General features: G+C 68.6%; 54 protein-coding genes and 1 tRNA gene (1 of these 55 running past the window's edge). 26 read left to right on the top strand and 29 right to left on the bottom strand.

The window, feature by feature from the left end; genetic code table 11:
• Positions 1 to 71: 71 nt before the first annotated feature.
• The 3 genes from JOD31_RS00525 to JOD31_RS00515 form a co-directional block, all read right to left on the bottom strand.
• Positions 72 to 590 (bottom strand): Imm21 family immunity protein, encoded by a 519-nt coding sequence (locus JOD31_RS00525; protein WP_204948376.1) that lies wholly within the window; start codon positions 588 to 590, stop codon positions 72 to 74.
• A 46-nt stretch (positions 591 to 636) separates the two neighbouring features.
• Entirely contained in the window at positions 637 to 1,920 is a 1,284-nt protein-coding gene (gene eno, locus JOD31_RS00520) for a phosphopyruvate hydratase (protein WP_204948375.1), read from the bottom strand.
• A 110-nt stretch (positions 1,921 to 2,030) separates the two neighbouring features.
• Positions 2,031 to 2,429, bottom strand: a complete 399-nt coding sequence (locus JOD31_RS00515) for an Ivy family c-type lysozyme inhibitor (RefSeq protein ID WP_204948374.1) — start codon at positions 2,427 to 2,429, stop codon at positions 2,031 to 2,033.
• A 114-nt stretch (positions 2,430 to 2,543) separates the two neighbouring features.
• Here JOD31_RS00515 and queF point away from each other — a divergent pair, with 114 nt between their 5' ends.
• Both queF and JOD31_RS00505 read left to right on the top strand, forming a co-directional pair.
• The gene (gene queF, locus JOD31_RS00510; protein WP_204948373.1) at positions 2,544 to 2,990 is read left to right on the top strand and encodes a preQ(1) synthase; all 447 of its coding nucleotides are present in this window, start codon (positions 2,544 to 2,546) and stop codon (positions 2,988 to 2,990) included.
• Positions 2,991 to 3,312: 322 nt separating this feature from the next.
• Positions 3,313 to 4,335, top strand: a complete 1,023-nt coding sequence (locus JOD31_RS00505) for a hypothetical protein (RefSeq protein ID WP_204948372.1) — start codon at positions 3,313 to 3,315, stop codon at positions 4,333 to 4,335.
• 251 nt (positions 4,336 to 4,586) lie between these two features.
• Here the strand turns inward: JOD31_RS00505 and JOD31_RS00500 are convergent, their stop codons facing one another.
• The 9 genes from JOD31_RS00500 to JOD31_RS00460 form a co-directional block, all read right to left on the bottom strand.
• Positions 4,587 to 5,144, bottom strand: a complete 558-nt coding sequence (locus JOD31_RS00500; protein WP_204948371.1) for a tellurite resistance TerB family protein — start codon at positions 5,142 to 5,144, stop codon at positions 4,587 to 4,589.
• A gap of 118 nt (positions 5,145 to 5,262) precedes the next feature.
• Positions 5,263 to 6,108 carry a 3-deoxy-8-phosphooctulonate synthase gene (gene kdsA / locus JOD31_RS00495; protein ID WP_204948370.1) on the bottom strand — a complete coding sequence of 282 codons (846 nt, stop codon included), beginning with the start codon at positions 6,106 to 6,108 and terminating at the stop codon, positions 5,263 to 5,265.
• 151 nt (positions 6,109 to 6,259) lie between these two features.
• The gene (locus JOD31_RS00490) at positions 6,260 to 7,069 is read right to left on the bottom strand and encodes a VOC family protein (RefSeq protein WP_204948369.1); all 810 of its coding nucleotides are present in this window, start codon (positions 7,067 to 7,069) and stop codon (positions 6,260 to 6,262) included.
• A 26-nt stretch (positions 7,070 to 7,095) separates the two neighbouring features.
• Positions 7,096 to 8,574: an Asp-tRNA(Asn)/Glu-tRNA(Gln) amidotransferase subunit GatB gene (gene gatB / locus JOD31_RS00485; RefSeq protein WP_204948368.1), complete on the bottom strand. Its 1,479-nt coding sequence runs from the start codon at positions 8,572 to 8,574 to the stop codon at positions 7,096 to 7,098.
• Between the two features lie 89 nt (positions 8,575 to 8,663).
• Positions 8,664 to 9,695 (bottom strand): sensor histidine kinase, encoded by a 1,032-nt coding sequence (locus JOD31_RS00480; protein WP_204948367.1) that lies wholly within the window; start codon positions 9,693 to 9,695, stop codon positions 8,664 to 8,666.
• Complete coding sequence (locus JOD31_RS00475) at positions 9,692 to 10,003, bottom strand: chorismate mutase (protein WP_271206138.1); 312 nt, start codon at positions 10,001 to 10,003, stop codon at positions 9,692 to 9,694. Before JOD31_RS00475 ends, JOD31_RS00480 begins: the two co-directional genes overlap by 4 nt.
• Entirely contained in the window at positions 10,000 to 11,478 is a 1,479-nt protein-coding gene (gene gatA / locus JOD31_RS00470) for an Asp-tRNA(Asn)/Glu-tRNA(Gln) amidotransferase subunit GatA (RefSeq protein WP_204948365.1), read from the bottom strand. Before gatA ends, JOD31_RS00475 begins: the two co-directional genes overlap by 4 nt.
• Before the next feature lie 41 nt (positions 11,479 to 11,519).
• Positions 11,520 to 11,807: an Asp-tRNA(Asn)/Glu-tRNA(Gln) amidotransferase subunit GatC gene (gene gatC, locus JOD31_RS00465; RefSeq protein WP_204948364.1), complete on the bottom strand. Its 288-nt coding sequence runs from the start codon at positions 11,805 to 11,807 to the stop codon at positions 11,520 to 11,522.
• 268 nt (positions 11,808 to 12,075) lie between these two features.
• Positions 12,076 to 12,789, bottom strand: a complete 714-nt coding sequence (locus tag JOD31_RS00460; protein WP_204948363.1) for a metal-dependent hydrolase — start codon at positions 12,787 to 12,789, stop codon at positions 12,076 to 12,078.
• Between the two features lie 127 nt (positions 12,790 to 12,916).
• Here JOD31_RS00460 and ruvX point away from each other — a divergent pair, with 127 nt between their 5' ends.
• Positions 12,917 to 13,414, top strand: coding sequence for a Holliday junction resolvase RuvX (gene ruvX / locus JOD31_RS00455; protein ID WP_204948362.1), 498 nt, complete (start codon positions 12,917 to 12,919; stop codon positions 13,412 to 13,414).
• Between the two features lie 50 nt (positions 13,415 to 13,464).
• Here the strand turns inward: ruvX and JOD31_RS00450 are convergent, their stop codons facing one another.
• On the bottom strand, positions 13,465 to 13,851 hold the full coding sequence (locus JOD31_RS00450) for a hypothetical protein (protein WP_204948361.1): 387 nt from the start codon (positions 13,849 to 13,851) through the stop codon (positions 13,465 to 13,467).
• 184 nt (positions 13,852 to 14,035) lie between these two features.
• On the opposite strand from JOD31_RS00450, the gene JOD31_RS00445 reads away from it, so the two are divergent.
• Positions 14,036 to 14,965: an AEC family transporter gene (locus tag JOD31_RS00445; protein ID WP_204948360.1), complete on the top strand. Its 930-nt coding sequence runs from the start codon at positions 14,036 to 14,038 to the stop codon at positions 14,963 to 14,965.
• Between the two features lie 21 nt (positions 14,966 to 14,986).
• On the opposite strand, the gene JOD31_RS00440 is transcribed toward JOD31_RS00445, so the two are convergent.
• Complete coding sequence (locus JOD31_RS00440) at positions 14,987 to 15,514, bottom strand: hypothetical protein (RefSeq protein WP_204948359.1); 528 nt, start codon at positions 15,512 to 15,514, stop codon at positions 14,987 to 14,989.
• 198 nt (positions 15,515 to 15,712) lie between these two features.
• Between JOD31_RS00440 and JOD31_RS00435 the strand changes: the two genes are divergently transcribed.
• The 4 genes from JOD31_RS00435 to dprA all read left to right on the top strand — a co-directional run bounded on the left by JOD31_RS00435 (position 15,713) and on the right by dprA (position 19,792).
• A complete protein-coding gene (locus tag JOD31_RS00435; RefSeq protein WP_204948358.1) occupies positions 15,713 to 16,669 on the top strand; it encodes an aspartate carbamoyltransferase catalytic subunit in 957 nt (318 codons plus the stop codon).
• Positions 16,670 to 16,674: 5 nt separating this feature from the next.
• Positions 16,675 to 17,970: a dihydroorotase gene (locus JOD31_RS00430; RefSeq protein WP_204948357.1), complete on the top strand. Its 1,296-nt coding sequence runs from the start codon at positions 16,675 to 16,677 to the stop codon at positions 17,968 to 17,970.
• A gap of 61 nt (positions 17,971 to 18,031) precedes the next feature.
• Entirely contained in the window at positions 18,032 to 18,661 is a 630-nt protein-coding gene (gene plsY / locus JOD31_RS00425) for a glycerol-3-phosphate 1-O-acyltransferase PlsY (RefSeq protein ID WP_204948356.1), read from the top strand.
• Positions 18,662 to 18,667: 6 nt separating this feature from the next.
• Positions 18,668 to 19,792, top strand: a complete 1,125-nt coding sequence (dprA, locus tag JOD31_RS00420) for a DNA-processing protein DprA (protein ID WP_204948355.1) — start codon at positions 18,668 to 18,670, stop codon at positions 19,790 to 19,792.
• Between the two features lie 185 nt (positions 19,793 to 19,977).
• Here the strand turns inward: dprA and JOD31_RS00415 are convergent, their stop codons facing one another.
• On the bottom strand, positions 19,978 to 20,205 hold the full coding sequence (locus tag JOD31_RS00415; protein WP_204948354.1) for a hypothetical protein: 228 nt from the start codon (positions 20,203 to 20,205) through the stop codon (positions 19,978 to 19,980).
• A gap of 191 nt (positions 20,206 to 20,396) precedes the next feature.
• On the opposite strand from JOD31_RS00415, the gene topA reads away from it, so the two are divergent.
• Complete coding sequence (gene topA / locus JOD31_RS00410; protein ID WP_204948353.1) at positions 20,397 to 23,078, top strand: type I DNA topoisomerase; 2,682 nt, start codon at positions 20,397 to 20,399, stop codon at positions 23,076 to 23,078.
• Positions 23,079 to 23,231: 153 nt separating this feature from the next.
• Positions 23,232 to 23,609: a hypothetical protein gene (locus JOD31_RS00405; RefSeq protein ID WP_204948352.1), complete on the top strand. Its 378-nt coding sequence runs from the start codon at positions 23,232 to 23,234 to the stop codon at positions 23,607 to 23,609.
• 50 nt (positions 23,610 to 23,659) lie between these two features.
• Here the strand turns inward: JOD31_RS00405 and JOD31_RS00400 are convergent, their stop codons facing one another.
• The gene (locus tag JOD31_RS00400; protein ID WP_204948351.1) at positions 23,660 to 24,340 is read right to left on the bottom strand and encodes a glutathione S-transferase N-terminal domain-containing protein; all 681 of its coding nucleotides are present in this window, start codon (positions 24,338 to 24,340) and stop codon (positions 23,660 to 23,662) included.
• Between the two features lie 77 nt (positions 24,341 to 24,417).
• On the opposite strand from JOD31_RS00400, the gene JOD31_RS00395 reads away from it, so the two are divergent.
• On the top strand, positions 24,418 to 24,921 hold the full coding sequence (locus JOD31_RS00395; RefSeq protein ID WP_204948350.1) for a DinB family protein: 504 nt from the start codon (positions 24,418 to 24,420) through the stop codon (positions 24,919 to 24,921).
• Between the two features lie 3 nt (positions 24,922 to 24,924).
• Here JOD31_RS00395 and JOD31_RS00390 read toward each other — a convergent pair whose 3' ends face one another.
• The 8 genes from JOD31_RS00390 to JOD31_RS00355 all read right to left on the bottom strand — a co-directional run bounded on the left by JOD31_RS00390 (position 24,925) and on the right by JOD31_RS00355 (position 33,133).
• Positions 24,925 to 25,722, bottom strand: coding sequence for an MBL fold metallo-hydrolase (locus JOD31_RS00390; RefSeq protein ID WP_204948349.1), 798 nt, complete (start codon positions 25,720 to 25,722; stop codon positions 24,925 to 24,927).
• A complete protein-coding gene (locus JOD31_RS00385) occupies positions 25,719 to 26,537 on the bottom strand; it encodes a TatD family hydrolase (protein ID WP_204948348.1) in 819 nt (272 codons plus the stop codon). The genes JOD31_RS00390 and JOD31_RS00385 overlap by 4 nt, the downstream gene beginning before the upstream one ends.
• Entirely contained in the window at positions 26,534 to 28,090 is a 1,557-nt protein-coding gene (gene metG / locus JOD31_RS00380) for a methionine--tRNA ligase (protein WP_204948347.1), read from the bottom strand. The genes JOD31_RS00385 and metG overlap by 4 nt, the downstream gene beginning before the upstream one ends.
• A 30-nt stretch (positions 28,091 to 28,120) precedes the next feature.
• Positions 28,121 to 29,179, bottom strand: coding sequence for a DNA polymerase III subunit delta' (locus tag JOD31_RS00375; protein WP_204948346.1), 1,059 nt, complete (start codon positions 29,177 to 29,179; stop codon positions 28,121 to 28,123).
• Entirely contained in the window at positions 29,176 to 29,826 is a 651-nt protein-coding gene (tmk, locus tag JOD31_RS00370) for a dTMP kinase (protein WP_204948345.1), read from the bottom strand. The genes JOD31_RS00375 and tmk overlap by 4 nt, the downstream gene beginning before the upstream one ends.
• Complete coding sequence (locus JOD31_RS00365; protein WP_204948344.1) at positions 29,827 to 31,041, bottom strand: D-alanyl-D-alanine carboxypeptidase family protein; 1,215 nt, start codon at positions 31,039 to 31,041, stop codon at positions 29,827 to 29,829. It lies immediately after the preceding gene.
• A gap of 102 nt (positions 31,042 to 31,143) precedes the next feature.
• The gene (locus JOD31_RS19595) at positions 31,144 to 32,448 is read right to left on the bottom strand and encodes a septal ring lytic transglycosylase RlpA family protein (RefSeq protein ID WP_204948343.1); all 1,305 of its coding nucleotides are present in this window, start codon (positions 32,446 to 32,448) and stop codon (positions 31,144 to 31,146) included.
• Between the two features lie 187 nt (positions 32,449 to 32,635).
• Positions 32,636 to 33,133 carry a hypothetical protein gene (locus tag JOD31_RS00355; RefSeq protein WP_246482287.1) on the bottom strand — a complete coding sequence of 166 codons (498 nt, stop codon included), beginning with the start codon at positions 33,131 to 33,133 and terminating at the stop codon, positions 32,636 to 32,638.
• 45 nt (positions 33,134 to 33,178) lie between these two features.
• Here JOD31_RS00355 and JOD31_RS00350 point away from each other — a divergent pair.
• The 4 genes from JOD31_RS00350 (at position 33,179) to JOD31_RS00335 (ending at position 38,578) form a co-directional block, all read left to right on the top strand.
• A tRNA-Ser gene (locus tag JOD31_RS00350) sits at positions 33,179 to 33,268 on the top strand.
• 837 nt (positions 33,269 to 34,105) lie between these two features.
• Positions 34,106 to 34,711, top strand: a complete 606-nt coding sequence (locus JOD31_RS00345) for a hypothetical protein (protein ID WP_204948342.1) — start codon at positions 34,106 to 34,108, stop codon at positions 34,709 to 34,711.
• A complete protein-coding gene (locus JOD31_RS00340; protein WP_204948341.1) occupies positions 34,708 to 36,636 on the top strand; it encodes a coiled-coil domain-containing protein in 1,929 nt (642 codons plus the stop codon). The genes JOD31_RS00345 and JOD31_RS00340 overlap by 4 nt, the downstream gene beginning before the upstream one ends.
• Positions 36,575 to 38,578 carry a hypothetical protein gene (locus JOD31_RS00335; protein ID WP_204948340.1) on the top strand — a complete coding sequence of 668 codons (2,004 nt, stop codon included), beginning with the start codon at positions 36,575 to 36,577 and terminating at the stop codon, positions 38,576 to 38,578. The genes JOD31_RS00340 and JOD31_RS00335 overlap by 62 nt, the downstream gene beginning before the upstream one ends.
• Before the next feature lie 176 nt (positions 38,579 to 38,754).
• On the opposite strand, the gene JOD31_RS00330 is transcribed toward JOD31_RS00335, so the two are convergent.
• On the bottom strand, positions 38,755 to 39,624 hold the full coding sequence (locus JOD31_RS00330) for a helix-turn-helix domain-containing protein (protein WP_204948339.1): 870 nt from the start codon (positions 39,622 to 39,624) through the stop codon (positions 38,755 to 38,757).
• A 4-nt stretch (positions 39,625 to 39,628) separates the two neighbouring features.
• Complete coding sequence (locus tag JOD31_RS00325; protein WP_246482286.1) at positions 39,629 to 40,312, bottom strand: ComF family protein; 684 nt, start codon at positions 40,310 to 40,312, stop codon at positions 39,629 to 39,631.
• A 94-nt stretch (positions 40,313 to 40,406) separates the two neighbouring features.
• Between JOD31_RS00325 and JOD31_RS00320 the strand changes: the two genes are divergently transcribed.
• The 3 genes from JOD31_RS00320 (at position 40,407) to JOD31_RS00310 (ending at position 45,735) form a co-directional block, all read left to right on the top strand.
• Complete coding sequence (locus tag JOD31_RS00320; RefSeq protein ID WP_204948338.1) at positions 40,407 to 42,461, top strand: DEAD/DEAH box helicase; 2,055 nt, start codon at positions 40,407 to 40,409, stop codon at positions 42,459 to 42,461.
• A 298-nt stretch (positions 42,462 to 42,759) separates the two neighbouring features.
• A complete protein-coding gene (locus JOD31_RS00315) occupies positions 42,760 to 44,520 on the top strand; it encodes a hypothetical protein (protein WP_204948337.1) in 1,761 nt (586 codons plus the stop codon).
• Between the two features lie 384 nt (positions 44,521 to 44,904).
• Positions 44,905 to 45,735 carry a TrmH family RNA methyltransferase gene (locus tag JOD31_RS00310; RefSeq protein ID WP_204948336.1) on the top strand — a complete coding sequence of 277 codons (831 nt, stop codon included), beginning with the start codon at positions 44,905 to 44,907 and terminating at the stop codon, positions 45,733 to 45,735.
• Between the two features lie 218 nt (positions 45,736 to 45,953).
• On the opposite strand, the gene JOD31_RS00305 is transcribed toward JOD31_RS00310, so the two are convergent.
• Positions 45,954 to 46,310, bottom strand: a complete 357-nt coding sequence (locus JOD31_RS00305; protein ID WP_204948335.1) for a hypothetical protein — start codon at positions 46,308 to 46,310, stop codon at positions 45,954 to 45,956.
• A 328-nt stretch (positions 46,311 to 46,638) separates the two neighbouring features.
• Here JOD31_RS00305 and JOD31_RS00300 point away from each other — a divergent pair, with 328 nt between their 5' ends.
• The 3 genes from JOD31_RS00300 to JOD31_RS00290 all read left to right on the top strand — a co-directional run bounded on the left by JOD31_RS00300 (position 46,639) and on the right by JOD31_RS00290 (position 50,258).
• On the top strand, positions 46,639 to 48,351 hold the full coding sequence (locus JOD31_RS00300; RefSeq protein ID WP_204948334.1) for an MFS transporter: 1,713 nt from the start codon (positions 46,639 to 46,641) through the stop codon (positions 48,349 to 48,351).
• A gap of 172 nt (positions 48,352 to 48,523) precedes the next feature.
• Entirely contained in the window at positions 48,524 to 49,435 is a 912-nt protein-coding gene (locus JOD31_RS00295) for an ATP-grasp domain-containing protein (RefSeq protein WP_204948333.1), read from the top strand.
• Positions 49,425 to 50,258: a triphosphoribosyl-dephospho-CoA synthase gene (locus tag JOD31_RS00290; RefSeq protein ID WP_204948332.1), complete on the top strand. Its 834-nt coding sequence runs from the start codon at positions 49,425 to 49,427 to the stop codon at positions 50,256 to 50,258. The genes JOD31_RS00295 and JOD31_RS00290 overlap by 11 nt, the downstream gene beginning before the upstream one ends.
• Here JOD31_RS00290 and JOD31_RS00285 read toward each other — a convergent pair.
• Positions 50,212 to 50,937, bottom strand: coding sequence for a HisA/HisF-related TIM barrel protein (locus JOD31_RS00285; protein WP_204948331.1), 726 nt, complete (start codon positions 50,935 to 50,937; stop codon positions 50,212 to 50,214). The genes JOD31_RS00290 and JOD31_RS00285 overlap by 47 nt on opposite strands.
• Before the next feature lie 86 nt (positions 50,938 to 51,023).
• Here JOD31_RS00285 and JOD31_RS00280 point away from each other — a divergent pair, with 86 nt between their 5' ends.
• Genes JOD31_RS00280 through folK form a run of 4 tightly spaced genes read left to right on the top strand, consistent with a single transcriptional unit; the run spans position 51,024 to position 53,917 of the window.
• Entirely contained in the window at positions 51,024 to 51,974 is a 951-nt protein-coding gene (locus JOD31_RS00280; RefSeq protein ID WP_271206136.1) for an ATP-grasp domain-containing protein, read from the top strand.
• On the top strand, positions 51,971 to 53,008 hold the full coding sequence (locus JOD31_RS00275) for a hydantoinase/oxoprolinase family protein (protein WP_204948330.1): 1,038 nt from the start codon (positions 51,971 to 51,973) through the stop codon (positions 53,006 to 53,008). The genes JOD31_RS00280 and JOD31_RS00275 overlap by 4 nt, the downstream gene beginning before the upstream one ends.
• 32 nt (positions 53,009 to 53,040) lie before the next feature.
• Positions 53,041 to 53,412 (top strand): dihydroneopterin aldolase, encoded by a 372-nt coding sequence (gene folB / locus JOD31_RS00270; protein WP_204948329.1) that lies wholly within the window; start codon positions 53,041 to 53,043, stop codon positions 53,410 to 53,412.
• A gap of 7 nt (positions 53,413 to 53,419) precedes the next feature.
• Complete coding sequence (folK, locus tag JOD31_RS00265) at positions 53,420 to 53,917, top strand: 2-amino-4-hydroxy-6-hydroxymethyldihydropteridine diphosphokinase (protein ID WP_204948328.1); 498 nt, start codon at positions 53,420 to 53,422, stop codon at positions 53,915 to 53,917.
• A gap of 15 nt (positions 53,918 to 53,932) precedes the next feature.
• Here folK and JOD31_RS00260 read toward each other — a convergent pair whose 3' ends face one another.
• Positions 53,933 to 54,862, bottom strand: coding sequence for a LysR family transcriptional regulator (locus JOD31_RS00260; protein WP_204948327.1), 930 nt, complete (start codon positions 54,860 to 54,862; stop codon positions 53,933 to 53,935).
• A 136-nt stretch (positions 54,863 to 54,998) separates the two neighbouring features.
• Here JOD31_RS00260 and JOD31_RS00255 point away from each other — a divergent pair, with 136 nt between their 5' ends.
• Positions 54,999 to 55,244, top strand: partial view of a class 1 fructose-bisphosphatase gene (locus tag JOD31_RS00255; protein WP_204948326.1) — the beginning only. The gene runs 777 nt beyond the window's last position; 246 of the gene's 1,023 nt are visible here — the first part of the coding sequence; it begins with the start codon at positions 54,999 to 55,001; its stop codon lies off the right edge, out of view.

The following is a 55,244-nucleotide window of genomic DNA, read 5'->3' as shown; positions in this document are numbered from 1 at the left end:
GACCGGCGCCGCTTCGGCTCAGAGGCCTTAGGGTGAGACGGCCGCGACGGGCGTGAGATCGCCCGTCCACGTCAGCATCCTAACGACGAGCATGCATCCCGGCGGCTCGACCGCGCCGGACCAGATCCGGTACGTCCCCGGCCGCACGGAGAACGAGAGCCGCTCCCGAAGGGCTCGTCGCCAATTTCGACGGAGTCGAAGATCACGAGATCGCCAGATGGCCCTGTCGCGAAGTCGATCTCCTCCGCCTCGCCTTCGCAGCGGTCCGCGAACGGCCGAGGGGCGGCGATCGCCTCCTGGACGAGAGCTTCGCTGTCGCAGCCGACCCACTGAACGATGACGCCTTCGCCATGGCCGCATGGGATCAATGTCACGGCGCCGGCGACGCCGGACAGGACCGCGAGGACGCCGCCACCGTTCGGCTCGACGCTTGTGTAGTTAAGGCTCCGGCAGGCGCGGGCGTAATCGCTCGGATCGTCGGGGGCGTTCTCGCGCCACCCTCTGTCCCCGCCACAGGCCGCGACCCACTCGCGGGGCGCGACGAGATGCGGGCCTCCCAGCGTCCAGATCCAGCGGAAGACGTCGTCCATGCGCGACATCCTCCGCCGGTCCTGATGTTTCCGTCAGGGCTTGTCTTCAGCGGAACGCCTTCAGCGCGTTGCGTCCCGCGTAGACCGCGACGTCGCCGAGCTGCTGCTCGATGCGGAGCAGCTGGTTGTACTTGGCGAGCCGGTCCGAGCGGGCGAGCGAGCCGGTCTTGATCTGCCCGCAATTGGTGGCGACGGCGAGGTCCGCGATGGTCGAGTCCTCGGTCTCGCCCGAACGGTGGGACATCACGGCGGTGTAACCGGCGCGGTGCGCCATATCGACGGCGGCGAGCGTCTCGGTCAGCGTGCCGATCTGGTTGACCTTCACCAGGATCGAGTTGCCGACGCCTTGGCGGATGCCGTCCGAGAGGCGCGTGACGTTGGTGACGAACAGGTCGTCGCCGACGAGCTGGCACTTGTTTCCGATCAGGTCGGTGACGGCCTTCCAGCCGGCCCAGTCGTCCTCGGCCATGCCGTCCTCGATCGAGGCGATCGGGTACTTGGCGACGAGGTCGGCGAGGTAGTGCGCCTGCTCCTCCGGCGAGCGGGTCTTGCCCTCGCCCTCGTAGACGTAATTGCCGTTCTTGAAGAACTCGGTCGAGGCGCAGTCGAGGCCGAGCATGACGTCGTCGCCCGGCTTGTAGCCGGCCTTCTCGATCGCCTTCATGCAGAAGTCGAGCGCCGCTTCCGCCGAGGGCAGGTTCGGGGCGAAGCCGCCCTCGTCGCCGACGTTGGTGTTGTGGCCCGCGTCCTTCAGCGCCTTCTTCAGCGTGTGGAAGATCTCGGCGCCGACGCGCAGCGCCTCGGCGAAGGTCTCCGCGCCGACGGGCAGGATCATGAACTCCTGGAAGTCGATCGGGTTGTCGGCGTGGGCGCCGCCGTTGACGATGTTCATCATCGGCACCGGCAGCACGCGGGCGGAGACGCCGCCGACGTAGCGGTAGAGCGGGGCCTCGGAGGCTTCGGCCGCGGCCTTCGCCACCGCGAGCGACACGCCGAGGATGGCGTTGGCGCCGAGGCGGGCCTTGTTCGGGGTGCCGTCGAGGCCGATCAGCGTCTCGTCGATGCTGACCTGCTCCTCGGCGTCGAAGCCGCCGATCGCGTCGAAGATCTCGCCGTTGACCGCGTCGACCGCCTTGGTGACGCCCTTGCCGAGGTAGCGGGCCTTGTCGCCGTCGCGCAGCTCCATCGCCTCGTGCGCGCCGGTGGAGGCGCCCGAGGGCACCGCGGCGCGGCCGAAGGAGCCGTCCTCGAGGACGACGTCGACTTCGACGGTCGGGTTGCCGCGGCTGTCCAGGATCTCGCGGGCGAGGATGTCGACGATGGCTGTCATGGGCGAGGGCTCCGGCTGCGGCGCGTCTTTGTCGCGCGCTGTCTACCCGAAGGCGAGCCCTGCGGAAAGCCGTCGAAGCGCCGCGCTCGGACGAATCGCGCGGCGCGGCCTCACGGCTGATTGGTGGCGATGAGAGCGTTGCGCTCCGCCATGGTCGGCGAGCCGAAGAACTGGGGTCCGCCCGGACCGATGAGCAGCCCGACTGCGAAAGAGCCGTCGGCGGAGAACAGCACCCGGAACTGGTTGTCCGTGCAGCGGTTCAGCTTGCAGATGAAGGCGACCTCGCGGCGCTGGCCGGACACCTCGACCATGCGGCTCGGCCCGCTCGGGCCCTCCAGCTTCGCGATCCAGGCGAGGCTCGGCGGGCTGCCCGCCATCATCGTCTTGAGCGCGCCCGCCTGGGGGCCTCCGGCGACGATGTCCGGCAGATAGCGGCCGCCGTCCTCCGCCCTCGCGAGGGACGCGCACGCGCAGACGAGCGCGGCGGCGAGCCACAGGTGTTTCGCCATCTTGAGCCTCCGATCCGGGGGCGACACCATGAATCGGCGGGACCGGGCGTGACAAGCGTCCGTGGAAGCCGCAAAGGCTCGTGCGAACCGTTTTACCCATCCGAAGGCCCGATCATGACCGACCTTCAGCTCGGCCGTCAGACCGAAACGCCCGCCTCCCCCGACGCCGCGACTCTCGACCGCGTGCCGAACCCCCATCCCGACGTGACCTACGTCGCCCGCTTCACCGCGCCGGAGTTCACCTCGCTCTGCCCAGTGACGGGCCAGCCCGACTTCGCGCACATCGTCATCGACTACGCGCCGGACGAATGGCTGGTGGAGTCGAAGTCGCTGAAGCTCTACCTCGGCGCCTTCCGCAACCACGGCGCGTTCCACGAGGATTGCACGGTCGCGATCGCCAAGCGCCTGATCGCGACGCTCAAACCTCGCTGGCTGCGCATCGGCGGCTACTGGTACCCGCGCGGCGGCATCCCGATCGACGTGTTCTTCCAGGCCGGCGAGCTGCCCGCGGGCGTCTGGGTCCCCGAGCAGGGCGTCGCGCCGTACCGCGGCCGGGGGTGAGCGGGGGTCGGCGGCGAGGCCGACCGTCCTCCGACCCGCACCGTCGCTCCGGGCGACAGCCCGGAGCCTATCAGCCCGCCGATGGGTCCGGCCTTCCGCGTCGCTGCAGCGGCAACAACGACGCGGCACCCTCGAACGCCTCCAATCGTGGCGGCGACGTGGAGCGCGTTCCGTCACGCCATCGTCGCGGAAAAGGCGTCCGGTCGAGAGACTGACCGGATGCGACGACGGGCGCCGGCGCGCCCCGGAAACGCCCCAAGCGACGCCCACCTTCGCGGCCCGAATCGACCGTCCCCGCTTCGCTCCCTCGGAGGCCGCGCCAATGCCTATCCCCGACGCGCCCAGCGGGTCTGAAGACGTGCTGATCATCACCAACGGCGACAGCGCCGTAGCGCGGATCGAGCAGGCGCGCGTCGCCGGCGCCATCCTGCCGTGGCGCGACGTACTGCACGACGGCCCAGTGCCCGCCGCCGGCGGGCTGGAGCGGCTGTCCGCGATCCGCTCCGCCTTCATCGCCTCCGATCTCGGCCTCGGCGTCGGGGAGGTCGCGGCCGAGTTCGCCGCGCGCGACGCGGCCGTGCGCGGCCACGCCGGCTTCGCCCGCGTCGAGATCTGGCTGGAGCACGATCTCTACGATCAGCTGCAGCTTCTGCAGATCCTCGACTTCTTCCACGCCGAGAGCCGCACCGAGGGGCTCTATCTGGTCCAGGCCGACGACTACCTCGGCCTGCAGGGCCCGGAGGCCATGCGCGCGCTCGCGGACCGCGCCGCGCCGGTGACCGAGCGCCAGCTCGCGCTGGCCGACCGCGCCTGGGACGCGTTCACGGCCCAGACGCCCCACGCGCTGGCGCGCCTCGCCATGGAGGACACCACCGCCCTTCCCCACCTCGCGCCCGCGCTGAAGCGCCTGCTGCAGGAGCTTCCCGATCCCGTCCGGGGGCTGACGCTGACGGAGGAGCGCGCGCTCGGAGGCCTCGCCGAGGCCGAGACGACAACGGGAGAGCTGTTCCGCCATGTGACCGAGCAGGACGAGGCGCAGTTCCTGGGCGACGCGAGCTTCTTTCGCCGGCTGGACAGCCTGGCCTTCGCCGACGAGCCGCTGATCGACGGCCTTCCCGGCCCCTCGCCGGACTACTGCGGTCTCGGCCCGGGCAGCCATCTCGGCTACGCCGACTACGCCCGCGCGCGGCTTCGCCTCACCAAGGCCGGCCGCGCCGTGATGACCGGCCGCGTCGACCACCGCGTCATCAACCGCATCGACCACTGGGTCGGCGGCGTCCACATCTCGCCCGCGGCCCTCATCCGCTACGATCGTGCGCACGGGCAGCTGGTGGCGCAGGACTGAGGAGCGGGCGTCATCCCGGCCGAGCGGCGACGCCGCGCAGAGCCGGGATCGTGTCGAGGAGAGGCGCCTTATCCGAGAACGATCCCGGCTCGGCCTTCGGCCGTCCGGGATGACGCCGAGACTTGCCTCCCTTGTCCCGGCTCAAGGCCGGAACACGGGAGCTGCGTCATGCCTTAACCGCGTACTCCCGCTTGACGGGAGCGCAGCATCCACGACCTCCACTCGACGACGCACGTCACGCCCGAACGGCCTCAGCCGCGCGCCTTGGTCCAGCCGAACCCCTCGCCGACGGCGTCCGGCGGCGCCAGCCGCTGGCGGAGCGCCACGATCAGATGGAGCTGTTCCTCGTTCGGAGGCCCATCCACGTGGGCGACGCGCTCCAGCATTTCGACCAGATCGTCGCGTTCCTGCGCCGTGAGGCGATCGTTGAACAAAGGCGCGAGGTCCTGGATCGCCGCGGTCGCGCTCGGCGTCTTGGTGCAGGCGAAACGCGCGAAGGACTGGGCTTCGGCCAGATCGCCCGAGAGCGACATCACCGTGCGCATCTCGTGCTCGATCGCCGTCAGCTGGGCGGCCGAATAGTCGCCCTTCTGCCGCGCGATCAGGAACAGCAGGACGGTCCCCGCCTCGCGCGGATCCTTGATCGACTTGATCGGCGCACGGGCCTCGGCCTCGAGAGAGGCGAGACGGCGCTTCGTGTTGCGCCGCTGAGTCAGCATCTCTTCGATGCGCTTGTGCCCGTCCAGCCGAAAGAACCAGTAGCAGAACCAGAAAAAGGCTCCGCTCAGGATCGCCGCGATCACAGGCATGCCGCCCTCCGTGCCTCGGCCCGCTGGCGAGCCCGGTGTCAGATCGGCAGCGTTTCTAGCAAACAGTCAGCCGACTTCAAACTTCCGCGATGAGCCCACGTCAGGGACCGCGCGATCGTCAGCCCTTCGCCAGCCGGTCGAACGCCATCAGCCGCGCGAGCAGCGCCGGCATCTGTTTTAGCGACACCATGTTGGGGCCGTCGGAGGGGGCGTGGTCCGGGTCGGGGTGGGTCTCGATGAAGACGCCGGCGACGCCGACCGCCACCGCGGCGCGGGCGAGCACGGGCACGTATTCGCGCTGGCCGCCGGACGAGGCGCCCTGCCCTCCGGGCTGCTGCACGGAATGGGTGGCGTCGAAGATCACCGGGGCGCCGGTCTTCGCCATCTCCGGCAGCGCCCGCATGTCGGACACCAGCGTGTTGTAGCCGAAGGACGCCCCGCGTTCGGTCAGCAGCACCTTGGGGTTGCCGGCCCCGACCAGCTTGTCGACCACGTTCTTCATGTCCCAGGGCGCGAGGAACTGCCCCTTCTTGACGTTGACCACCCGCCCCGTGGCGGCGGCGGCGAGCAGCAGGTCGGTCTGGCGGCAGAGGAACGCGGGGATCTGCAGCACGTCCACCACCTCGCCGACCGCGGCGCACTGGTGGGCGTCGTGGACGTCGGTCAGCGTCGGCAGGCCGAGGCTCTCCTTGATTTCGGCGAAGACGGGGAGCGACGCCTCCAGCCCCATGCCGCGCTGCGCCGTGGCGCTGGTGCGGTTCGCCTTGTCGAACGAGGTCTTGAAGATCAACCCGATGCCGAGCGCCTCGGTGATCTCCTTCAGCGCAGACGCCACCTCGAGCGCGTGGTCGCGGCTCTCCATCTGGCAGGGGCCGGCGATCAGCGCGAGCGGCAGGTCATTGCCGAAGCGGACGGAGCCGACCTCGACGACGGCGGACGGGCGGGCCTCAGTGGGTGCGGTCATTGTCGCTCTTCAAAAGACACGCCGTCACGCCCGGCGGTCAGCCGGGCATCCACGACTTGGGGGCTGCGCTCGACGTCGAAGTCGTGGATGCCCGGAAAAGCCCGAGCATGACGGCGAGCATCTGATCCACGTGGGCTTACCAGCCCCGGGCTCAGTCTTCCAGAACCAGCGTCAGGCCGAACAGGCGCTCGGGCGGAACGACCCGCTCCGCCCCGGCGGGGACCTTGATCCTCAGCGCCGACAGCCGCAGCTCCGGCCCGACCTCGACGCTCAGCCCCGTGCGCCGGCGGTAGGCCTCGCCGGTCAGCACGTCGATCTCGCCGCGCGGGGTTACGAAGGTCAGGCCCGAGGAGGTCGCGCGAAAGGCGTCGATGCCGGTGAAGGCGCGCAGGAAGACATGGTGGTCGGACGGGTTCTCGGCTGTCAGGACGACGCCCGCGACCGCGCTCGCGCCGTTCGGGTGCGCCTGCGCCGCCGGGTTCCAGAAATTCTCCGGCCGCTTCTGCTCGCAGGCGAAGAACGAAACGTCGGGCGCGGCGGGGTCCGACGCGAAGGCGAGCTCGAACGCGACCTCGACGGGCGAGCCGTCCGCCCGCACGCCCCGGCGCTCGAAGAAGAACGGCGCGAAGTCGCCGATCCCCTTCGCGGCGTAGGTCGCCGCGTCCGCTTTGGCGTCGGCGCTTTCCAGAACCAGCCCCGAGGCCCCCTCGCCAGCCCGCGCCAGCCGATCGCGCTGGAACGCCGCGAAGGAGAAAAACCTGGGGCCGTGCTCGGAGATCAGCGCGGGATCGGCGATCGCCAGCAGTTCGACGAAGACGCCCGGCAGCTGGACGATGCGGTTCTTCGTGCCGAACGGATGCCGGTTCTCAGCCCCGACCTGGAAGCCCAGCGCGCTCCAGGCCTCGCCCGCGGCGTCGAGGTCGCCGACGAGGTGAATGAGGTGGTCGAGGCCGCGCGGCATGGCGCGTGAAGGTCCGAGCCGCGCGGTCAGATCTCGAGCTTCCGCTTGAGCAGATCGTTGACGGCCTGCGGATTGGCCTTGCCGCCGGAGGCCTTCATCACCTGGCCCACGAACCAGCCGATCAGGGTCGGCTTGGCCTTCGCCTGCTCCACCTTGTCGGGGTTCGCCGCGATCACCTCGTCGCAGACCTTCTCGATCGCGCCGGTATCAGTGACCTGGCGCAGGCCGCGGCTCTCGACCAGCTCGCGCGGGTCGCCGCCTTCGGTCCAGAGGATCTCGAACAGGTCCTTGGCGATCTTGCCGGAGATGACGCCTTCCGAGACGAGGCTGATCAGCCCGCCGAGCTGGGCGGCCGACACCGGGCTCGCCTCGATCGCGAGGCCCTGCTTGTTGAGCCGTCCGAACAGCTCGTTGATCGTCCAGTTGGCCGCGAGCTTGGCGTCGCCGTGTTTCGCGACGGCCTCGAAGAAGTCCGCCGACTCCCGCTCCAGCGTCAGCACCATGGCGTCGTAGGGCGTCACGCCATAGTCGCCGATGAAGCGCGCCTTCTTGGCGTCCGGCAGCTCGGGAAGCGCGGCGCGGAGCTCGTCCACCTCCGCCTGCTCGACCTTCAGCGGCAGCAGGTCGGGATCGGGGAAGTAGCGGTAGTCGTGCGCCTCTTCCTTGGAGCGCATCGACCGGGTCTCGCCCTTGGTGGGATCGAACAGGCGGGTCTCCTGGTCGATCTTGCCGCCGTCCTCGAGGATCTCGATCTGGCGGCGCGCCTCGATCTCGATCGCCTGGCCGATGAAGCGGATTGAGTTGACGTTCTTGATCTCGCAGCGGGTGCCGAGCGGCTCGCCCGGCTTGCGGACGGAGACGTTGACGTCCGCGCGCAGGTTGCCCTTGTCCATGTCGCCGTCGCAGGCGCCGATGTAGCGCAGGATGGTGCGCAGCTTGGTGACGTACGCCTTGGCCTCGTCCGACGACCGCAGGTCCGGCTTCGACACGATCTCCATCAGCGCGACGCCGGAGCGGTTCAGGTCGACGAAGGACAGCTTCGGGTCCTGGTCGTGGATCGACTTGCCGGCGTCCTGCTCGAGGTGGATGCGCTCGACGCCGACGACGATGCTCTCGCCTTCGCCGAGGTCCACGGTGACCTCGCCCTCGCCGACGATCGGGCTCTTGAACTGCGAGATCTGATAGCCCTGCGGTAGGTCCGGGTAGAAGTAGTTCTTGCGGTCGAAGGTCGATACCAGGTTGATCTGGGCGTTGATCGCGAGGCCCGAACGGATCGCCTGCCGCACGCATTCGCGGTTCAGCACCGGCAGCATGCCGGGCATCGCGGCGTCGACGAGGCTGACGTGGCTGTTCGGGGCCGCGCCGAAGCCGGTGGAGGAGCCCGAGAACAGCTTCGCCTCGGAGGTCACCTGCGCGTGGATCTCCATGCCGATCACCACCTCCCAGTCGCCGGTCGCGCCGGGGATGAGTTTGGAGCTCGCTGGGACGCGGGAGTGAGCGTTCATGGGGAGGGAAGCCTTCCGCAGGGTTCGGTCTGTCGGGCCGCCTTCCTAGCGCCTAGTCGGCCCGGAAGACAACGGCTCTCCGCGCCCGGTCAGGGCAGGCGGAAGCGAACGGTCGTGGCGACGCCGCAGCCCGGCTCGGAGACGGCGTCGATCTTCGCCTTGACGTTCTCGACGATCGAGCGGGCGATGAGGTAGCCGAGCTTGCCCGGCTTCGGCCAGACCTCGTCGCCCATGCCGACGCCGTCGTCGGAGACCGAGACGAGGCAGTCGCCGTCCTTCTCGCGCAGGCAGCGCACCGTCACCTCGCCCTCGTCGCGCCCGACGAAGGCGTATTTCAGCGCGTTGGTGACGAGTTCGTTGACCAGCAGGCCGAGCGGCATCGCGACGTTGACGGGCGCCGGGATGACGTCGACCTGATGGTTCAGCCGCACCCCCTCGATCGCCTGCGCCTTCATCACCGAACTCGCGATCTGGCTCAGGTAGGAGCCGAGATCGACGTCGCCCTCGCCGCCCGAAAGCTGCTGGTAGAGCAGGCCCAGCGCCTCCACGCGCCCGGCCAGCCGGTCGAAACGGAGGTCGTTCTCGCGCCCGCCGGCCTTGCGCGTCTCCATCCGGATCAGCGCCGTGATCATCTGCAGGTTGTTCTTCACCCGGTGCTGGATCTCGAGCAGCAGCAGGTCTTTTTCGCGCAGCTTCGCCTGGACGTCCTCGCCCGGCAGCTCCACCAGCGCCACGATCCGGAACTTCGGGCGGCCCTCGTCATCTTCGATCAGCGAGGCGTTGAGCTCCATGACGGGCCCGTCGCCGAGCGCGCCGACGGCGTCCTGCTCGTCCCGCACGGCCGCGGCGAAGGAGGGCCACTGATGACTCGTCCAGCGCGGGTCGATCCCCTCCCAGGGCTTCCCGATGATCTCGTCCTCCGCGCAGCCGAGGCGTTCCAGCGCCTCCAGATTGGCGTAGACCACCCGCTCGCGGCCGTCGGCGATCTCGCCGACCAGAATGGCGATCGGCAGATGGTCGAGGAACTGCTTGAACTGGTCGGAGGCGAGCGCGTCGACGAGATCGGGCGTCGTCAGCAGTTCGTCCACCTGCTCGGCCGCGCTGCGGCGCCTGTCGGTCATGGCGCGTCGGCGCGCTGCGCCGTCTCCATAAGCTCGCGCTCGTGGGCGATGAACTCCGCCATCATCGCGCGCCACAGCCTGTCGGCGAGAGCGGGATCGAGTCCGTGCCGCTCGCCCAAGGCGCGGGCGTTGGCGGCGACCTCCTCGACGCGCCACGGCACCAGCGCGACCTCGGGGTCGTTCTTGATGCGGGCGGCCTCGGCGATGCAGTGCGCGCGCGCAGCCATCAGCGGCATGATCTCGGCGTCGAGGGCGTCGATCGCGGCCCGCACCTCGTCCATCGAGGCGTAGGTCGGCCGCGCGCTCACCACCAGCGCTCGGGGGTGAAGCCGCCGCCGGCGGCGTCCTCGATCACCGCCGCGGTCGAGAACAGCGTCTCCTCGTCGAACGGCCGGCCGATCAGCTGCAGCGCGAGCGGCAGGCCGTCCGCGGACTTCCCCGCCGGCACCGCGACGCCGGGCAATCCGGCCATGTTCACCGTCACGGTGAAGACGTCGTTCAGGTACATCTCGACCGGCGAGGCGTTGGCGTTCTCGCCGATCCCGAAGGCGGCGGAGGGGGTCGCCGGCGTCAGGATGGCGTCGACGCCGTCCGCGAACACGGTCTCGAAGTCGCGCTTGATCAGCGTGCGCACCTTCTGGGCGCGGACGTAATAGGCGTCGTAGTAGCCGGCCGAGAGCACGTAGGTGCCGATCATGATGCGGCGTCGCACCTCGTCGCCGAAGCCAGCCGCGCGCGTCTTCTCGTACATCTCCACGATGTCGCGGCCCGGCACGCGCAGGCCGTAGCGCACGCCGTCGTAGCGGGCGAGGTTCGAGGAGGCCTCCGCCGGAGCCACGATGTAGTAGGCCGGCAGCGCATACTTCGTGTGCGGCAGCGAGACCTCGACGACTTCGGCGCCGGCCGCGCGCAGCCACGCCGCGCCCTGCTCCCACAGCGCCTCGATCTCGCCCGGCATGCCGTCGACCCGGTACTCCTTCGGCAGGCCGATCTTCAGCCCCTTTACCGAACGGCCGACCGCGGCCTCGAAGTCCGGAACCTCGCGCTCGACCGAGGTCGAGTCGCGCGGGTCATGGCCGGACATGGCGCCGAGCAGGATGGCGGCGTCGCGCACGTCGCGGGCGATCGGGCCGGCCTGGTCGAGCGAGGAGGCGAAGGCGACGATGCCCCAGCGCGAGCAGCGGCCGTAGGTCGGCTTGATCCCGACCGTGCCGGTGAAGGCCGCCGGCTGGCGGATCGAGCCGCCGGTGTCGGTCGCGGTCGCCCCGAGGCAGAGCCTCGCCGCCACCGCCGCCGCCGAGCCGCCGGACGAGCCGCCGGCGACCAGCGCCGCGTCCGAGCCGGCCTTGCGCCACGGGTTCACCGGCGTTCCGAAGCAGGAGCTCTCGTTGGACGAGCCCATGGCGAACTCGTCGTTGTTGAGCTTGCCGAGCATCACGGCGCCCGCGGCGCGCATGCGCTCAGTGACCGCGGACTCGTAGGGCGGCGTGAAGCCGTCGAGGATCTTCGAGCAGGCCGTGGTGCGCACGCCCTCGGTGCAGAACAGGTCCTTCACGCCGAGCGGCAGGCCTTCGAGCGCGCCGGCCTCGCCCTTGGCGATGCGCTGGTCGGAGACGGCGGCGCGCTCCAGCGCGATCTCGGGCGTCCCCAGCACATAGGCGTTGAGGCCGTGGCCCGCCTCGATGGCGTCGAGGTAGGCCTGCGTCAGCTCAACGGCCGAAAAATCCTTCTCTGCCAGCTTCTTGCGGGCGTCGGCGAAGGTGAAATCGAGGAGATCGGACATCGCGGCTCAGGACTGACGTTGCGGGCGGGCGGAGGCGGACGTCACTCGACGACCTTCGGGACGACGAAGAAATCGCCCTCCCGCGCGGGAGCGTTTTCCAGCACGCGTTCGGCGTTTTCGCCGTCGGTCACCACGTCCTCCCGCAGCCGGATCGACACGGGCGTGACGCCCGTCATCGGCTCCACGCCGTCGACGTCGAGCTCCGACAGTTCCTCCACGAAGGCGAGGATCGCGTCGAGCTCGCCCTTGAGCTTCGCGACCTCGTGGTCCTCGACCGCGATGCGAGCGAGCTTTGCGACGCGGCGGACGGTGCTTTCGTCGACGGACATCTCGAGCCTTCTGAAGAGATCAGACGTCAATCATACTTGATTGACGCGCCGGGCTTTAGCACGCGCCGTCCTGGGGTCGCAACGCGACCGCTTGGTGGGCTGACGACGCCATTCACACCGAAGTGCGTGCTTCGAGACGCCGCCGGAAAGCGAGCTCCTCAGCATGAGGAGGTTTTTGCTCATTGAACGCCCCAAAGTCCTCATGCCGAGGAGCCGGCCGTAGGTCGGCGTCTCGAAGCGCTGAGCCCCGCGTCCAAACCGCCTCCTGTTAACCCTCGACCTCGAAGGTCTCGCCGACGACCGGCACCTTCACGGTCGTGCCGCGCACGCTGTCCATCAGCTCCACGAAACGGTCGGCGTTGGGCTCGAGGATGGGGAAGGTGCCGAAGTGGCAGGGCACGACCAGGTCGAAATCGAAGAAGTGCCGGCAGGCGTAGGCCGCGGTCTTGGCGCCCATGGTGAAGCGGTCGCCGACCGGCACGAAGCCGACGGTCGGGGCATAGAGCTCGTTGATCAGCTTCATGTCGCCGAAGATGCCGGTGTCGCCCATGGCGTAGACCACCGGCTCGTCCTCGCCCTCCGGCGTCACGATCAGGCCGTGCGCCTCGCCGAGCGCGACGGCGACGCCGTTCTCGTCGAGCTGGCCCGAGGAATGCAGCGCGTGGGTCATCGTCACCCGGAAGCCGCCAAGGCCGATGGAGCCGCCGGTGTTCATCGGCTCGAGCGCCTTGACGCCCTTCGAGCCGAACCAAGTGGCGAGGTCCGCGTCCGCCACCACGGTGGCGCCGGTCTCCGCCGCGATCGCGACCGTGTCGCCGACATGGTCGAAGTGTCCGTGCGTCAGCAGGATGTGCGTGGTTCCCCTCACGGCGGCCGCCTTATCGCCCTTGAACACGCCGTTCTCGAAGAAGGGATCGATCAGGACGACGCTGGAGCCGAAGTCGAGCCGGAAGACCGAATGGCCGTACCAGGTGATGCGCATGGGGGCTCGCGTCCTTGTGCGGTTTGGAATCGTTCGGGGCGGAGAATAGGAACCGCAGCCGGGAGAACAAGCACGCTGATGCGGTGCGGCCGTGGCGGGCGCCGGACCGCCGTGCTACGCGGGGCCCATGTCGACCATCTTCCCCGAATTCGAAAGCTTTGTGGCAGCGCTGCCGGCGGAAGGCTCCCTGTTCGGGCTCGACCTCGGCACGAAGACGGTGGGCGTCGCCGTCTCCGATCCGCGCCGCACGATCGCGTCGCCGGTCGAGACCATCCTGCGCCGGAAGTTCACGCTCGACGCCGACCGGCTGCTGGAGCTCGCGGCCGGGCGCAAGGTCGTCGGCTTCGTGCTCGGTCTGCCCGTCAACATGGACGGCAGCGAAGGCCCGCGCTGTCAGGCGACCCGCGCCTTCGCCCGCAGCCTCGCCGGACGCACGCCTCTGCCGATCAGCTTCTGGGACGAGCGGCTTTCCACGGCGGCCGTCGAGCGCATGCTGATCTCGTTCGACACCAGTCGGAAGCGCCGCGACGAAGTCGTCGACAAGCTCGCCGCCGCCTACATCCTGCAGGGCGCGATCGACCGCATCGGCGGAATTCGTCGCGCGGCGGAAGACGCCGCGCGATGACGGCGGCCCGACACGAAGGGTCGAGCCGCGCCATTCCCGTCACGACTGCGTCAGCACGGACGGTGGTCGATCACCTTCACCAGCCGGCCGTAGCCGTCGTAGTGGGCCGAGACCACCCGGCAGTCGTCCCCGGCGTAGACCGCGCCGTAGGGTTCGCCGCCGTAAAACTGGCTGCCGATCAGGGCGCCGGTCGCAAGGCCGACCGCGCCGGCCCCCCAGTAGCCGCCTCCCCAACCGTGGCGATGGTCGCGCCATCCGCCATGATGTCCCCAGCCGGGCCCGCCGTGCGGGCCGCCCCAGCCCGGACCGCCGTGGCCGCCGAAGCCGCCCCGGTCGGGCCCGCCGTGAAACGGAGACGCGCTGGCCGGCGCCACGGCGAGACCGGCGACCCCGAGGGCGCACACGGCGGCGGCGATGGTGGTGCGAAGAGACGTCATCGAACTGTCCTCCTGAGGAAGTCCGCCGAAAGCTTGCGGCAGGCGCCGCCCCGACATGGGAAGCCTCTTCGGTGGGCTCGGCATGAAAACGCCGGTCGGGTTCCGGAATTCAGTCGGGAATGGCAGCCATGCGGCCTGTGACGATCGGGGCTCCGTTCCCGCGCGCCGGCCAGGGCGACCGCGCATGATCCTCGCTTTCGAAAGCCTGCTGCCCTCGTTCCTGCTGATCCTGTTCGGCTTCAGCCTCTCCCGTTCGCCGCTGCTTCCGGCGGCGCTGTGGGAGGGCGTCGAGCGCCTGAACTACTACGTGCTGTTCCCCGCGCTGCTGTTCGTGACGCTCGCCCGCGCCGACCTCGCCTCGGCGCCGATCGGGCCGATGGCGGGCGCCATGGTGCTCGCCATCCTGCTGGTGGCGGGCGGGATGCTCGCGTCGCGCCGGTGGTGGATGAGCCTCCCCGACGTCGACGGCCGCGCCTACAGCTCGCACTTCCAGGGCGCGATCCGCTGGCAGACCTCGGTGGCGCTGGCGCTGGCGGCGACGCTCTATGGCCGCGAGGGCCTCGCGCTCGGCGCGATCGGGGTCGCCGCCATGATCCCCTTGCTCAATCTGCTGTCGGTCGCCGTCGTTGCGTCCTACGGGGCCAGCACGCCGCCGTCGCGCCGGGCTTTGGCGCAGGAACTGGCGCGCAACCCGCTGATCCTGTCGGTGCTGGCCGGCGCGGCGCTCAACGCCTCGGGCGTTCAGCTCTACGGACCGGTGGTCGAGACCGTCGACCTCCTGGGCCGCGGGGCGCTGGGCGTGGGGCTGTTGCTGGTCGGCGCGGGGCTTGCGCCCGCCACGCTCCGGCTGCGGCTCGACATCGGCCTGGTCGTGGCGGTGAAGCTGGTGCTGATGCCGATCCTGATGATCGGCTTGGCCACGCTGTTCGGCGTGGAGGGCGTCGCGCTCGGCGTCGTCGCGATCTCGAGCGCGGTGCCGACGGCGAGTAACGCCTATCTTCTGGCGCGCCGCCTCGGAGGCGACGCGCCGTTGATGTCCGCCATCATCACGGTGCAGACCGTCGTCGCCTTCGCGACGCTGCCCACGACCCTGTGGCTGATCGGCGCGACGTAAGCCGCCGCGCCCATCGCGGGCTCAGCACGGGCGGTAGCGAACCACCCGGTAACGACGACCGTCGTAGCCGCGACGCGTGGTCACGACCTCGCACTCGCCGCCGTAGGAGCGGTAGTAGCCCGAGCGGCCATAGTAGCCCGAACGACCGTAGTAGTCGTCGTCGTAGTACCCGCGATTTCCGGCGATCAGCGCGCCGGTGGCGAGGCCGATGACGCCCGCCGCGGCGTAGCCGCCGTAGTTGTGATGGCGGCGATAACCGCCGTAGTAGCGCCGGCCGCCGTAGCCGCCGCCGTAATAACGGCGTCCGCCGCCGCCCCAGCCGCCGTAGCGTCGGCCTCCGCCGCCCCAGCCGCCGTGGCGACGACCGCCGCCGCCCCAACCTCGACCGCCGCGCCGGTCGACGAGCATGATCTGGTCGGACCGGATGCCGGCGATCGACGTTGCGGAGGCAGGCTTCGCCGAGGACGACGCGGCCTCAGCCGGCATTGCGCCCAGGGCCACGCCGAGCGCGCAGGCGCCGGCCACGAAAAACTTACGAACAGACGTCATTTGAGACACCTCCTCGAGCGACGTTGCGCTCTTGCCCGGCGCCATTGGACGTCCCAATGCCGCCAAGATTGTGATCTCACGACCAGAAGTCGTGACCGTACCCGCCCTTGACGCACAAAATGGCGTCTTCAGGCGCGGGGACAAGGCGCCGGCTTCTCTTGCGGGCCGCCATGCGCTGGCGCTATGACACCTGCCTTGATGAGCACCCCCTCCGAGCCAGCGCCCTTCGCCTTCCCCCACCGGCATCTGCTGGGGATCGAAGGCCTTTCCGCCGCCGAGATCGAAGGCCTGCTCGCCGCGGCCGAAGACGCCGTGGCGCTCAGCCGACAGGTCGAGAAGAAGCGCACCACGTTGCGCGGCCGCACCCAGGTCAATCTGTTCTTCGAGAACTCGACGCGGACGCAGTCCTCGTTCGAGATCGCCGGCAAGCGCCTCGGCGCCGACGTCATGAACATGTCGGTCGGCAACTCCTCCATGAAGAAGGGCGAGACGGTGCTCGACACCGCGGCGACCCTCAACGCCATGCGGCCGGACATCATCGTGGTGCGCCACCACGCGGCGGGCGCCGTCGCGCTGCTCGCGCAGAAGGTGGACTGCTCCGTGGTGAACGCCGGCGACGGCGCCCACGAGCACCCGACCCAGGCTCTGCTCGACGCCCTCACCATCCTCCGCGCCAAGGGCCGCATCGCCGGCCTCGTCGTAGCGATCTGCGGCGACGTGCTGCACAGCCGCGTGGCGCGCTCGAACATCATCCTGCTCAACGCCCTCGGCGCGCAGGTGCGCGTGGTCGCGCCCTCCACGCTGCTGCCGACCGGGATCGAGCGGCTCGGCGTCGAGGTGTTCCGCACCATGCGCGAGGGCCTCGCCGGCGCCGACGTCGTCATGATGCTCCGGCTGCAGCTCGAGCGCATGAACGGCTCCTTCGTGCCGTCGGTGAAGGAGTACTTCAAGCACTTCGGCCTCGACGGCGCGAAGCTCGCCTACGCGAGGCCCGACGCCGTGGTGATGCACCCCGGCCCGATGAACCGCGGCGTCGAGATCGCCTCCGAGGTCGCCGACGGCCCCCAGTCGCTGATCCGCGACCAGGTCGAGATGGGCGTCGCGGTGCGCATGGCCGTCCTCGAGACGCTCGCGCGTCATCTGCCGAACGCGTGAGCCCCATGCAGCCCCAGGACGACCGCCCTCTCCTCTTCGTCAACGCCCGCCTCGTCTGCCCGGCGAGCGGGCGCGACGAGATCGGCTCGCTGCTGGTGGCCGAAGGCGTCATCGCGGAGCTTGGGGCCAAGGTCCCGCCCACCGCGCGGGCCGAGACCGTGGACTGCCGCGGCCATGTGCTGGCGCCCGGCCTTGTTGACCTCGGCGCCTTCGTCGGCGAGCCCGGCGCCGAGCACCGCGAGACCATCGAGACCGCGAGCCGGGCGGCCGCGGTCGGCGGCGTCACGACCATCGTCGCGCGGCCCGACACCACCCCGCCGGTCGACGCGCCCGAGATCGTCGACTACCTCATGCGCCGCGCCCGCGACACCGCGAGCGTCCACGTCTACCCGATGGCCGCGCTCACCAAGGGCCTCGCCGGCGCCGAGATGACCGAGGTCGGCCTTCTGCTCGAGGCCGGCGCCGTCGCCTTCACCGACGGCCCGCGCTCGGTCGCCTCCTCGCGCGTCATGCGCCGCGCCATGACCTACGCCCGCGACTTCGACGCGCTGATCTGCCACCACGTCGAGGACGCCGATCTCGCCGCCGGCGGCGCCATGAACGAGGGCGAACTCGCAAGCCGGCTCGGCCTGCCGGGGCGCCCCGTCGCCGCGGAGGCGCTGATGCTGGAGCGCGACCTGCGGCTGGCCGCGCTCACCGGCGCCCGCTACCACGCGAGCCTCGTCAGCTCCGCCGAAAGCGTAGGCCTCATCGCCCGCGCGAAGGCGGCCGGAACCCGCGTCACCTGCGGCGCCTCGGTCGCGCATCTCACGCTGAACGAGAACGACGTCGGCGAGTACCGCACCTTCTTCAAGCTCACCCCGCCGCTGCGCCACGAGGACGACCGGCGCGCGCTGGTCGAGGCCCTGGCCGACGGGGTGATCGACGTCGTCTGCTCCGCCCACGACCCGCAGGACGTCGAGACCAAGCGCCGGCCCTTCGCCGAGGCCGAGGACGGCGCGATCGGGATCGAGACCATGCTCGCCGCCGGCCTCCGGCTCGTGCACGCCGGCGACGTGAGCCTGCACCGGCTGCTCGCCGCGATGTCCACCAATCCCGCGAAGCTGCTCGGCCTTCCCGCCGGCGCGCTGACGGTCGGCGCCCCGGCCGACCTCATCCTGTTCGACCCCGACGCCCCCTGGGTGCTGGAGGCGGCGCGGCTGAAATCCAAGTCCAAGAACACCCCGTTCGATCAGGCCCGGTTGCAGGGGCGCGTCTGGCGCACCGTCGTTGCCGGCCGAACCGTCTACCCCTACGCTTGATCCCTGCGCAGACATACGCGGTCGGCTCCGGCCGCCGCCCATCGGAACCGAACCTCGCGCGATGACGAACTCCACGGCCCTCGACATCGTCGCCGCGATCCCGCTCGGCTACCTTCTCGGCTCGATTCCCTTCGGCGTGCTGGTCACGCGCCTCGCCGGCGTCGGCGACGTGCGCAACATCGGCTCCGGCAACATCGGCACGACCAACGTGCTGCGCACCGGCCGGCGCGACCTCGCGGCCGCGACGCTGATCGGCGATATGCTGAAGGCGACGGCGGCGGTGATCATCGCCCGCCAGCTCTGGGGCGAGGCGGCAGCCCTCGCGGCGGGGGCCTCCGCCTTCGTGGGCCACGTCTACCCGGTGTGGCTGCGTTTCAAGGGCGGCAAGGGCGTCGCGACCTATCTCGGCGCGCTCATCGGCGTCGCCTGGCCGATCGCGCTGATCTTTGCAGCCGTCTGGCTCGGCGTCGCCGCGGCCACGCGCTACTCTTCGGCGTCGGCGCTCGCCGCGAGCGTCGCGGCGCCCGTCATGCTGGCCGTCGTCAGCCGCCATCCCACCTCGGCGGCGGTGGTCTTCGCGGTGCTCAGCGTCGCGCTCTGGGTCATGCACCGGGACAACATCGCGCGGCTGATGCAAGGCCGCGAAAGCCGCATCGGCCAGCGGTCAGACCCGCCGCGCAGCGGAGCCTGACGCGCGATGGCCGGGCTGACAGACGAGCAACGCATCGCCTGGCTCCGGCTCATCCGCTCCGAGAACGTCGGACCGCGCACCTTCCGCGATCTCGTGAACCACTTCGGCGGCGCCGCAGCGGCGCTCGAGGCCCTGCCCGGCCTCGCCCGGCGCGGGGGACGCGCCGTGCGCGTCTGTCCCCGCGGCGAGGCCGAGGACGAGATCGCCGGCGTCCTGGCCCGCGGCGCGCGGCTGATCGCTCTCGGCGAACAGGACTATCCCGCCCCGCTCGCCGCGATGGAGGGCGCGCCCCCGCTGATCACCGTGGCGGGCGACGCCGCCGTGTTCCGCCGCCCCACGATCGGCGTGGTCGGGGCGCGCAACGCCTCCTCGGCGGGCCGCACCTTCGCCGCGCGGATCGCGACCGAACTCGGCGGCGCGGGCTGGGCGATCGTCTCCGGTCTCGCGCGCGGCGTGGACGCCGCGGCCCACGCCGCCTCGACCCGGTCCGGCACGATCGCCGTGTTCGCGGGCGGCCTCGACTGTCTTTATCCCCCGGAGCACGCCGACCTCGCGCGCCGGATCGTCGAGACGGGCGCGCTGGTCACCGAGATGCCGCTGGGCTGGCAACCGCGCGGCCGGGATTTCCCGCGCCGCAACCGCATCATCGCGGGACTGTCGCTCGGCGTGCTGGTGGTGGAGGCCGCGGTCCGCTCGGGCTCGCTCATCACCGCACGGCTCGCCGCCGAACTCGGCCGCGAGGTCATGGCCGCTCCGGGGTCGCCGCTCGACCCGCGCTGCGAGGGGTCTAACGGTCTGCTGCGGGACGGCGCCACCTTCATCACCCGCTCCGACGACGTGATCGAGGCCCTCCAGCATCTCCTCGGCCGGGACGAACCCAGCCCGCCGCCGATCGGGCTGGCGCAGGCGGGAATGGCGGGCTTCCAGGGCGCGGAGCCGGGCGAGGACGAGCGTTCGCGCATCATGGAGCTGCTCGGCCCGACGCCGGCCGCGGTCGACGAAATCGTGCGGCAGTCCGGCGCCGACGCCCGCTCGGTGCAACTCGTACTGCTGGAGATGGAGATCGCGGGACGGCTCGAACGTCGCCCCGGTGGTGCCGTCTGCCTGCGCCAGCCCGACCTCTGGCTCTGAGCGTCCGTGTGGGATGCGAAGCGGCGCCGCGCGGCCGCGAACGCGCTCTCCGTCGTCCCCGCCGACGCGCCGGCCCTCTGAACGCGGCCGGATCAAGTCACGCCCGCCGTCGCGGTTATGGCTCCCGGCGCTTCGGTCGGCAGGACGGCCGTGGTTCACGCGCTCCGCATCACGGCGAACAGGCGCTAGCGGCGTTCGGCGCGCTCCGCGCGCTCGGACTGGGGCAACGCGGGCTCGCGCGCCTGGGTTTCCGCCTCCAGCCGGGCGATGTCGAGGAGATAGGCCAGCGTCGGCAGGGCGTTGCTCCGCGCGATCCGCGCGAGTTCGACCGTCAGCGTCGCGACGTAGGCGGCGGCTTCGGCGCGCGCCGCCGGATCCAGCCGCTGGAATGGGGCGCCCGCGGGCCTCGTCATTGTTCGACCGCTTCTACAGTTGGGATATGTCAAACCTACACCAAAGATTGCACTTCGCGCAACAACATACCTTACGGTTGTATTTCGCGTATCGACGTCGCTAGGCCGGGCGATTTGACAGGCCGAACCCGGTTCCCCATGTTCGCCGCCGCCGTCGCCCAGACTGGCGTCAGCTCAGAGACCCACGACTGATGAACAATGTCGTCATCGTCGAATCGCCTGCGAAGGCGAAGACGATCAATAAATATCTTGGTCCCGATTATGAGGTTCTCGCCTCCTACGGCCACGTGCGCGATCTTCCCGCGAAGGACGGCTCCGTCGACCCGGACGCCGACTTCCACATGCTGTGGGAGGTGGACGGCAAGTCCGCCCAGCGGCTGAACGAGATCGCCCGCGCCGTCAAAGGGGCCGACAAGCTGATCCTCGCCACCGACCCCGACCGCGAGGGCGAGGCGATCTCGTGGCACGTGCTCGAGGTTCTGCGGGCCAAGAAAGTCATCAAGGACCAGCCGGTCGAGCGCGTGGTGTTCAACGCGATCACCAAGCAGGCGATCCTCGACGCGATGAAGAAGCCGCGCGAGATCGACGTGGGGCTGGTCGACGCCTATCTCGCCCGCCGGGCGCTCGACTATCTCGTCGGCTTCAACCTGTCGCCGGTGCTGTGGCGCAAGCTTCCGGGCGCCCGCTCCGCCGGCCGCGTCCAGTCGGTGGCGCTGCGCCTCGTCTGCGACCGTGAGATCGAGATCGAGCGCTTCCTCCCGCGCGAATACTGGTCGCTGATCGCCCAGCTCTCGACGCCGAAGGGCGAGACCTTCGAGGCGCGGATCTCCGCCGCCGACGGCAAGAAGATCGGGCGTCTCGACATCGCCGACGGCGCCACCGCCGCCGCGCTGAAGAGCGCGATCGAGGCGTCCGACCTGAAGGTGTCGAACGTCGAGGCGAAGCCCGGCCGCCGCAACCCGGCGCCGCCCTTCACCACCTCCACGCTTCAGCAGGAGGCCAGCCGCAAGCTCGGGCTGGCGCCGAACCGGACGATGCAGATCGCCCAGCGGCTGTACGAAGGCGTCGACATCGGCGGCGAGACCACCGGTCTCATCACCTACATGCGGACCGACGGCGTCGACATGGACCCGAGCGCGGTCACGGCCGTGCGCGCGCTGATCGGCGCGGACTACGGCGCCCGCTACGTACCCGGCAGCCCCCGCAAGTACACGGTCAAGGCCAAGAACGCGCAGGAGGCCCATGAGGCCATCCGCCCGACCGACCCGCAGCGGACGCCGCGCGAGATGGCGCGCCGGCTCGACGACGACCAGGCCAAGCTCTACGAGCTGATCTGGAAGCGCACCGTCGCCAGCCAGATGGAATCGGCCGAGGTCGAGCGGACCACCGTCGACATCCTGGCGACCGGTTCGGGACGGCCGATCGAGCTCCGCGCCACCGGCACGGTCGTGACCTTCGACGGCTTCCTGGCCGCCTATCAGGAAGGCCGCGACGACGAAGAGGACGAGGAGGCGCGCCGCCTGCCGGCGATGGCCGCGAACGACGCGCTGAAGCGCGTGGGCCCCGTCGCCTCGACCCAGCATTTCACCGAGCCGCCGCCCCGCTACACCGAGGCCGCGCTCGTCAAGCGCATGGAGGAGCTCGGCATCGGCCGCCCCTCCACCTACGCCGCGACGCTCGGCGTGCTGCGCGACCGCGAGTACGTGAAGCTCGACAAGAAGCGGCTGGTCCCGGACGACAAGGGCCGGCTGGTCACGGCCTTCCTCGAGAGCTTCTTCGACCGCTACGTGGAGTATGACTTCACGGCGGATCTCGAGGGGCAGCTCGACAAGATCTCGAACCACGAGCTCGACTGGAAGGAGGTGCTGCGCGCCTTCTGGAAGGAGTTCACGAGCGCGATCGATGCGACCAAGGAGCTGCGCGTCACGCAGGTCCTCGACGCCCTGAACGAGATCCTCGGACCCTATATCTTTCCGGCCAAGGCCGACGGCGGCGATCCGCGCGTCTGCCCGACCTGCGGGACCGGCAAGCTCTCGCTGAAGCTCGGCAAGTTCGGCTCCTTCGTCGGCTGCTCGAACTATCCCGAGTGCAAGTTCACCCGTCCGCTCGGCGGCGAGCTTGGCGGCGAGGATGGCTCGGCCGCCGGACCCGACGGCGTGAAGGTGCTCGGCAAGGACCCCGAAACCGATCTCGACGTGACGCTGCGCGCGGGCCGTTTCGGCCCCTACGTCCAGCTGGGCGAAGGCGCCGAGAAGGAGAAGCCGAAGCGCTCCTCCCTGCCCAAGGGCTGGTCCGCGGCGGAGCTCGACCTCCAGGGCGCGCTGAAGCTGCTGTCGCTGCCGCGGCTGGTCGGCCTGCATCCCGAGAGCGGCAAGCCGATCGAGGCCAACATCGGCCGCTACGGGCCGTATGTCAGCCACGACGGCTCCTACGCCAACCTCGATTCGCCGGAGGAGGTGTTCACCGTCGGCCTCAACCGGGCCGTCACGGTGATCGCCGAGAAGAAGGAAAAGCGCGGCGCCGGCCGCGGCGGCGCGGTCGCGGGCCGCACCGTCGGCGACCATCCCGACGGCGGCGCGATCACGGTCCACGCCGGGCGCTACGGTCCCTACGCCAAGCACGGCAAGGTCAACGCGACCCTGCCGAAGGGCGTCGAGGCCGACGCGCTGACGCTCGAGGAGGCGATCAAGATCGTAGACGCCCGCGCGGCGATGGGCGGCTCCAAGAAGCCTGCCCGCAAGGCCCCCGCGAAGAAGCCCGCCGCCAAATCGGCGTCCGCCAAGGCGGCTCCGAAGACGGCGGCGAAGACGCCGGCCGCCAAGAAAACGGCCGCGAAGAAAACGGCCAAGCCGGCGAGCAAAGCCGCGGAGTGACCGCTCGCCCGGCTCAAGGAATGTAGACCTGACACGCTCCGCCGTCGCTCCGGACGACGTCCCGGGGCTCATGCGCCGCCGGTCGCGGCGGTTCTGAGGCGGGGTTGGTTGCGTAGACTGATCCGAAACGGTTCGAAAAGGGGCGGAAGACCCATGGCGACGACAGCGACCCGACTGACGACCCTCGCGCTGGCGGCGACCTTCGTCGCCGCGCTCGGCCAGACCGCCGGGGCCCAGACCTATGTGGTCTGGGGCATCGGCGCGAAGACCTGCGGTGCCTGGACCGACGCCCAGCGCACGGACGAAGCCAAGGCCGAGGCCTACCAATCCTGGGTCCACGCCTTCCTCACCGGGGCCGCCTTCGGCCGCAACGGGCTCGCCGTGAAGCCGGACGCCGACATCAATCCGGAAGCGCTGACCAAATGGGTCGACGCCTGGTGCGAGGCGAACCCGCGCATGACGGTGGAGCGCGCGGCGGTGGCCCTGCTCGACCACGTGGCGGCCGCCGGCGTCCAATCCGGCGGCAAGTGACGGCGATTGCGGTCGTCGACGTCGTCGGTTAGCCCGGAATTACCCCCGGGTTAACCCGCCGTCGCCCCGAGCGTCGCGCCGTAGCGCTCTTCGAGGCGCCCGAACCAGGGGCCGATGCGGTCCTCCCCGGCGAGGTAGTCGACCGCGCCGACCACGCGCGCCCACTGGAACAGCCCCGCGATCAGGAAGTCCGCGAACAGCGGCGAGTCGCCGCCGATAAAGGGCTGGCCGCGCAGCAGAATCCGGAGCGGCGTCATCGCCTCGCGGGCCGCCGCGATCGTGATCTCGGGCTCGGCCGACACCTCCTCCAGCGGCGCCTTGAACATGCGTTCCCGCGACGCCCGGAAGTAGGCTTGCGTCTCCGCGTCCAGCCCGTCGTGGATCGCCAGCGCCATCGGCCGGGACATCTTGCCGAGCAGGTAAGCCCCCTGCGCCGCCGCCGCCCGCGTCAGCGCGACGCCGCCCTCGCCGGCAAAAAGTGCTGGCGAATCAACGCGTGTGCGCTCGAGATGCAGCGCCAGCTCGAACGAATCGCCGATGGTCACACCGTCGATCTCGACGATCGGCACCGTCTTGAAGCCGCCGCCCGCGACCTTGCCGATGTCGACGAACCGCGTCGCCGTGGTCTCGAACCGCACGCCCTTGTGGGCGAGCGCCAGCTTCGCCGCCCAGCAGTAGGGGCTCAGACGGCGGCCGTCGGCGAGCGTCAGATCGTAGAGGTGGGCGGTCAAGGGCGTCTGCTCCTAAGCTGGTTCTTGGTTGCGCGAATTCTGGCATGCCAGACGCCGCGAATGCGAGGAGAACGACGATGCTCGAACATTGGCGCATGTTCGCGGCCTACAACGCCTGGGCCAACCGCCGGCTCTACGACGCCTGCGGCGCACGGCCGGAGGCCGATTTCAGCCGCGACGGCGGCGCCTTCTTCGGATCGCTGAAGGCGACGTTGAATCACCTGCTGGTCGCCGATCGCATCTGGCTGGCGCGGTTCGAGGGCGAGGCGAACCCGGCTTACCGGCTCGACACGGTGCTGTTCGAGGACCTCGCGGCGCTCACGGCCGCGCGGGAATTCGAAGACGCGCGACTGTCCGATTACGTCGGTCGTCTTGGGCCGGACGATCTCGGCGGCGTCGTAACCTACCGCCGGCAGGCCACCTCTGAGGACATCCGGCAGCCGCTGGCGCAGGCGCTGGCCCACATCTTCAACCATCAGACCCACCACCGCGGCCAGGCCCACGCGCTGCTGACGCAGTTCGGCGGGGTCGAGGCCGCGCCGTCTCTGGATCTGGCGTTCTTCCTGCGCGGCGTGCGCTGAGGCTCAAGCCGCCGCGATCCGCATGCCGTCGAAGGCGACGTCCACATGGGCGGGGACGCGGCGTTTCAGCGTCGCGTAGTCGAGGTCGGTGTGGAGATTGGTCAGGACCGCGCGCTTCGGCTTCAGCCGGTCGATCCAGGCGAGCGCCTCGTCCAGCGAGAAATGGCTGGGGTGCGGCGTGTCGCGCAGCGCGTCGACGATCCAGACGTCGAGCCCTTCCAGCAGCGACTCGGAGGCCGGCGGGATGTCGTTGACGTCAGGCGTGTAGGCGAGGTCCCCGAAGCGGAAGCCGAGCGCCATCTCCGACCCGTGCCGCAGCTCGATCGGCAGCGCCTCGATCACGCCGCCCCGCCCCGAGATCGCGACAGTCTCGCCGGCGACGAGCCGATGTTCGTTCAGAATCGGCGGATAGTCCGAGCCTGGCGGCGTCTCGAACACATAGGCGAAGCGCCGGCGGAGAAAGTCTCCGGTCCGGGCGTCCGCCCACACGTCGACCCGCGACCGGGTGTGGATCGCGATCGGCCTGAGGTCGTCGATGCCGTGGGTGTGGTCGGCGTGCTCGTGGGTGTAGAGCACCGCGTCGAGCTGGGCGACGCCGGCGTCGATCAGCTGCTCCCGCAGATCCGCTCCGGTGTCGACCACGACCTGCGTCGCGCCGGCCGGGCCCTCGCGCTCGACCAGGATGGAGCACCGTCGACGGCGGTTGCGCGGCTCGCCCGGATCGCACCGGCCCCAGCCGCTCGCGACGCGTGGAACGCCGCCCGAGGAGCCGCAGCCGAGGATGGTGACCCGAAGGCTCACGCCGCGTCCGCGCCTTGATGCGTCACGAGAGCAGACCTCGGCGTCTTGCTGAAAAGACGGAAGAAATTGTCGGTGGTGACGCGACGGACCTCGTCCTCGCTCCAGCCGCGCACCCCGGCGAGAACCGAGGCCGTCTTCGCGGTGTATCCCGGCTCGTTGCGCTTGCCGCGGAAGGGCTCGGGAGCGAGGTAGGGCGCATCGGTTTCTACCAGCAGCCTGTCGGCCGGAACCTCGGCCGCGATGGCGCGCAGCTCCTCCGAGCGCTTGAAGGTAAGGATGCCGGAGAACGACACGTAGAGCCCGAGCGCGACGCCGCGGCGGGCGAGCTCGGCGCCGGACGAGAAGCAGTGCAGCACCGCCGGGAACGCGCCCTTCGCGGTTTCCTCCTCGAGGATCGCGATCATCGCGTCGTCGGCCGAACGGGCGTGGATGACGAGCGGGAGCTGTGCGACGCGGGCCGCGGCGATGTGGGCGCGGAACCCCTGCTCCTGAGCCTCCGGCGGGCTCGAATCGTAATGGAAGTCGAGCCCGGCCTCGCCGAATCCGACGATCTTCGGGTGTTCCGCGAGGCGCACCAGCTCTTCGGTCGTGACGTCCAGCTCCTCGTGGGCGTTCTGCGGGTGGGTGCCCACTGTGCCGTAGACCGAGGGGTAGGCGTCCACCAACTCAAGGATGCGCTCGAACCGGCGCACCCGGGTGGAGATCGTCACCATCAGTCCGACGCCCGCTTCATGCGCGCGTCGGACGATCGCGTCGCGCTCGGGCGCGAACTGGTCGAAGTCGAGGTGGCAGTGGCTGTCGACGAGGGCGGTCACGCGGCCGCCTCCGGCTCCACGTAGCGCGGAAACACCGGCTGCGGCGCGGGGAAGAGAGCGCCCGGCGCCAGACGACCGGCCGCGCCAAGCGCGTCGAAGCTGCGTGCGTCGCCGGCCACGCCGAGCAGATCGAGCAGCTTGGCGGCCGCGGCCGGCGTGAACGGCTGCACGAGGATCGCCACGTTCCGGACCGCTTCCGCCGTCACGTAGAGCACCGTCGCCATGCGCTCCGGATCGGTCTTCTTCAGCGCCCAGGGCTCCGCATTGGCGAAATAGCGGTTGGTCTCCGCCACCACCTGCCAGATGGCGCCAAGCGCCTGATGCAGGGCGAGGTCGTCGAAGGCCGCGCGCACCGTCGCCGCGAGGCCGTCGACCGCCGCGAGGATCGCCTCGTCGGCGGCGGCGAAGGCGGCGGGCGCGGGAGCCCTGCCCTCGCAGTTCTTGCCGATCATGGACAGCGAGCGCTGCGCCAGATTGCCGAGGTCGTTGGCGAGATCGGCGTTGATGCGGCCGACGATCGCCTCGTGGCTGTAGGAGCCGTCCTGGCCGAACGGCGCCTCGCGCAACAGGAAGTACCGGACCGCGTCGACGCCATAGCCCTCGGCGAGCGCAAAGGGATCGACGACGTTGCCGACCGACTTCGACATCTTCTCCCCCCGATTGTAGAGGAAGCCGTGCGCGAACACCCGCTTCGGCAGGGGCAGCCCCGCCGACATCAGGAACGCGGGCCAGAACACGGTGTGGAAGCGGATGATGTCCTTGCCGATGACGTGCAGGTCCGCCGGCCACCACTTCGCCACGGCCTCCTCGTCCGCGGGAAAGCCCGCGCCGGTGAGATAGTTCGTCAGCGCGTCCACCCACACGTACATGACGTGCTTCAGGTCGTTCGGCACCGGCACGCCCCAGTCGAACGTGGTCCGACTGATGGAGAGGTCGGACAGGCCCCGCTTCACGAAGGCCAGCACCTCGTTGCGCCGCGCGTCCGGGCCGATGAAGCCGGGCTGGTCCTCGTAGAGTTTCAGCAGCCGGTCCTGATAGGCCGAGAGCCTGAAGAAGTAGCTTTCCTCGACCACCCACTCCACCGGCGCGCCGGTGGGCGCCTTGCGCGTCCCGTCGGGGGCGAGCGTCGTCTCGGCCTCGTCGAAATAGGCCTCGTCGCGGACCGAGTACCACCCCTCGTACTTGCCGAGATAGACGTCGCCGGCGGCCTGCATGCGCCGCCACAGCTCCTGGCTCGCGGCGTAGTGGTCGGTGTCGGTGGTGCGGATGAAACGGTCGAACGAGATGCCGTAGAGCTCGTCCATCGCCTTGAAGCGCAGAGAGTTTCTGGTCGCCCAGTCGATCGGAGCCACGCCCTCGCGCGCGGCGGTCTGGGCCATCTTCAGGCCGTGCTCGTCGGTGCCGGTGAGGAAGCGCACATCGCGGCCGTCGAGCCGATGAAACCGTGCGATAGCGTCGGTCGCGATCGCCTCGTAGACATGGCCGATGTGCGGGACGCCGTTGGGATAGGCGATCGCGGTCGTGACGTAATAAGGGCTCTTGGACGTCGCCATCGCTCGTCAGATGTCTTGCGCCGGCCGCTGTCAGCGGCGCGCGAGGCCGGCGAGTTGGGCGAGCGTCTCCAGAACGAAGGGCCGGCGGTCGAGGTTGAAGGTCTCGATGTCCCGCGCGGCGCGGGCGGTTTTTTCCCACACCTCCGCAAACCGCGCAAGGCGCGCTTCCCCCGCCGCGGCGCCAGCGCGCACCCGGGCGTGAAGCCAGTCCCCGACCAGCGACACGAACAGGCCGAACCGCTGCTCGGCGCCCCGCTTGGCGAGATCCTCGGCCAGTGCGTGGCTCGCCTTGACGTCGACATCCGGGAGCCGATCGAGCAGGCCGGAGACGACGCGGTGCAGGGACGCGCCGTCGCTGGCGAGCAGCGACAGGGCGTGGGCGACGCTGCCTTCGCTGAGGGCCGCGGCGGTGTCGAGCGCCTCGTCGTCGTGCTCTTCGGCGATCTCGGGCAGGCCGCCGAGCACGGTCCGCACTTCGGACGAGGCGAGCGGCGCCAAGGTCAGGGCCCGGCAGCGCGAGCGCACCGGCGCAGGCAGGCCGCGCGGCGCGGCGGAGAGCAGGACGAAGATCGCTCGCGGCGGCGGCTCCTCCAGCACCTTGAGCAAGGCGTTCGCCGCGGCGCCGTTCATGTCGTCGGCGGTGTCCACGATCGCGACGCGCCAGCCGCCCTCGCCCGCCGTGGACCCGAAGAACCCGGTGGCCCGCCGCACGTCGTCGACCCGGATGTCGCCGTAGAACGCCTTGCGGTCCGCGTTCCAACCGCGGCGCAGCACCAGAAGATCGGGGTGCGACAGCCGGGCGACGCGGCGCGCCGCGGGATGATCCCTCGGCACGGCGAGCGAGGCGGCGCCCGCAGCCTCGGCCGGGTCGGGGTGCGCCAGCACGAAACGCGCGAGACGGTAGGCGAGCGTCGCCTTGCCGATCCCCTCAGGCCCCGCGACCAGCCAGGCGTGGTGCATGCGATTCGAGCCGTAGGCCGCCGCAAGCTCATCTTCGGCGGCCCGATGGCCGACCAGCCCCTCGGTCTCGCGTGGGTGCGGGCAGCCCTCGCGACGGTCGGATTCGGGAACGCCGTCGGCGTCGCTCATTGGACGGCTCCCGCCATGAACAGCCGGCGCTCGACCGCTTCCCACACCCGCCGCTCCACCACGTCGGCGTCGCCGCCCGCGTCAATCAGCAGGCAGCGCTCGGGCTCGGCGCGCGCGATCTCCACGAAGGCGCGGCGCAGGCGCTCGTGGAACGAGCCGTCCTCCGCCTCGAACCGATCGGGGGTGGCGAGCGCGCCGGCCCGCAGCTTCGCGCGCTCGAGGCCGATCGCGGCCGGAGCGTCGAGGATCAAGGTCAGGTCCGGCATGGTCTGGCCCGCCGCGAGCGTTTCGAAGGCGCGGATCAGCTCCGGCTCGACCCCTCCGAGCACGCCCTGATAGGCGCGGGTCGAATCGATGAAGCGGTCGCACAGCGCCCAGACGCCGCGGTCGAGCGCCGGGCGGATGGTGCGCTCCACATGGTCGGCCCGCGCCGCCGCGACCAGCACCGTCTCCGCCAGCGGACCGAAACGCTTGGCGCCGCCTGAGAGCAGCACATCCCTCAGCGCCTCGGCGCGCGGCGAGCCGCCCGGCTCGCGCGTGACGATCACCTCGACGCCCCGCCGCTCGAGAGCCGCCGCCAGACGTTTGAGCTGGGTCGACTTCCCGACCCCCTCGCCGCCTTCGAACGTGATGAAGCGTCCGCGCATTCAGATCTTCGCGGCCACCTGGCCGAAGAGATCGCCGACGAGTTCGAGGGCGCCGTCGACCGCGCGGCGGCCGAGATCGCCGACGGCGACGTCCTCCGAAGCGGTCAGCGCGGTCTCGACGGTCAGCGTCTCGCCTCGCCACACCCGGAGCGTGCCGACGCGCGTGCCCCGCGCGATCGGGGCCTGCAGCGGCCCGTCGTAGCTCACCCGCGCCACGATCCGGGCGTCGTCGCCCTTCGGCGTCAGCAGCGCGACCGGACCCGAGGCCACCAGCGGCACGTAGCGGCGCTCGCCGCCGAAGACCCGCGCCTCAGCGACGGCCTCGTCGGCGGCGAAGATCTGCCGCTCCTCGAAGGCGGAGAAGCCCCAGTCCAGCAGTTTCTTCGCCTCTTCCGAGCGCGCCTTCGCGGTCTCCAGTCCCATCAGCACCACGATCAGGCGGCGCCCGTCGCGGAACGCGGAGCCGGCGAGGCTGAAGCCGCCGTCCTCGGTCCAGCCGGTCTTCAGGCCATCGGCCCCGGCGTAGTCCGCGAGCAAAGGGTTACGATTGCGCTGGGAGATCTTGTTCCAGGTGAATTCGGGCTCCCGGAACGTCGGGTAGCGGTCGGGATAGGATCGGACGAGATGCTCGGCCAGCCTCGCCACGTCGCGCGCCGTCATGCGCTGCTCAGGGTCGGGCTGGCCGGTCGCGTTGCGGAAGGTCGAACGCGCAAGACCGAGTTCCCGGGCGCGGGCGTTCATCAGCTCCGCGAAGGCCGGCTCGGACCCCGCGAGGCCGGCCGCGAGCGTGATCGCGGCGTCGCCGCCGGACTGCACGATGACGCCGCGCAGCAGATCGGCGACGGCGACCTCGGAGTTGAGCTTGGCGAACATCGCCGAGCCGCGCGAGGGGGCGCCGCCCCGTCGCCAGGCGTCTTCGGTGATCTTGAACGTCTGGTCCGGCTTCAGTCGCCCGTCGTCGAGCGCCTGGAACGCCAGCTCAACGGTCATCAGCGTGGCCAGGCTCGCAGGCGGCGACGGCAGGTCGGCCTGCTTGGCGTAGAGCACGGAGCCGGAGGTCACGTCGTAGAGGTAGGCGATCGGCGCGGCGGTCTTGAAATCCTTCGCGGCGGCGGACGCGGCCTCGGCTTCACCGCCGGCCAGCGCAGTCAACGCAAGACCCGCGCAGACGCCTCTCAGCGGCGACGCAATCCCGGCCAAGATCCTGATCAACATCGTCACGCCCGCCGTTCGCGCCAGTCGAACCTCACGATACGTCGGAGGCCGCGGGGGCACAATCGATCGGAGCCCGCGCGACGTTCACGCCGCGCGACAGGGTTAGCGGAGATTGGAGTACGCGTTGGCGGCGCCGAGGTTCGGCTCCTGGCTGCGGACAAAGGCCGGCGTGTCGCCAAAGCCTTCGAAGCTCGCGGCGATCCGCGCGGCCACCGCGGGGTTCTGCGCGGGCCGAAGCACGGGGGCGGCTTCCTCAGGCGTCTCGGCTCCGGACAGCTGAGGCGCGACGGCGGCAAGCACCGGCTCCTCCGTCGGCTTCACCACACGCTTCGCCACGACCTTCGGCGCGGACGCCCGCATGGCCGGGGCCGGCTGTGTCGTCGTCGCGAGCCGGACGTCGGCCCTGCTCTCGGGCGCCTTGGCGTCGAGCGGCTTCACGTCCGCCAGCCTGGCCTTCGGCTCCGGGACGACCTGCGACGCGGCTGCGATGCGCGGTTCGGCCTTCGCGGCTACAGCCAAAGCCGCAGGCGCGGCCTGCCGGGCGACGACGGTCGGCTTCGCCGCCGGGATCGGCAGCGGGACCGCCGCCTGCGCCGGAGCGTAAGCCGTGGTCAGATTGGTCTCGACCTGGGGAGCCGGAGCCTCGGCGCTGGCGACGACCGTCAGGCCGGCGGAAGGCGCGGCGCGACCCAGCAGTTCGGAGTCCGACACCGGCTTCAGGCTGGCGAGTTGCACGCCCTCGGGCGCCGCCGGCCGGCCGAACTCCTTGTAGGTCGCGAGCAACTGGCGATCGTCGGTGCCGGCAAGCGGGGCGAGCCCGACATAGTCGATCTTGACCGCCCCGACGCCCGCGCGGCGGAAGCCGAGCACGTCGGCGGTGCGCTGCGAGACGTCGATGAGCCGGCCTTTGTGGAACGGTCCGCGGTCGTTGACGCGCACGACGACGGATCGCCCGTTGGTGACGTTCGTCACGCGGACATACGACGGCAGCGGCAGCGACGGGTGAGCGGCGCTGAGCGCGGCCGAATCGAAGACCTCGCCGTTGGCCGTGCGGCGGCCATGAAAACGGGCGCCATAGAAGGACGCCAGACCGACGCCGACCGGACCGGGCTTGCGCGTCGCCGGCGAATAGACCTTGCCGGCGACTTGGTACGTCTTGCCGACGCTGTAGACCCCGCCGCCTTTCGGCACGGGCTTCCCGGCGGCGACCACCTGCGGGCTCGTGGCGACGCCGAGCACGGGATCGACGGTCGGCGCGACGGCTGCGGTCTTAGGCGCCTGCGTCTGCGCCGAGCAGGCGGCGAGAGCTGCGCAGGCCGCGATGGCGGCGACCTGAGGAATGCGGAAGGCGAATGGAACGACCGATCGACGGTTCTGCGCTGGGGTGACCGTCGCTGCGTCGTTCATGCCGTCCGTCCTTGCATGCGCCGGGGACGCAGACGCGGCCGCGCGTAAAGCGCCTCCACGTCCGTCAGCGCCTTCGCGCCGCCCGCCCCCGTTAGATGGCGCGTCAGTGGCGCGCCGGGATCACAGTTATGAACGAAGCTTCGTAAAAAAGGCAAGAGTGGGGCGTTTGCGCCACATTTGCTTCCGATCATCTCGCAATGCGCGCCGTGCCTTTCAGGCCGTCGTCGCGAACCCAGGCGATCTTGTCGCCGCCGAGGCTCGCGACGGTGAAGCAAAACGCCTTGCCGTCGTACCAGGTCCGCCACTTCTGGCAGAGTTTCGGGCCGTCGACCCACCAGCGACCGCTGTCCTTCGGCTGCATGAAGCGCCCGAGCCCGACCGCGTCCCCGGAACCGTCGACGACGCCGTCCTTCCGGTAGTTCAGGGGAAACTCGCCGCCGAGCGGCGTGGCAAGATAGACCGTGCGGCCGGCGATGGTTTCGGACAGCGCGTCGCCGGCGAGGTCCTGCGCGTGCACGGTTGAGCCGGCCAGGACGCAAAAGAGCCCGGCAATGAGGGACGCTGCGCGCATTTCGAAACTCCCGCCACGTGGCGCGTTAAGGCTTGTGTCGGGAGATACGCAGACGGCCGCGTTTCGGTTGTCGCGCCGCTCGCCGGTGTTGCGGCGCAGCGCCGTCTCCGCCATCATCGCGCCGCCTCAGCGCCCCGATCGGCGGCGTCTGGCGTCCGCGGAAGGGTGGCCGAGCGGTTTAAGGCAGCGGTCTTGAAAACCGCCGTGGGGGCGACTCCACCGTGGGTTCGAATCCCACCCCTTCCGCCAATCTTCCTATTCCCGCCCTATTTAAGAACGCCAAACACCGCCGTTTCCCGCACAAAAAGCGCTCCGATCAAATAGAGCGGGGCCGCAGGAGGTTCATTTTTCCCTTTTTCGACAAAGCCGATTTCGCGGGTGTACCCAGCCAGCGCCTGCAGCGAGCGATTAAGGAATTCGAAACCACCATAGATCGCGCCGTTGGCGAAGAGGTGAGAGCGGATGGCGCATGCGGCGTTGATCGTTGGTCAGCGCTCGCCGGAATTCATTGGCACGCGGCAAATGGGGCGGTCGTTTCCTATGCTTCACGCCAGGCTGCGGAACTGGTCGCTTGGGTGCGAGAAGAAGCCGACTCGATCCTATGGTATTGCAGCGGGCCTCCCGGTGAGGTGGCCCCATGGATCAGCGCGGCAATGGCTACAGAAGGGTGGACGTCGTCTCTGGCACCCTGCCGATTTTCCTAAACGGGCCGTCTCCACCCAAATGGCCTTCATTCAGCGGCTTAGCTGGGCCTCTTGATAACCGTCGATTATTCATGTGCCAGCGCCGACGACTACCGCTGACATGCTGGCGTTTTGGTGCTGCAATCAAGCGTTCTGAAGGCCGCCATCCATTCACGGCTCATCCCTAGCAGACGCCATCCAGGCGAGCGATACTCAGCACCGCCAACTCAAATCTCGATAATTTATTGCGCGTGGAGCATAGCTGCTGCGACTAGTCTTTACCGAGCAATCGGGTACATAAGAAAAGTGGGGGCCGGCGAGGCAAGTTGACGAAGATCGACAGCAGGGTGAATTTGAAGTGACAGAAATAGCTGTTGCCAGCGAAAGACAAACAGCCATTCGCTTGCTCGCCTGCATTCAGGCGGCCGGCGACGCAAATGATGCAAGCCGCTGGGGAAGCGATGTTGTGTGCGTCCTGCACTCCCAGTCGCGCCTGCAGGCTCTCGACTTCTGGATGCGCAATCCCGATTACCTCGCCAACGAACTCCTGACGGAATTCGAGACGTCCGGCGAACGCGATCTGCTGACGATCGCACAGCGTATATTCGATGATCGCGAACCCGATCTTCGGCGCCTGCCGATGGTACGCTATCTGTTCGGGGCGTTCGAACCGCTCGACAATGCGCTGGCTATCCTGAGGGCAGCAGACCTCATTCGGATCAAGCGTGACGGTGTTCCCGGCAAGATCCGCGAGCATCTCTATCTGTTGACCAGCGCAGGCGAAGACGCGCTGGGGCGGATCGCCGCTGCAGCGCCCGAGCTTGGCTGGTATCGCGATCGTGCCTGTATCGTGGCGCGGGTGGCGGGTGAACAGGGCGGCAAGGCGTTGAAGGACCGACAGTATCTACAGGCTGAATATGCGGGAACGGAACTTAGCCATTTGATCCAGCCGGTCACCGATCGGGTGCTGGCACGGCTCGCGGCAATCTTGGAAGGGCTCGGCGAATGAGCAGTGGTTGGCTGGAGACGGTCGCGGAAAAGGCAGGCATGCGCCCCGCAGAAGCGGAGTTGGCTCTACGCAAGCGAGGGATCACGGCGGACCGGCCCCTGCGTCCCGCACGAAAGCTGACAGTGCGGCGCATTGCTTTCAAGGGAGAGAAGCGCGGAACCGCACAAGGTCCGATCGACTTCGACTGGTCAGACCTTGCCGCCGGCGTCTGGGCAGTAACGAGCGAACGTAACCTCCGTGGCAAATCGACCGTGCTGGAGATCCTGCTGTGGGCGCTGCGAGGCACACCCAAGGGCCTGCAGGACGATGTGCGCCGGTGGTTGTCCTCGGTGTGCGTCGAATTCGATGTCGATGATCAGCATTACGTGGTGGAGTTTGCGGTCGAGGAGCGTGTTCCGCGCGGCAGCCTGGCGCGTCGCCGCGTGTCGGGCGAGATTGACGAGTTGGACCGCTTCATGTCGGACGAGGGATTCGAGGCCGCGATGTCGCGCTTCATGATGAACACGCTCGATCTCGACCCGATCACGGCGATGCAGGGTAAGGAAGACGAGCGCCAGGTCGTCGAGCATGGTTGGGCCGCGCTCTCGGGCGGTCTCTATTTTGGCGGCGACCACAAGCAGTTGCTCGGCGACGTCCAAATGGCCGGCCTGCCCGCGCGGATGCTGCAGATGTATATTGGCATGCCCTGGGCGACGACGGTCATGCAGGCGGGCACGGCAAAGCGCGAACTCGACCAGGAGACCGAGAAAGCGTCCAAGGCTGCCACGATGGCCACGAAAGACGCGGAGACGGCACGCGCACGAATCGACCGCGAACTCCAGGTAGCGAAGAAGATTCTCGAAGGTTTCGCGCCGGCGACCGGTACGGCCGCCGAGCTCGAGCGACTTGCCGGCGAGGTCGCCCGCCTTTCGCCGATTGCTCTCGATCTCGCGCAGCGCCTAGCCCGCGCCGAGACCGAAGCAACCGAACTGGAACGCCTCGCGACCGCGGACGAGCGGGCGGTGCGTGATCTGCGGGAGAACATCGTCGCGACGCAATTCTTCAACGGCCTGCAGCCTGTTTGCTGCCCGCGTTGCGAGACGCGCGTGTCGGGCGAACGGCTGAAGCGCGAAAGCGCTGATCTGAGCTGTTCGCTCTGCGCCGAGGATATCCCGATCGACGAGATGGAGGGCGCAAGCGAGGGGCTGGACGCGAGCGAACAGCGTTTAGCGGCTGCCAAGGCTGCCGCCGGTCGCGCGCGTGCCAACGCCAAGGCACTCGGGGGGCAGTCGAAGGCGAGCAGCGCCGAGCTCGAAGAGGCACGCCAGGCACTCACCAAGGCGGCGACGAGCGCCACGTTCGAACAGCGCCGCAAGGCAGAACTCGAGGTCGCGCGACTGGAAGGCGCTCTGAAGGAGCGCCACGCGCCTGCGACACCCGTCGCCGTTTCTCCCGACGTAGCGCTCGTCAGCGCGGCTCACGCAGAGGCAGACAAAGCCTATAAGGCTGGTCGCGGCGACATCCTCGATCGGCTGAACGCGGAGATTCTCGCGCTGGGACAGCGGCTCGGCGTGCAGATGCTGGAGGAGGTCAAGCTCAACACCAACGCCTCTCTCCTTCTGACCAAGGGCGGCGAGCCGACCAGCTTCAGCAAGGTGACGGCGGGCGAGCGACTGCGGCTGCGGATCGCGACTGCGGTGGCTCTGCTTCGTGTCGGTCGGGAACGGGGCCTCGGTCGCCATCCCGGTCTCCTGATCGTCGATTCCCCAGCTGCTGAAGAAGTGAGTCCCGATGACCTGACCGCCGTACTGAGCGAGCTTCAGGCGATTTCGCGGGAAACCGAGGGACTGCAGATCATCATCGGGAGCGCCAATGCCAGCGCGATTGTCGATCGGCTCGGCGAGCAATGGTGCCGGTCCGCGACGGGCGATGATTATCTATGGTAGCGCTGTCGCCGTCGCGCTCTTCAGCATGAGCGCGCTTGATCTTCTCGAGGCGCGGTTGGCGGAGAGCCAGCCGATCACGGTCGACGATCTTGGCGGCGTGGATGAAATCCTCGCCGACGCTGATCGGCTCCAAGCGGCGCCCTTCCTTGACATTCTCGCCGACATGGTCAGTGCGGCCCCGCCCACCGAAGGCGCGCGGCTGCATGATTTTCTGGTGGGCGGTTTCGCTGTGGCACGCGATCCGCAATCCTTCCGCGACGCGATCGACCGGCTCATTAGGAGCACGACGCTGCGTGCTGCCATCGCCCAGGCTGTCGTTGCGATCTTCACGCGGCGAATTCGGGAACGCGCGACCGAGCGCGAGACGCTGATTGCTGCCTATGCGCTCGAAGGCCTTTTCCGTCTCGCGCTGGAAGGCGATGTGAGCCGTCACCGGCCCCTACTCGAGCTCACCGAGGTCGCATCCGATGTGCCGGGTTCCTTCGCGCAACATGTCGCAAAGATTGGCGGGGCCGCCTTCCATGCATGGGGTGATGACGATCTGCTGACGATGCTCCACCGGCTGCTCGACAACGAGGAAGCAGAAAGCGAAGCGGCGTTCGAGCTCGGCCTCGCACATCTGGCGCGTGCGCTCGACGGCAAGGATATGGCAACGATCCTTGCCGGCCTAGGCACGGCACGGCTGCTTTTCGAACGGGCGCGCGAGGTCGATGATGATCGGTCGGACGCACGCGCCTATCGATCGGCGATTGATCTCGTTCTCGGCTTTGCGGCGAACCGGAGCGTTGCGGAGATGCAGGCGACGCTGACCGATCTGGTGACAGCCGCGCGAGATCGTGCAGTGGTGCTACGCACCGGCCACGTGGTGCCATGGCTCGCGCCTCGTCAGGACGTGGATATTGAATGGTTTGAACTCGCGCGCACGGTCCAACGCGCGGCCGACGATCTTGCCCGTCCGAGCTGGATCAATGCCGCCACGACCATGGATCGCATCCTCGCCGTCTATGACGCAAGTTGTACCATCGCCCACGGCGACGGGCTACGGCTCGTATTGCGTCCCCGGGTCGAGGCCTCTTTCCTGCGCGAACGCGGCCTCGCGGGCCATCTCGACGATCTGCTCAGCGAGGGCCAATGGCCTGATGCACAGCGAACGATCGCGCAAAATCTTCGCGCCGGATTGGATGAGGCTCACCGCGCCGGTGCCGGGCCGGGAAAAGCCAGGGAGAATGAGCAATATCCGCTGCTCGCGCGCATTCTCCCCGAGGGCGCCTCGACCGAGCAGATTCCCTCTGACATGGCACGATCGCTTGAGGTCGGGCTCGCCAGCCATGTCGCGCACGGCCGCGTGCTTGCCAATCCAGTCCTGCAACGTGTGCTGGCGTCGTTGCGTGATCAACTGGCCGCCAGCAGCGAATATACAGGCGAGATCCAGCAGGCATTCGACGCCGTACTCCAACAGATTTTGATGTTTTGCAGTGACCGGCAGAATGCCGAGATACGCGATCTCGGCGCGCGCGGCGCCTATCTGCGCGCCTCGGATCCGAGCGAGGCCGACCTCCAGGCAGACCTCCGCGACTTCCTCAAGGGCAATCTCGTCGGTGCGGAGGTGCTGTCCGAAGTGCGCGGCGTCGCGACTGGCCGGACAGATCTCTATATCAGTCTAGGTGGCCCGGCTTTCGTTATCGAGCTCAAAAAGCACGAGGGCGCGTTTTCACCCGAGGCTGCCAATCGCTACCTGGCGCAGGCAACCAGTTACCAAGCGGCCAATGTCCGGCTCGGATTTCTCGGCGCACTCGAACTCGTCGATCGGCCAGGGCCGGTGCCGAGCATAGAAGAGTGCCTCTGGCATAGCGCTTATGTTCCCGAAGGTGGTGCGCTCGCCCGGCATCTCATCGTCTTCAGGGTTCCCGGCCGCCTGAGATCCCCATCTGCGCTTCGCTAGAGCGGATTTTCCTCAAGGCATCGCACGTTCGCATCTGGGCGAATAAACCAATACTCGGCGTGCCCGCCCGAACGTTTGTGTGGCAGCTATACCGCTATAGAGCATGCTCAAGATCAATATGAATCTGAGCAACCCAGAGGCACCCAGACTAACATTACTAACCGACTCGAACAGTGTCAGCCGACAGTGACGCGAGGTTCGCGAACGTGCATCTCCACGCGCAAGCCCGCCGTAGCGGCCATGTTAACCAACGCGTCGAGGCCGAACAGGTCGACCTTACCACGCGTAAGGTCTGAGATCCGCGGCTGGGTCACCCCAAAGACTTTGGCCGCTTGAGACTGGCTGAGATGCGCGCGGGAAATATGCTCTTTGAGCGCCGTCATGAGCGCCGCGCGTAACTTTACGCTCTCGGTCTGCTCCGGGCTCGCCTCGGCTGGTGCTGACGGCTCCAGATCCTTCACCGGGCTTGCTGACCATTCGCTGTTCGCACCGATGTCCAGCGAGAATTGTTCGTGGGCGATGTTGGCGATCTTCGCGGTGAGGCCAATCTTCTCTTCTGCCTTTGCGCGAGCATGATCCGACATGAAGGCGACAAGGCGCTCCAAGCCGTCCTTGTCCGATATGGTGACAAAATCCTTGTTCTTGTTCACGAAGACCACGGACTTCTTCTTTTCTCGAAGAAGCTCGATGACATTGCTGAGCGTGCCGGTGCTTTTGCAATCCCAGACCATGAGGCCATAGTCGCTGTGGCGCGCCATCTCCAGGTCTTTGGCGGTAAAATAGGCGCGCGTGCCCGCCTTCGCCTTCGAGACGACCCTGTGGACCGGCCATTCTGCGACATTGTTCCGGGGCGAGTCCCCGGTGCAATACACGGTCACCTTTCCGGCTTGGTACCGATGGAGGCATTCCTGAATTGAGGTATCGGCGCCATCGGCGTCTCCGACCACGACGTTGAAGTCTGAAGACACGATCTTGTTGATCCTATCCGCCACCTTCTCATGTAGGCGGTTGATGGAGATTGATCCGGCGATGAAGACAGTGGTCATGGCATTACTTCCATGTGATCGAAGCGGTGTAGACGTGGTTGATCTTCTTGTACGTGCGCAGCGTTTTGCAGACGGCGTCCATCGTGGCGCCAGTGTCAAAGAGATCGTCAAGGACAAGCGCGTTCCAGCACCCTTCGTTGGTGATGGACGGGTTGATGCTGAACCGTCCCTCCAATGCGGCGTCCTTCGCCTCGCGGCCGTGCAGGTTCTTGAGTTGCGAGCTGCCTTCGGGCGCGGGCGCCTTGACGATGATGTCGTCGAACACTGGCGTTTTCGTCAGTTTGCCGAGTTCGTTGGCGATCTCACTGACTGGCTGGCGCGCACGCACCGTTGAGGCGGGCATCGGGATAATCAGGTCGATCTTGCCGAACAACGGCAGCAAGGATTGCTGCACTTGCGCTGCGAGCGGCTGCACCTGATTCCAATCGGCTCGATATTTAAGCTGGTATAGCGCCTCGCCGGGCTCTGAGCGCGTCGTGTCAAATCGAGGGTGGCCGTATTCGTCGTCGCCTAGGTAGACGCTCGACAGCGTATGCTTGTGGAGCGCGTAACCGAGATCCCAACTGCCTTCGAGTTTTCGAACCTGAACCTGCATGACGAAAAGTGTTCCTTGCAGGCTCCTCCGGAACGCTGCCTGCGGGGCCACGATAGATTTATACAAAATATTGTATGGGCGCAAGAGCTTCATGGCAGCGTCCTTAATGGCATCCGAAGCTCCCAAGTGCGCGAGAAGCGTTGCCTAGAGGCTTGACTGAATGCATACTGTTGCATAAGGTTGCGGTATGTCACAGAATGATGCCCCTGATTTCCTAACCCTTGCCGAGGCCGCCGAGTATGTCGGTGTCTCGAAGGACACGCTTCGACGGTGGGATGCCTCCGACAAGCTCAAGCCGGTGCGTCGTCCGGGAAGCGGCTATCGCTTCTATCGGCGACCCGATCTTGAACCCTTCCGGCTCGAGTATCGGCGAGCCGAACAGGCTGCCGACGAGCCAGACCACATGTTTCAGACCCTTACCGCGGACATTGAGGCGAACCCCAAGATCCGCGAGCCGCAGCAGGGCGCCCACCGGGCAGTACGGACCCACTTCGAAGCCTCGAACGAGCCGGTGATCCTGCAGATTCCTGTCGGGTGCGGAAAGACCGGCGTCATTGCGACATTGCCCTTCGGCGTCGCCAAAGGCCGCGCGCTCGTCATCACACCGAATTTGACGATCCGGTCGGGCGTCGCGGAGTCGCTCGACATCAGCAACCCGAAGAATTTCTGGCGGAGAACGGGGGCGCTCCACGATTTTTCGGCGGGGCCATTCCGGGCTGTCTTGGATGGCGTCGACGCCAATCTCCACGACTGCAACGCGAGCCAGTTCGTCGTGACCAACATCCACCAATTGGCTAGCTCGGCCGATCGCTGGCTCCCGCAGTTTCCACCGAACTATTTCGACATGATCATGATCGACGAGGGCCACCACAACGTGGCCCCGAGCTGGGCGAAGGTCTTCGATCGTTTTCCGAACGCCAAGGTCGTCAGCTTGACGGCGACGCCGTTCCGGGGTGACGGAACGCGGCCGGTCGGCAAAGTGATCTATCGCTACCCCTTCACCCGGGCGATGGTGAAGGGGTACATCAAGCAAATCCACTCCCGGAACGTCGCGCCGTCAGAGCTGTCCTTCACCTACCGCGACGATACGAAACGGCACACCTTGGAGGAGGTGATGGCCTTGCGGGAACATGCATGGTTTCGACGTGGTGTCGCGTTGGCGCCGGAGTGCAATCGCCACATCGTCGACGCCAGCATCAAATACCTCCAGGAGCTGCGTGAGCGCAGCGGTTTCCGCCACCAGATTATCGCCGTCGCCTGTTCAGTCGACCATGCCCGCCAGGTGCGCGGGCTGTATGAAGAGCGGGGCCTGAAGGCGGCCGAAATCTACGGTGAGATGGATCGAGACAAGCAGGACGCGGTTCTTGCCGATCTGCGCAGCGGCAAGCTCGACTGCATCGTGCAGGTGCAGATGCTCGGCGAAGGCTTCGATCATCCGCCCCTGAGCGTGGCGGCCATCTTCCGGCCGTTCGCAAGCTTGTCGCCTTACATCCAGTTCGTCGGGCGCGTGATGCGCGTCGTCCATGAGGCGAAGCCCGACCACCCGGACAACCACGCCTTCGTGGTCTCCCATGTGGGCTTGAACACCGACGCCCATTGGGACGATTTCCGCGAACTCGATTTCGATGACCAGGCGATGGTCAAGAAGTGGCTGGAGGCCGGTGACGAGAATGGCGATGGCGACGGATCGGGCGAGCCTCGTCGCTTCGACATCGGGATGCTGGTCGATAACGAGATCGTCGGCTCGTTCATCAATCGGTCGTTCCTTGATCCAGAAGATGATCGCGTTCTGGAAGAGATGCTGGACCATGAGATCGGCGCGGGCCTGCGCCTGCGCGACGTCATCGCGAAGGACAAGCTCAGGGAGACGCTGCGCCGAAAGCAGGAAGAGCTGTCCCAAGTCAGCAGTGCGGGCGACCTTCCGGTGCAGCCGCAGGCGCGGCGGGTTGGCGCGCGCAAGCGACTCTCCGAACGCACGGGCTCCGTCGTCGCCCGCATTCTCAAGGATCTGAAACTCTCGCCCGCCGGCCGAGAAGTCGGCCAGCGCGATAAGACCGTCGCAGGGCGTGATAACCGGGCTGCCGTTACGTCGCTGCTGAACAAGGCGATCAACGAACATCTCGGGATCAAATCTGGGAGCCGTAAGGCGCCTGACGCAGGCGACAACGAGGACGCACTGGCTGCGCTCGACATGCTGGGAGACAGTGTGCGCGACGCCCTGAAGGGGAAGAAGGATGGCTAAAGTCAGGGACATTCTGATCGACGTGAAGATTGAGCAGGCACAGCGCCAGCGCAAATGCCGGAGGAATAGCTCACACGTCATTGCGAAGGGCGAGTGGTGTCTCGTTGTTCGCACAAACGCGACCAACGATGACTACAGCTATAGCCGTGACGCCGCAAAGCCCATGCTCGATGCGGCTTGGGCCAAGTTAAAGGGCATCTACGAAGGGTTCGGCATGTCACCGCCCGGGACCTGAAGTGCGGGACCTTCATGACTGCGTGCATGTAAACCTAGCGCGCGACCAACACGAAGCTGGGCGATGATGGATCGGGAACTGAAAAAGCAGGTGCAGGATTTCGAGCGCCAGCTGGATGCGGCGCTTGACGCGCTTCCAACGCGAGGCTGGTCAGGCACCAGCGCGCTCCGACTCGCGTCGGAGCTTCACGAGATCGGCGCCCTCAAGAAGGGTATCGATGAGGTGGGCTACATTGATCGCGGCTATTCGATACTCGCGGACCGCTTCGTTTCGGGCGAGGATGGTGCCGCGTCGGATATCGAACGCGAGACCGACCAGAGACAGATGATGGAGGACCTCGTCTTCGCGTCGCATTTCTACATGATCCGCGAGTACCTATATTACTCGTACAATGTTGCCGGCGCGATGAGTTGGTCGTTTCAGAACGGACGGGTCGAGATTCGGTTCGCGGACAAATCGATCCCGCGGCAGTTTTTCACGGTCCACAATGATCAGTTGCTCGGGTCGAAGCATCACTTCCGCGACTTCAACCACTCGGAAGAGATTCTGCGCCTGCTCAAGGATGAGCCGGAGGGCGTAGTCACGTCCAATCTGGAAACGGCCGAGCCGCTGATACGCGGAGAGGCTGATCTCAAGCTCGCTGCCTATTTTTCCCTGATATCGCCCGACAGCCAGATCGATCTGGGTGGATACACCTACGAGCAGTTCCTGAGCGTCTACCGAATGCTGCTGATGAAGGCGCTCTACCACCGCTATTTTGCGCGCGCGCAGGACGCGGTCGGCGCCGTCTACATGCCGGAAACAGATCTGCTCCACGGGATCGAGGAGGATCTGGGCATCGGCCCTGATACCACGCGCAAGATCCTGAAGGACATGGTGTACGACCGCGACGCAACGGCAGGACGGGTCGATGCGAGCTATTTCTCGCTGATGCGGGAGGGGGAGCCGGATGGCAGGATCGTCATGCGGCCGCATCATTTCGCGATCGCGGAGGGGCTGGTGAACGTGCTGCGCGTCATCGCCCAGCGGCGCCCGAACACCTTCCTCGAGCAAGTCAGCAACGAGATCGGCAGCGCGTTCGTCCGACGCGTCAAGTCGGCGTGGGAGGCGGAGGGCTTCATCTGCCACAGCGAAGTGTCGCTGCGCGAATTCGACGCGACGTTGCCGGATATCGACCTGCTTGTAATCTCGGTCGAGCCGACGCTCGGCTATATGATGTTCGTGTGCGAGCTGAAATGCCCAGTGCCGCCGCGCTGGGCGAAGGATCAGCTCAAGGTGCTCAACAAGGATAGCGTGTCCAAGGCCTTCCGGCAGGTGGAGGTGCTGAAGCGCTTCATCCAAACCGAGGACGGCATGCGTTTTCTCTCGCGGATGCTGCCGAAGGAAGGCCATCCGCACTTCAAGGGCTTTGTCGTCGGAATCGAGCACCTGATCATCACCTCCGACAATGCCGGCATGTTCTTCGGTGCCGAGAACACCAGGGTGATCAATTTTCGCACGCTCGAGCGGCTACTACGGCGTTCCGATGGCGACCTAGCTCTGATTCAGCATGTGCTGCGGACCTACCCAGAACATGCCGATGAGGCGCTGGTTACCAAAATGATCGAGTTTCAGCTCGGTTCGCTGAGCGTTGCCTATGAGGCCGTCACGGTTAGCCCGCTGCTCGAATTTCCGCAGGGCCGCTGGCGCAGCGACCCTGAGCGCGAGGCGATGATTGATGCGTTTGTTGCGGACGGCATGCATCCGTTCGATGTCTTTGAGCACCGGCTACCCGATCTTGTCGTCTTGGATCACAGCCGGGGCGGCGACAAGGGCGGTAACTGACGGGGGAGCGATCCGTGGAGGGAAGACTATTATTTGTGACGCCCCCAAGCGCATGGAATAGGATCGTCAGTGGGTAGTTGGTAGGTACTCGTGGTCGGTCTTTGGATTCGTTGTTGTCACCTCCTAAGCGAATGGCTGCATTCGAAGATTCCCTAGCTAGTCTTGAATGACCAAAAATGGGGTGGAAAGCAGACGTGCCTATTTAGGTGGGGTATAGAGGGCTATGGAGTAGATATAGTTCTCATCGCTATCTCGCATGGCCCGCCACCGCGGTTGTCTGACTGCGCCCCCTGCGGCCCTCCACGCTCCGACCCCGCGTGCGTTGCCAGCTCCCGGCGCACGTGAGAAGAGACCGGGCGAACTCCAAACCGCTGATCGGTCTCCATGCGCCCTCCCCGCCCGCCACGCGACGCCGCCTCCAAGCCGTGGGAGAAACGCGGCCCGCGGCCGGGACCGCAGAAATACGGCCCGCGTGATTTCCCGCGCGACCATGACGGGCCCGTCACGCTCTACGGCTTCCATTCCGTGGTCGAGGCGCTGTCGAACCCGAAGCGCAAGATCATCAAGCTGATGGCGACCGAGAACGCCCTCGCCCGGCTCGCGGAAGCGAACGTGCCGACGCGGGTGGAACCGGAGATCGTGCGGCCGGGCGCCATCGACCGGCTGCTGACGCCGGACTCGGTGCACCAGGGCCTCTATCTCGAAGCCGAAGCGCTGCGCATCCCGACGCTGAAGACGATCCCGACCGACGGCCTCGTGCTGGTGCTCGACCAGATCACCGACCCGCACAACGTCGGCGCGATCGTCCGCACGGCCGCCGCTTTCGCGGTGGACGCCATCGTCACGACCGCGCGCCACAGTCCGGAGGCGACCGGCGTGCTGGCGAAAAGCGCGAGCGGCGGACTGGAGCACGTGCCGCTGATCCTGATCCAGAACCTCGCCCGCGGCCTGGAAGACCTGGAAGAGCGAGGCTACCTCAGGATCGGCCTCGACTCGGAAGGGCCGGCGACGCTGGACGACACGCCGCTCGGCTCGGGCGGGGTGGCGCTGGTGCTGGGCGCGGAAGGCAAGGGGCTGCGTCAGCTCACCCGCCAGACCTGCGACGTGCTCGCGCGGCTCGACATGCCGGGCGCCATCAAGAGCCTGAACGTCTCGAACGCCGCGGCGATCGCGCTGCATTGCGTGCGACGGAGCAAGCCCCCGACGGCGGGCTGACGGTCGGGACGCACGCGGGGTCGTTCCGGGCGAAGTCCCGGAACCCATACCCCCGCCGTCTAAGGTTCAATTAGCCTCGGTTCCGGGTCCCCAAATGGGCGCCAGGATCTATCTGCGCCCGCCGGGCTTATGGGCCCCGGGACTTCGCCCGGGGCGCGACCGCCGAGCTTGGAGGCTCCGGCCACGCAAACCCGGGCAAGCATTCTCTCGAGCCTCCCTCAGCGCGGCGGGAACTGGTTGATCCGCGTGCCGATGTCGCTCTGCACGCGCGGAGTCGAGACGCTCGGGGCGGCCTGCGAGCGGTAGCGCCGCGCGCGTCCGATGGCGTCGTAGGTCTCCGGGCGCCCGGGCACGTTCAGGCGACGTCCGTAGCCGTCGTAGCGTGGAGGCTCGTAGCGTGGCCGCCGTGCGGGCTGCGCCTGCATCTCGACGCGGGGCGCGGCCCTGCCGCGCCGCCAGTCCCGGTCCGCCTTGGTCGCCGGTCGCGTGATCGTTCGCGGGTTTTGGTCGTAGGGCTCGCCGATGATCGACTTCGGCCGCTCGACCGCGCCCGCTGGCGCGGCGACCGCCAGCACGCCGGTCGATAACAAAAGCGTGCACAAAGCTTTTCTGAACGCCTCATTCATCTTTTAGCCAATCGACGGGGGGTTTCGGCGACTTGTACTTATGGCGTGGGCTTTTGTGCGCCACCCTGACAACGATTCCATCGGGCGTACCGATCCCGGATCCAATTGACGACGTCTGCGGACGTCCCGGCCGCTTGGCCGGGCGAAGCGGGGCGAAAGCAAAAAGAGCGCGAAGGCCGCAAGCGATCGAGCGGCCATCAAAACACGTCAACGCAACGCCGTCCGAGGGCGGCGATCGCCTGCGCGTCGCGCGAGGCGGTGAACGAGGGGAACGCTCATGTCCGTCGCAAGTGCGACCACCGCAGTCGACGCCAAACGGCCGATGACGAAGGAGGAGAAGAAGGTCATCTTCGCCTCCTCGCTCGGCACCGTGTTCGAGTGGTACGACTTCTATCTCTACGGATCGCTCGCGGCGATCATCGGCGCGCAGTTCTTCAACGTGCTCGGGGCGGACGGCAAGCCGCTCTACGACGAGTCGACGCGCAACATCTTCGCGCTGCTCGCCTTCGCGGCGGGCTTCATCGTCCGTCCGTTCGGCGCGCTGGTGTTCGGGCGCATCGGCGACCTTGTCGGCCGCAAGTACACCTTCCTCGTCACCATCCTGCTGATGGGCATCTCGACGTTCATCGTCGGCATCCTGCCGGGCGCGGCCACGATCGGCTTCGCGGCGCCGGTGATCCTGATCATCCTGCGTCTCGCCCAGGGCCTCGCGCTCGGCGGCGAGTACGGCGGCGCAGCGACCTACGTGGCGGAGCACGCCCCGCAGGGCCGGCGCGGCTTCTACACCTCGTGGATCCAGACCACCGCGACGCTCGGCCTGTTCCTGTCGCTGGTCGTGATCCTGACCACGCGCACGATCGTGGGCGAGCAGGAGTTCGCCGCCTGGGGCTGGCGCATTCCGTTCCTGGTCTCGGTGCTGCTGCTCGGCGTGTCCGTCTGGATCCGTCTGCAGCTCAGCGAGTCGCCGGCCTTCCAGAAGATGAAAGCGGAAGGCACCGGTTCGAAGGCGCCGCTGAAGGAGAGCTTCGGCGAGTGGAAGAACGCCAAGATCGCGCTGATTGCGCTGCTCGGCCTCACCGCCGGCCAGGGCGTCGTCTGGTACACCGGCCAGTTCTACGCGCTGTTCTTCCTGCAATCGATCCTCAAGGTCGACGGCTACACGTCCAACCTGCTGATCGCCTGGTCGCTCGTGCTCGGCACCGGCTTCTTCGTGTTCTTCGGCTGGCTGTCGGACAAGATCGGCCGCAAGCCGATCATCCTCGGCGGCTGCCTGATCGCGGCGATCTGCTTCTTCCCGATCTTCAAGCAGATCACCACCATCGCCAACCCGACGCTCGAACGGGCGATCGAGTCCGTTCAGGTGGCGGTCGTCGCCGACCCCGCCGAGTGCGGAAGCCTGTTCAATCCGGTCGGCATCAAGAAGTACACGGCGCCCTGCGACGTGGCCCGCGACTTCCTCTCGAAGTCTTCGGTGAAGTACACCAGCGAGGCGGCTCCGGCCGGCACGCCGACGACGGTCCGCATCAACGGACAGTCCCTGCCCTACGCGGCGGGGCCGGCGACCGCGGAGACCAACAAGACCGTGCTCGCGTCGCTTCAGGCGGCGGGCTACCCGAAGGCGGGCGACGCGCAGATCGTGAAGATGGCGCATCCGTTCGACGTGTTCCGCGCGCAGACCGGCGGCATCATCCTGATGCTGTTCGTGCTCGTGCTGTTCGTGACGATGGTCTACGGACCGATCGCGGCGGCTCTGGTGGAGCTCTTCCCCACCCGCATCCGCTACTCGTCGATGTCGCTGCCCTACCACATCGGCAACGGCTGGTTCGGCGGACTGCTGCCGGCCACGGCCTTCGCCATGGTGGCCGCCACCGGCGACATCTACTACGGCCTCTGGTACCCGATCGTGTTCGCGATCATGACCGTGGTCATCGGCCTGATCTTCGTGCCGGAGACCAAGGACCGCGACACCAACACCTACGACCACGCCTGATCGCTTCAGGCTGAGCGTCGCGACGAGCGCCCCCGCGTCCGAAAGGATGCGGGGGTTTCGCGTTCGGGGCGCGCCCCCGCGTCCCGGAGTCGCGACCGGAGCCGGTCGTGCTAAGACCGCCCGGACGCTATGGTCCCGCGCCCGTTTCTCTTCTTTTCTTCGCCGAGCCTTCATGATCGCCGAGAACGCCGTCGTTATCTTCACCGAGAAAGCCGACTGGCACAGCCATGGCCTCGCCCGCGCGGTCGAGCGCGAGGGGCTGCGGCCGCTGATCCGGTCCATGACCGAGTGCGGCTTCGACCTCGCGAGCGGACGGCCGGGCCTCGTGATCCCCGGCCTCGAGGGCCGGCTGCCGGCGGCGATCTTCGTGCGGCTGATCCCGGCGGGCACGACCGAGCAGATCACCGCGCGGCTTGGCTTTCTCCATGCCGCCCGCGCGATGGGGGTCGCGGTGGTCAACGACGCCCGCGCGATCGAGGTCTGCGTCGACAAGAGCATGACGACCGCCATGCTCGCGATGAACGGGCTTCCCACCCCCCGCACCATGACCGCCGAGCGTCCGGCCGACGCGGATCGCGCGCGGCTGACGATCGGTGGCGACGTGGTGCTGAAGCCGCTGTTCGGCGCGCAGGGCAAGGGGCTGATGCGGCTCGCGCCCGACGACGCGTTGCCTGCCCCCGAGGAGGTCGGCGGCCTCTATTACCTGCAGGAGTTCGTACCGAGCCGCGGTTCGGCCGCCGCCGGCGGCGCGCACGACTGGCGCGTGTTCGTGCTGGGCGGTCGGGCGATCGGCGCGATGATCCGACGTTCGGACGGATGGGTGACGAACATCTTCCAGGGCGCGCAGGGCGAGGCCGCGCCGACCGACGGCGAGGCGGCCGCGCTCGCCGTCCGCGCCGCGGCGGCGGTCGGCGCGGACTACGCCGGGGTCGACCTGATCGAGGCCGAGGACGGCCGCTTTCTCATTCTCGAGGTCAACTCCATGCCCGCCTGGAAGGGGCTGACGACCGCGACGGGCGTCGACGTGGCGGCGGCGCTCGCCGGCGACCTCGCGGGCCGGCTGGCGCGTCCCGATGCCGCCTGAGGGCGGGCTCACGCTCTCGGAGGCCGCCGAGGATTTCCGCGCGGCCTGCCAGGCCGAGCTCAACGCCTTCAAGCCGGGCAACGTCCACGTCTTCCGCGCCGGCCACGGCATGACGGTCGCGACCTTCGAACGCGCCGCCGAGGTCGCCGCGGTGCGCCTCGTCGCCGGACGGACCGTCGGCGAGCGTATCGAGAGCGCGGTCAAGGCGTCGCTCGCCGCCGTGGGCTGCAACGCCAATCTCGGCATCCTGCTGCTCGCGGCGCCGCTGGTCGAGGCCGCGTTCACGTCCGGCCCGAACGAGCCTCTCCGGCTCGCGCTCGCCCGCGTTCTCGGCCGCCTGACCGTGGACGACGCCGCCGCCGCCTACCGGGCGATCGCCGCGGCGGACCCCGGCGGGCTCGGCCGCGCCGAGAAGCACGATGTGGCGGCGACGCCGACGATCACGCTGCGCGAGGCCATGGCGGCGGCCGCCGACCGCGACCGCATCGCCCTGCAGTACGTCACGGACTTCGAAGACGTGTTCGCCGCGGCGGCGGCTTACGAAGGCCACAACGAGACGCGCGAGACGGTGGAGGACGTCTACCTCGGACTGCTCGGCCTGTTTCCGGACAGCCATGTCGTGCGCAAGTTCGGCCCCGAGGTCGCCGAGCGCGTCCGCAAAGAGGCGTCCGCCTTCGCGACGCGCCTCGACGTCGAGCTGGACCGCGACCGCGCGCTCGACGCCTTCGATCTGCATCTCAAGGCCCAGGGCATCAACCCGGGGACCACCGCCGACCTTACGGTCGCGGCGGTGTTCGCCGCGAAGCTGCAAGCGCGCGGCTGAGCGTCGGGCCGTCGAGCCGCCCGTCATGCAGCGCGCTCGCCGCAAGGACGCCCGCGACGCCGAGGTCGGTCAGCGCGTCGAGGTCGCTCGCGTCGCGGACGCCGCCCGCCGCGTAGACCTTCCGGCCCTCGGCCCGCGCCAGCACTTCGGTCAGCCGCTCGACGTCCGGACCCGCGCCGGCGCCCACGCGCGCCAACGTCATGACGATCACCCGATCGGGCCACAGCTTCGCGCTGTCGTGGATCTCGGGCGGCCCCATGCGCCCGGACGCGTCGTGATCGAGCGAGAGCACGGAGGGGCCCGCGGCCAGCGCCCGTTTCAGAGCGAAGACGTCGGAGAACGATTCGGAGCCGATGACGCTGACGCCTGCGGCGCGGGCGGCCCTCCGACGCAACGCCAGGATGTCGGTCTCGCCGCGGTCGACCCAGATCTCGAGATCGCGGAAGGCCGCGCGCAGACCGTCGATGACGGCGTCGTGGGACCCGCGCCGGCGGATGGCGTCGAGGTCGGCGATGTAGAGGGTGCGAAACGGCGCGAGCCCGAGAAGCGCGGCGACGATCGCCAGGGGATCGGCGCCCGCGACCAGGCTCGACTGGATCGGACGGTAGGCGTCGCGCTCGCCGCGCCGGGCGTGCACCACCTGCCCGCCCATCAGGTCCAGCACCGGGATGACTTCCAACCTCGCAGCGCCTCCGGCCCGCTCATGGTTCCACACGCGCCCCGCCGCCTCTATGGTCCGGCCGACTCGGGCGAAGGACCAACGACGTGCGCGTCTTCCTGTGCGAATTCGTAACGGCCGGCGGCCTTCGCGGCGAGCCCCTGCCCGCGTCGCTCGCGCGGGAAGGCCGGATGATGCGCGACGCGATGCTCGTCGACCTCCGCGACATCCCCGGCGTGTCGGTCGCAACGACGGTCGACGATCGCCTGCCCGCGCCTGACGGCGTCGACGCTCGGCCGATCGCCGCCGGCGACGATCCCTGGACGCTGTGGCGCGCCATGGCCGCGGCGGCCGACATCGCATGGATCGTGGCGCCGGAGACCGACGGGGCGTTGTTCAGCCTCGCGACGCTTTGCGCGGACGCCGGGGCGCTGGTGCTGGGCCCGACGCCGTCTGCGATCGCCCTCACGACATCCAAGCGCGAGACCGCCCGAAGGCTCGCCGAAGCGCGCATCGCGACACCCGAAACCTACCCGCTCGGCGCGCTTCCTAAGGGTCTCGCCGGCCCCTTCGTCAGCAAGCCGGACGACGGCGCCGGCTGCGACGACACCCGGCTCTGGGAGGAGCGGCCGTTCGCGCTCCCCGGCGACCATGTCGTTCAGCCCTATGTCCACGGCGTCGCCGCGAGCCTCACGGTCCTCGGCGTCGGGGGCGGCGCCCGGCTGCTCGCGGCGAATCGCCAGCATGTGACGCTGGACGATGGGGCCTTCGCCTTCGAGGGCCTGGCGGTCGGGGCGCTCAGCGACGCGGACGGCGAGCTGGCCGAGCTTGCGGACGCCGTGGCCGCGGCGATTCCAGGCCTCGAAGGGCTGTTCGGCATCGACGTCGTACTGACCCCCGACGGCCCCGTGGTGATCGAGGTCAATCCGCGCATGACCACGGCCTATGTCGGGCTGCGGCGCTCGCTCGGACTCAATCCCCTGCGCCTTTTGCCGCCCTTCGCCGACGGCTCCGTTGCGGCGCCCGAGCGCACCCTGGCGGTCGAGGTGCGGCCGTGACGGCGATCGTCGGGCTCGACGTCGGCGGCGCGCATCTGAAGCTGGCGCGGCTCGGGGCCGAGGGGCGGCTGGAGGCCGTGCGCATCGCCGCCTGTCCGCTCTGGAAGGGTCTCGACCGGCTGGAGGCGGCTCTGGACGAGATTGCCGCCGACATTCCGGCGGCCGCCGCCTGCGTCGCCACCATGACCGGGGAACTCGTGGATCTCTGGCCCGACCGCGCGGCCGGCGTCGGCGCCATCGCCGAAGCCCTCGCGGCGCGGTTCGGGGCCGGGCGGCTGATGATCTATGCCGGCGCCGCGGGGTTCATCGCCGCCGCCGCTGCGGGCGCGCATGTCGACCAGGTCGCCTCCGCCAACTGGCGCGCGACGGCGGAGGCGCTGGCCCGAACGCGCGACGCAGGCCTTCTGGTCGACGTGGGGTCGACCACGAGCGACCTCATCCCCTTCGCGGGCGGCGGCGTGCTGGCCCGCGGCGCGACCGACGCCGCCCGCATGGCGGCGGACGAGCTCGTCTATCAGGGCGTGGCGCGCACGCCGGTCATGGCGCTGAGCACCCGCCTGCCCTTCGCCGGCGCCTGGGTAACGCCGATGGCCGAGCATTTCGCCACCAGCGCTGACGTCCACCGTCTGACCGGCGACCTGCCCGAGGGCGCGGATCTGCACCCCGCCGCCGATGACGGCCCCAAGACGCCGGAGGCGAGCGCCCGCCGGCTGCTGCGGATGGTCGGCGCGGACCTCGACGCCGCGACACGTACGGACGCCGAAACGCTTGCGCGCTTTCTCGCCGAGGCGCAGCTGCGCCGTCTCCACGACGCTGCGCTCGGCGTGCTCACTCGCCCGGAGGCGCGGTCCATCCGGACCGTCGTCGGGGCCGGCGCGGGGCGTTTCCTTGCGAAACGAGTGGCGGAGCGGCTCGGTCTCGGCTATCGCGACCTCGGCGCGGCTTTCGCGGAGACGGGCGGGTTGGCGGAAGCCGCGGCCGATTGCGCGCCCGCCGTCGCCGTCGCCCGTCTTTGGGCCGCCCGCGGCCGTTGAAACCGGACGCCGCCCTTACGAGTTCGAGACAGATGAGCGATCGCATCTTCCTTCGTGGCGTCCAGCTTCACGCCCGCCACGGCGTGTTCGAAGAAGAGCGCCGCCTCGGCCAGCGCTTCATCGTCGACGTCGACTACTGGGTCGACATGACGGACTACGCCCGCACGGACGATTTCCGCGGCGCGGTCTCCTACAACGACGTCTATCTGACCCTGATGGAGATCGCAGGCGGCGAGCCGGTCAACCTGATCGAGACGCTGGCGGAGCGGATCGCCGCGGCCCTGCTCACGCGCTTCGCTCCGATCGAGGTCGTCCGCGTGCAGGTCCACAAGCCTTCCGCGCCGATCGCCGGCGTGTTCGGCGACGTCGGCGTCGACATCACCCGCCGCCGCGGCGGGGCTTGAGGCCGTCGTGGTCGAGATCGGACTGGGACTCGGCAGCAACGTCGGCGACAAGGTCGAGAACCTGCACGCCGCCATGGCCCAGGCCTTCGACGGCTCGAGGATCCGCTTCGTCGCCGCGTCTTCGATCTGGCGCACCGCGCCCTGGGGCTACGTCGACCAGGACTGGTTCGCGAACGCCTGCGCGGTGGGCCAGACGGAGATGACCCCCGAAGAGGCGCTGGTCTGGACGCAGAGCGTCGAGCAGGACCTCGGCCGCGCCAAGACCTTCCGCTGGGGTCCGCGGACGATCGACGTGGACATTCTCTACCTCGGCGACGCCAAGATCGCCTCCGAGCGCCTGATCGTGCCGCACAAGGAGATGTTCAACCGCGCCTTCGTGCTGGCGCCGCTGGCCGAGATCCGGCCCGAGCTGGTGCTCGACGGCGTCTCGATCGCCGCCGCCGCCGCGGCGATCGACCGCCAAGGGCTGGAGGTCATCGCGCCGCCCTGGACGCCCGCGGGCTAACGGGCCTGGTGGCCGCTACTCCGCCGCCTGCGGCAGGAACGTCGGGCCCCTCTCGGCCAGGAAGCCGCACATGGCCTCGGCCGGCGGCGTCAGGCGCTTGGCGGTGCGGCGGACCACGTACCACTGCCGGATGATCGGCAGCCCCGCGACGTCCAGCCGCGCAATCCGCCCGTCGGCGAGCTCCGCGGCGACCGTGTGCCCCGAGATGAAGGCGAGTCCAAGCCCCGCGATCACCGCCTGCTTGATCGTCTCGTTCGAGCCGATCTCCATCCCGATCTTCGGCTTCACCCCTTCCGCCTCGAACAGGCGCTCCATGAGCCCGCGCGTGCCCGAGCCCGGCTCGCGCATCAGGAAGGTCTGTCCGGTCAACGCCGTCGGCTGAAGCCCGACACGGCCTACAAGAGGATGGTCCGGCGGCGCGATGACGATGTGGGGATGATCCCCGATCACCGTGCGAACGACTTCGAGGTCCTCGGGCGGACGGCCCATGATCGCGACGTCGACGGCGTCGGCCCGCAGAAGCTCCAGCACGTCGGCGCGATTGCCGACGGAGAGCGTGACGTCCACGCCGGGATGGGCGCGGCCGAAGGCTCCCAGCGCCATGGGGGCGAAGTACTTCGCGGTCGAGACGATCGCGACCGAAACGCGGCCGCCGGCCAGCCCCTTCATCGATTCGATCGCCGCCATGCAGTCGTTGATCGCGCCCTCGATCCGGGCGACGGCGGCCACCACCTCGCGACCGGCGTCCGTCGGGCGGAACCGGTCGCCGCTGCGGTCGAGCAGCGGCACGTCGAGCGAGGCCTCCAGCAGCTGCACCTGCATGGTGACGGCCGGCGGGGTGACGTTCAGCTTGCGCGCCGCGGCGCTCACGGATCCGCTCTCCGCGACGGCGGCCAGGGCGCGAAGCTGTTTCAAGGTCAGGGCGCGGATCAAGTTTTCAGACATGCTGAAGGCGACATTTAGTTTGTTCGCCTTTTCTGAGCAATGCGCTAGACGATCTGCTGCCGCGAGACGCCTGTCTCATGGACGCGTGAACGGGCATCATGCGAGAAAGACGCATTAGCTGGAGCGGAAGACGCCTGTGACCGAACGCACGACCCTCGACGCCTATCTCACCGCCTGGGCCGGCGCGGACGCCACGCGTGGAGCCGTGTCCGAAACGATCCACGCCCTGATGGGCGCCTGCACGACCATCGCAGACATCGTCGGCCATGGCGCGCTCGAGGGAGCGATGGGGGCCGCGACCGAGGCGACGAACGCCGGCGGCGACTCGCAGAAGGCGCTCGATCTTCGCACCCACGACATCGTGGTCGCGGCGCTCAAGGAC

This window comes from Methylopila capsulata (genome assembly GCF_016907975.1).
Classification (GTDB): domain Bacteria; phylum Pseudomonadota; class Alphaproteobacteria; order Rhizobiales; family Methylopilaceae; genus Methylopila; species Methylopila capsulata.
This window is presented reverse-complemented; position numbering and strand designations above follow the sequence as displayed.

Bases quoted from the DNA above. Each gene is read 5' to 3' on its own strand.
- JOD31_RS00340 (WP_204948341.1), top strand. From the start codon at position 34,708: ATGAGCAGTGGTTGGCTGGAGACGGTCGCGGAAAAGGCAGGCATGCGC.
- JOD31_RS00315 (WP_204948337.1), top strand. From the start codon at position 42,760: ATGATGGATCGGGAACTGAAAAAGCAGGTGCAGGATTTCGAGCGCCAG.
- gatC (WP_204948364.1), bottom strand. From the start codon at position 11,807: ATGTCCGTCGACGAAAGCACCGTCCGCCGCGTCGCAAAGCTCGCTCGC.
- JOD31_RS00505 (WP_204948372.1), top strand. From the start codon at position 3,313: ATGCCTATCCCCGACGCGCCCAGCGGGTCTGAAGACGTGCTGATCATC.
- JOD31_RS00290 (WP_204948332.1), top strand. From the start codon at position 49,425: ATGCCGCCTGAGGGCGGGCTCACGCTCTCGGAGGCCGCCGAGGATTTC.
- kdsA (WP_204948370.1), bottom strand. From the start codon at position 6,108: ATGACCGCACCCACTGAGGCCCGCCCGTCCGCCGTCGTCGAGGTCGGC.
- folB (WP_204948329.1), top strand. From the start codon at position 53,041: ATGAGCGATCGCATCTTCCTTCGTGGCGTCCAGCTTCACGCCCGCCAC.
- JOD31_RS00300 (WP_204948334.1), top strand. From the start codon at position 46,639: ATGTCCGTCGCAAGTGCGACCACCGCAGTCGACGCCAAACGGCCGATG.
- JOD31_RS00355 (WP_246482287.1), bottom strand. From the start codon at position 33,133: ATGGCGGAGACGGCGCTGCGCCGCAACACCGGCGAGCGGCGCGACAAC.
- JOD31_RS00480 (WP_204948367.1), bottom strand. From the start codon at position 9,695: ATGACCGACAGGCGCCGCAGCGCGGCCGAGCAGGTGGACGAACTGCTG.
- JOD31_RS00515 (WP_204948374.1), bottom strand. From the start codon at position 2,429: ATGGCGAAACACCTGTGGCTCGCCGCCGCGCTCGTCTGCGCGTGCGCG.
- gatB (WP_204948368.1), bottom strand. From the start codon at position 8,574: ATGAACGCTCACTCCCGCGTCCCAGCGAGCTCCAAACTCATCCCCGGC.
- JOD31_RS00435 (WP_204948358.1), top strand. From the start codon at position 15,713: ATGAGCACCCCCTCCGAGCCAGCGCCCTTCGCCTTCCCCCACCGGCAT.
- eno (WP_204948375.1), bottom strand. From the start codon at position 1,920: ATGACAGCCATCGTCGACATCCTCGCCCGCGAGATCCTGGACAGCCGC.
- JOD31_RS00375 (WP_204948346.1), bottom strand. From the start codon at position 29,179: ATGAGCGACGCCGACGGCGTTCCCGAATCCGACCGTCGCGAGGGCTGC.
- JOD31_RS00325 (WP_246482286.1), bottom strand. From the start codon at position 40,312: ATGAAGCTCTTGCGCCCATACAATATTTTGTATAAATCTATCGTGGCC.
- JOD31_RS00260 (WP_204948327.1), bottom strand. From the start codon at position 54,862: ATGTCTGAAAACTTGATCCGCGCCCTGACCTTGAAACAGCTTCGCGCC.
- JOD31_RS00460 (WP_204948363.1), bottom strand. From the start codon at position 12,789: ATGCGCATCACCTGGTACGGCCATTCGGTCTTCCGGCTCGACTTCGGC.
- metG (WP_204948347.1), bottom strand. From the start codon at position 28,090: ATGGCGACGTCCAAGAGCCCTTATTACGTCACGACCGCGATCGCCTAT.
- JOD31_RS00330 (WP_204948339.1), bottom strand. From the start codon at position 39,624: ATGACCACTGTCTTCATCGCCGGATCAATCTCCATCAACCGCCTACAT.
- dprA (WP_204948355.1), top strand. From the start codon at position 18,668: ATGGCCGGGCTGACAGACGAGCAACGCATCGCCTGGCTCCGGCTCATC.
- JOD31_RS19595 (WP_204948343.1), bottom strand. From the start codon at position 32,448: ATGAACGACGCAGCGACGGTCACCCCAGCGCAGAACCGTCGATCGGTC.
- queF (WP_204948373.1), top strand. From the start codon at position 2,544: ATGACCGACCTTCAGCTCGGCCGTCAGACCGAAACGCCCGCCTCCCCC.
- JOD31_RS00415 (WP_204948354.1), bottom strand. From the start codon at position 20,205: ATGACGAGGCCCGCGGGCGCCCCATTCCAGCGGCTGGATCCGGCGGCG.
- JOD31_RS00295 (WP_204948333.1), top strand. From the start codon at position 48,524: ATGATCGCCGAGAACGCCGTCGTTATCTTCACCGAGAAAGCCGACTGG.
- JOD31_RS00525 (WP_204948376.1), bottom strand. From the start codon at position 590: ATGGACGACGTCTTCCGCTGGATCTGGACGCTGGGAGGCCCGCATCTC.
- JOD31_RS00430 (WP_204948357.1), top strand. From the start codon at position 16,675: ATGCAGCCCCAGGACGACCGCCCTCTCCTCTTCGTCAACGCCCGCCTC.
- JOD31_RS00365 (WP_204948344.1), bottom strand. From the start codon at position 31,041: ATGTTGATCAGGATCTTGGCCGGGATTGCGTCGCCGCTGAGAGGCGTC.
- ruvX (WP_204948362.1), top strand. From the start codon at position 12,917: ATGTCGACCATCTTCCCCGAATTCGAAAGCTTTGTGGCAGCGCTGCCG.
- JOD31_RS00490 (WP_204948369.1), bottom strand. From the start codon at position 7,069: ATGCCGCGCGGCCTCGACCACCTCATTCACCTCGTCGGCGACCTCGAC.
- JOD31_RS00450 (WP_204948361.1), bottom strand. From the start codon at position 13,851: ATGACGTCTCTTCGCACCACCATCGCCGCCGCCGTGTGCGCCCTCGGG.
- JOD31_RS00320 (WP_204948338.1), top strand. From the start codon at position 40,407: ATGTCACAGAATGATGCCCCTGATTTCCTAACCCTTGCCGAGGCCGCC.
- gatA (WP_204948365.1), bottom strand. From the start codon at position 11,478: ATGTCCGATCTCCTCGATTTCACCTTCGCCGACGCCCGCAAGAAGCTG.
- JOD31_RS00405 (WP_204948352.1), top strand. From the start codon at position 23,232: ATGGCGACGACAGCGACCCGACTGACGACCCTCGCGCTGGCGGCGACC.
- tmk (WP_204948345.1), bottom strand. From the start codon at position 29,826: ATGCGCGGACGCTTCATCACGTTCGAAGGCGGCGAGGGGGTCGGGAAG.
- JOD31_RS00310 (WP_204948336.1), top strand. From the start codon at position 44,905: ATGCGCCCTCCCCGCCCGCCACGCGACGCCGCCTCCAAGCCGTGGGAG.
- JOD31_RS00445 (WP_204948360.1), top strand. From the start codon at position 14,036: ATGATCCTCGCTTTCGAAAGCCTGCTGCCCTCGTTCCTGCTGATCCTG.
- topA (WP_204948353.1), top strand. From the start codon at position 20,397: ATGAACAATGTCGTCATCGTCGAATCGCCTGCGAAGGCGAAGACGATC.
- plsY (WP_204948356.1), top strand. From the start codon at position 18,032: ATGACGAACTCCACGGCCCTCGACATCGTCGCCGCGATCCCGCTCGGC.
- JOD31_RS00395 (WP_204948350.1), top strand. From the start codon at position 24,418: ATGCTCGAACATTGGCGCATGTTCGCGGCCTACAACGCCTGGGCCAAC.
- JOD31_RS00500 (WP_204948371.1), bottom strand. From the start codon at position 5,144: ATGCCTGTGATCGCGGCGATCCTGAGCGGAGCCTTTTTCTGGTTCTGC.
- JOD31_RS00440 (WP_204948359.1), bottom strand. From the start codon at position 15,514: ATGACGTCTGTTCGTAAGTTTTTCGTGGCCGGCGCCTGCGCGCTCGGC.